The sequence below is a fragment of the Pseudoalteromonas luteoviolacea DSM 6061 genome, from assembly GCF_001625655.1.
Classification (GTDB): Bacteria; Pseudomonadota; Gammaproteobacteria; order Enterobacterales; family Alteromonadaceae; genus Pseudoalteromonas; species Pseudoalteromonas luteoviolacea.
Genome location: NZ_AUYB01000136.1, coordinates 115,344 through 169,868, shown reverse-complemented (window position 1 = coordinate 169,868; position 54,525 = coordinate 115,344). Strand labels below are relative to the sequence as shown.

Annotated in this window: 47 protein-coding genes (1 of these 47 cut by a window edge); 21 read left to right on the top strand and 26 right to left on the bottom strand. The window is 40.5% G+C overall.

What is annotated here, in order from left to right:
• Nucleotides 1-16 precede the first annotated feature (16 nt).
• Both N475_RS21640 and N475_RS21635 read right to left on the bottom strand, forming a co-directional pair.
• A complete protein-coding gene (locus tag N475_RS21640) occupies nucleotides 17-1,519 on the bottom strand; it encodes a protein kinase domain-containing protein (RefSeq protein ID WP_063357959.1) in 1,503 nt (500 codons plus the stop codon).
• A gap of 425 nt (nucleotides 1,520-1,944) precedes the next feature.
• Nucleotides 1,945-3,738, bottom strand: coding sequence for a winged helix-turn-helix domain-containing protein (locus N475_RS21635; protein ID WP_081232484.1), 1,794 nt, complete (start codon nucleotides 3,736-3,738; stop codon nucleotides 1,945-1,947).
• A gap of 118 nt (nucleotides 3,739-3,856) precedes the next feature.
• Between N475_RS21635 and N475_RS21630 the strand changes: the two genes are divergently transcribed.
• Nucleotides 3,857-5,341, top strand: coding sequence for an amidohydrolase family protein (locus tag N475_RS21630; protein WP_063357958.1), 1,485 nt, complete (start codon nucleotides 3,857-3,859; stop codon nucleotides 5,339-5,341).
• 46 nt (nucleotides 5,342-5,387) lie between these two features.
• Here the strand turns inward: N475_RS21630 and N475_RS21625 are convergent, their stop codons facing one another.
• On the bottom strand, nucleotides 5,388-5,756 hold the full coding sequence (locus N475_RS21625; protein WP_063357957.1) for a cupin domain-containing protein: 369 nt from the start codon (nucleotides 5,754-5,756) through the stop codon (nucleotides 5,388-5,390).
• A 96-nt stretch (nucleotides 5,757-5,852) separates the two neighbouring features.
• On the opposite strand from N475_RS21625, the gene N475_RS21620 reads away from it, so the two are divergent.
• The 10 genes from N475_RS21620 (at nucleotide 5,853) to N475_RS21575 (ending at nucleotide 16,402) form a co-directional block, all read left to right on the top strand.
• Nucleotides 5,853-6,776: a LysR family transcriptional regulator gene (locus tag N475_RS21620; RefSeq protein WP_063357956.1), complete on the top strand. Its 924-nt coding sequence runs from the start codon at nucleotides 5,853-5,855 to the stop codon at nucleotides 6,774-6,776.
• 122 nt (nucleotides 6,777-6,898) lie between these two features.
• Nucleotides 6,899-9,430: a TonB-dependent receptor plug domain-containing protein gene (locus N475_RS21615; protein ID WP_063357955.1), complete on the top strand. Its 2,532-nt coding sequence runs from the start codon at nucleotides 6,899-6,901 to the stop codon at nucleotides 9,428-9,430.
• 349 nt (nucleotides 9,431-9,779) lie between these two features.
• A complete protein-coding gene (locus tag N475_RS21610) occupies nucleotides 9,780-10,565 on the top strand; it encodes a DUF3450 family protein (RefSeq protein ID WP_063357954.1) in 786 nt (261 codons plus the stop codon).
• Nucleotides 10,562-11,860, top strand: a complete 1,299-nt coding sequence (locus N475_RS21605) for a MotA/TolQ/ExbB proton channel family protein (protein ID WP_063357953.1) — start codon at nucleotides 10,562-10,564, stop codon at nucleotides 11,858-11,860. Before N475_RS21610 ends, N475_RS21605 begins: the two co-directional genes overlap by 4 nt.
• Nucleotides 11,853-12,236 carry a MotA/TolQ/ExbB proton channel family protein gene (locus N475_RS21600; protein ID WP_063357952.1) on the top strand — a complete coding sequence of 128 codons (384 nt, stop codon included), beginning with the start codon at nucleotides 11,853-11,855 and terminating at the stop codon, nucleotides 12,234-12,236. Before N475_RS21605 ends, N475_RS21600 begins: the two co-directional genes overlap by 8 nt.
• The gene (locus N475_RS21595; protein ID WP_063357951.1) at nucleotides 12,233-12,643 is read left to right on the top strand and encodes an ExbD/TolR family protein; all 411 of its coding nucleotides are present in this window, start codon (nucleotides 12,233-12,235) and stop codon (nucleotides 12,641-12,643) included. The genes N475_RS21600 and N475_RS21595 overlap by 4 nt, the downstream gene beginning before the upstream one ends.
• Entirely contained in the window at nucleotides 12,643-13,299 is a 657-nt protein-coding gene (locus tag N475_RS21590) for a hypothetical protein (RefSeq protein WP_063365936.1), read from the top strand. Before N475_RS21595 ends, N475_RS21590 begins: the two co-directional genes overlap by 1 nt.
• 4 nt (nucleotides 13,300-13,303) lie before the next feature.
• On the top strand, nucleotides 13,304-14,665 hold the full coding sequence (locus N475_RS21585; protein ID WP_162269623.1) for a tetratricopeptide repeat protein: 1,362 nt from the start codon (nucleotides 13,304-13,306) through the stop codon (nucleotides 14,663-14,665).
• A gap of 9 nt (nucleotides 14,666-14,674) precedes the next feature.
• On the top strand, nucleotides 14,675-15,130 hold the full coding sequence (locus N475_RS21580; RefSeq protein WP_063357948.1) for a DUF2799 domain-containing protein: 456 nt from the start codon (nucleotides 14,675-14,677) through the stop codon (nucleotides 15,128-15,130).
• A 264-nt stretch (nucleotides 15,131-15,394) separates the two neighbouring features.
• Nucleotides 15,395-16,402 (top strand): alpha/beta hydrolase family protein, encoded by a 1,008-nt coding sequence (locus tag N475_RS21575; RefSeq protein WP_063357947.1) that lies wholly within the window; start codon nucleotides 15,395-15,397, stop codon nucleotides 16,400-16,402.
• A 49-nt stretch (nucleotides 16,403-16,451) separates the two neighbouring features.
• Here N475_RS21575 and N475_RS25580 read toward each other — a convergent pair whose 3' ends face one another.
• Entirely contained in the window at nucleotides 16,452-16,589 is a 138-nt protein-coding gene (locus N475_RS25580; RefSeq protein ID WP_155730938.1) for a hypothetical protein, read from the bottom strand.
• Between the two features lie 599 nt (nucleotides 16,590-17,188).
• Entirely contained in the window at nucleotides 17,189-17,323 is a 135-nt protein-coding gene (locus N475_RS26230) for a hypothetical protein (RefSeq protein WP_264373392.1), read from the bottom strand.
• Between the two features lie 349 nt (nucleotides 17,324-17,672).
• Between N475_RS26230 and N475_RS21570 the strand changes: the two genes are divergently transcribed.
• Nucleotides 17,673-18,131 (top strand): hypothetical protein, encoded by a 459-nt coding sequence (locus N475_RS21570; protein WP_063365941.1) that lies wholly within the window; start codon nucleotides 17,673-17,675, stop codon nucleotides 18,129-18,131.
• A gap of 374 nt (nucleotides 18,132-18,505) precedes the next feature.
• On the opposite strand, the gene N475_RS25575 is transcribed toward N475_RS21570, so the two are convergent.
• Nucleotides 18,506-18,679, bottom strand: coding sequence for a hypothetical protein (locus tag N475_RS25575; RefSeq protein ID WP_155730937.1), 174 nt, complete (start codon nucleotides 18,677-18,679; stop codon nucleotides 18,506-18,508).
• A 608-nt stretch (nucleotides 18,680-19,287) separates the two neighbouring features.
• Between N475_RS25575 and sbcB the strand changes: the two genes are divergently transcribed.
• Nucleotides 19,288-20,757 (top strand): exodeoxyribonuclease I, encoded by a 1,470-nt coding sequence (gene sbcB, locus N475_RS21565; RefSeq protein WP_063357946.1) that lies wholly within the window; start codon nucleotides 19,288-19,290, stop codon nucleotides 20,755-20,757.
• Nucleotides 20,758-20,799: 42 nt separating this feature from the next.
• On the opposite strand, the gene N475_RS21560 is transcribed toward sbcB, so the two are convergent.
• The 8 genes from N475_RS21560 to N475_RS21525 all read right to left on the bottom strand — a co-directional run bounded on the left by N475_RS21560 (nucleotide 20,800) and on the right by N475_RS21525 (nucleotide 29,827).
• Nucleotides 20,800-21,969: a cystathionine beta-lyase gene (locus N475_RS21560; protein WP_063357945.1), complete on the bottom strand. Its 1,170-nt coding sequence runs from the start codon at nucleotides 21,967-21,969 to the stop codon at nucleotides 20,800-20,802.
• A 3-nt stretch (nucleotides 21,970-21,972) separates the two neighbouring features.
• Nucleotides 21,973-22,908 carry an NAD(+) diphosphatase gene (gene nudC, locus N475_RS21555; RefSeq protein WP_081215983.1) on the bottom strand — a complete coding sequence of 312 codons (936 nt, stop codon included), beginning with the start codon at nucleotides 22,906-22,908 and terminating at the stop codon, nucleotides 21,973-21,975.
• A 261-nt stretch (nucleotides 22,909-23,169) separates the two neighbouring features.
• Nucleotides 23,170-23,964: a glucosamine-6-phosphate deaminase gene (gene nagB / locus N475_RS21550; RefSeq protein ID WP_063365935.1), complete on the bottom strand. Its 795-nt coding sequence runs from the start codon at nucleotides 23,962-23,964 to the stop codon at nucleotides 23,170-23,172.
• A gap of 254 nt (nucleotides 23,965-24,218) precedes the next feature.
• Nucleotides 24,219-25,346 (bottom strand): transmembrane glucosamine N-acetyltransferase NagX, encoded by a 1,128-nt coding sequence (gene nagX, locus N475_RS21545; RefSeq protein WP_063365934.1) that lies wholly within the window; start codon nucleotides 25,344-25,346, stop codon nucleotides 24,219-24,221.
• A 67-nt stretch (nucleotides 25,347-25,413) separates the two neighbouring features.
• The gene (gene nagA / locus N475_RS21540) at nucleotides 25,414-26,532 is read right to left on the bottom strand and encodes an N-acetylglucosamine-6-phosphate deacetylase (protein ID WP_063365933.1); all 1,119 of its coding nucleotides are present in this window, start codon (nucleotides 26,530-26,532) and stop codon (nucleotides 25,414-25,416) included.
• Between the two features lie 2 nt (nucleotides 26,533-26,534).
• Entirely contained in the window at nucleotides 26,535-27,446 is a 912-nt protein-coding gene (gene nagK, locus N475_RS21535; RefSeq protein WP_063357940.1) for an N-acetylglucosamine kinase, read from the bottom strand.
• A 247-nt stretch (nucleotides 27,447-27,693) separates the two neighbouring features.
• The gene (locus N475_RS21530) at nucleotides 27,694-28,536 is read right to left on the bottom strand and encodes an isopenicillin N synthase family dioxygenase (RefSeq protein WP_063357939.1); all 843 of its coding nucleotides are present in this window, start codon (nucleotides 28,534-28,536) and stop codon (nucleotides 27,694-27,696) included.
• Nucleotides 28,537-28,717: 181 nt separating this feature from the next.
• A complete protein-coding gene (locus N475_RS21525) occupies nucleotides 28,718-29,827 on the bottom strand; it encodes an ATP-binding response regulator (RefSeq protein WP_063357938.1) in 1,110 nt (369 codons plus the stop codon).
• Between the two features lie 108 nt (nucleotides 29,828-29,935).
• On the opposite strand from N475_RS21525, the gene N475_RS21520 reads away from it, so the two are divergent.
• Nucleotides 29,936-33,709, top strand: coding sequence for a PAS domain-containing hybrid sensor histidine kinase/response regulator (locus N475_RS21520; protein ID WP_063365932.1), 3,774 nt, complete (start codon nucleotides 29,936-29,938; stop codon nucleotides 33,707-33,709).
• Between the two features lie 43 nt (nucleotides 33,710-33,752).
• Here the strand turns inward: N475_RS21520 and N475_RS21515 are convergent, their stop codons facing one another.
• The gene (locus N475_RS21515; protein ID WP_063357936.1) at nucleotides 33,753-34,442 is read right to left on the bottom strand and encodes a DUF3334 family protein; all 690 of its coding nucleotides are present in this window, start codon (nucleotides 34,440-34,442) and stop codon (nucleotides 33,753-33,755) included.
• A gap of 117 nt (nucleotides 34,443-34,559) precedes the next feature.
• Between N475_RS21515 and cmoA the strand changes: the two genes are divergently transcribed.
• Both cmoA and cmoB read left to right on the top strand, forming a co-directional pair.
• Nucleotides 34,560-35,285 (top strand): carboxy-S-adenosyl-L-methionine synthase CmoA, encoded by a 726-nt coding sequence (gene cmoA, locus N475_RS21510; protein WP_063357935.1) that lies wholly within the window; start codon nucleotides 34,560-34,562, stop codon nucleotides 35,283-35,285.
• Nucleotides 35,286-35,295: 10 nt separating this feature from the next.
• Nucleotides 35,296-36,264 carry a tRNA 5-methoxyuridine(34)/uridine 5-oxyacetic acid(34) synthase CmoB gene (gene cmoB / locus N475_RS21505; RefSeq protein ID WP_063357934.1) on the top strand — a complete coding sequence of 323 codons (969 nt, stop codon included), beginning with the start codon at nucleotides 35,296-35,298 and terminating at the stop codon, nucleotides 36,262-36,264.
• 202 nt (nucleotides 36,265-36,466) lie between these two features.
• Here the strand turns inward: cmoB and N475_RS21500 are convergent, their stop codons facing one another.
• On the bottom strand, nucleotides 36,467-38,020 hold the full coding sequence (locus N475_RS21500; protein ID WP_063357933.1) for an AbgT family transporter: 1,554 nt from the start codon (nucleotides 38,018-38,020) through the stop codon (nucleotides 36,467-36,469).
• Between the two features lie 218 nt (nucleotides 38,021-38,238).
• Between N475_RS21500 and N475_RS21495 the strand changes: the two genes are divergently transcribed.
• The 3 genes from N475_RS21495 (at nucleotide 38,239) to N475_RS21485 (ending at nucleotide 41,917) form a co-directional block, all read left to right on the top strand.
• Complete coding sequence (locus N475_RS21495; RefSeq protein WP_063365931.1) at nucleotides 38,239-39,081, top strand: HDOD domain-containing protein; 843 nt, start codon at nucleotides 38,239-38,241, stop codon at nucleotides 39,079-39,081.
• A 277-nt stretch (nucleotides 39,082-39,358) separates the two neighbouring features.
• Complete coding sequence (locus N475_RS21490) at nucleotides 39,359-40,906, top strand: response regulator (protein ID WP_063357931.1); 1,548 nt, start codon at nucleotides 39,359-39,361, stop codon at nucleotides 40,904-40,906.
• Nucleotides 40,907-41,044: 138 nt separating this feature from the next.
• A complete protein-coding gene (locus tag N475_RS21485) occupies nucleotides 41,045-41,917 on the top strand; it encodes a TolB-like translocation protein (protein ID WP_063357930.1) in 873 nt (290 codons plus the stop codon).
• 91 nt (nucleotides 41,918-42,008) lie between these two features.
• Here N475_RS21485 and N475_RS21480 read toward each other — a convergent pair whose 3' ends face one another.
• The 3 genes from N475_RS21480 to N475_RS21470 form a co-directional block, all read right to left on the bottom strand.
• On the bottom strand, nucleotides 42,009-43,061 hold the full coding sequence (locus N475_RS21480) for a hypothetical protein (RefSeq protein WP_063357929.1): 1,053 nt from the start codon (nucleotides 43,059-43,061) through the stop codon (nucleotides 42,009-42,011).
• A 392-nt stretch (nucleotides 43,062-43,453) separates the two neighbouring features.
• Nucleotides 43,454-43,918, bottom strand: coding sequence for a protein-tyrosine phosphatase family protein (locus tag N475_RS21475; protein WP_063357928.1), 465 nt, complete (start codon nucleotides 43,916-43,918; stop codon nucleotides 43,454-43,456).
• A gap of 37 nt (nucleotides 43,919-43,955) precedes the next feature.
• The gene (locus N475_RS21470) at nucleotides 43,956-44,933 is read right to left on the bottom strand and encodes an aldo/keto reductase (protein ID WP_063357927.1); all 978 of its coding nucleotides are present in this window, start codon (nucleotides 44,931-44,933) and stop codon (nucleotides 43,956-43,958) included.
• 123 nt (nucleotides 44,934-45,056) lie between these two features.
• Between N475_RS21470 and N475_RS21465 the strand changes: the two genes are divergently transcribed.
• Entirely contained in the window at nucleotides 45,057-45,938 is an 882-nt protein-coding gene (locus N475_RS21465) for a LysR family transcriptional regulator (protein WP_063357926.1), read from the top strand.
• A gap of 175 nt (nucleotides 45,939-46,113) precedes the next feature.
• Nucleotides 46,114-47,289 carry an NRAMP family divalent metal transporter gene (locus N475_RS21460; RefSeq protein WP_063365940.1) on the top strand — a complete coding sequence of 392 codons (1,176 nt, stop codon included), beginning with the start codon at nucleotides 46,114-46,116 and terminating at the stop codon, nucleotides 47,287-47,289.
• A 45-nt stretch (nucleotides 47,290-47,334) separates the two neighbouring features.
• Here N475_RS21460 and N475_RS21455 read toward each other — a convergent pair whose 3' ends face one another.
• From N475_RS21455 to betB, 7 genes are all read right to left on the bottom strand, one after another.
• A complete protein-coding gene (locus N475_RS21455; protein WP_063357925.1) occupies nucleotides 47,335-47,613 on the bottom strand; it encodes a YfcL family protein in 279 nt (92 codons plus the stop codon).
• Nucleotides 47,614-47,626: 13 nt separating this feature from the next.
• A complete protein-coding gene (locus N475_RS21450; RefSeq protein ID WP_063357924.1) occupies nucleotides 47,627-48,748 on the bottom strand; it encodes an ATP-NAD kinase family protein in 1,122 nt (373 codons plus the stop codon).
• A complete protein-coding gene (locus tag N475_RS21445; protein ID WP_063357971.1) occupies nucleotides 48,738-49,292 on the bottom strand; it encodes an elongation factor P hydroxylase in 555 nt (184 codons plus the stop codon). The genes N475_RS21450 and N475_RS21445 overlap by 11 nt, the downstream gene beginning before the upstream one ends.
• A gap of 142 nt (nucleotides 49,293-49,434) precedes the next feature.
• Nucleotides 49,435-50,130 (bottom strand): TorF family putative porin, encoded by a 696-nt coding sequence (locus tag N475_RS21440; RefSeq protein WP_063365930.1) that lies wholly within the window; start codon nucleotides 50,128-50,130, stop codon nucleotides 49,435-49,437.
• A 2-nt stretch (nucleotides 50,131-50,132) separates the two neighbouring features.
• On the bottom strand, nucleotides 50,133-51,350 hold the full coding sequence (locus tag N475_RS21435) for a BCCT family transporter (protein WP_063357922.1): 1,218 nt from the start codon (nucleotides 51,348-51,350) through the stop codon (nucleotides 50,133-50,135).
• A 172-nt stretch (nucleotides 51,351-51,522) separates the two neighbouring features.
• Nucleotides 51,523-53,175, bottom strand: coding sequence for a choline dehydrogenase (gene betA, locus N475_RS21430; RefSeq protein ID WP_063365929.1), 1,653 nt, complete (start codon nucleotides 53,173-53,175; stop codon nucleotides 51,523-51,525).
• 8 nt (nucleotides 53,176-53,183) lie between these two features.
• A protein-coding gene (gene betB, locus N475_RS21425) for a betaine-aldehyde dehydrogenase (protein ID WP_063357920.1) crosses the window boundary here: on the bottom strand, nucleotides 53,184-54,525 show its 3' portion. Its footprint extends 122 nt past the window's final position; 1,342 of the gene's 1,464 nt are visible here — the last part of the coding sequence; its start codon lies beyond the right edge, outside the window — the gene reads right to left on this strand; its stop codon occupies nucleotides 53,184-53,186.

Below are 54,525 nucleotides of genomic sequence, written 5' to 3'. Positions count from 1 at the left end.
ACTAAAACTGGGGCAGTTACATATGCACAAGTTCAAAGTTTATATAAGCATCTAGCAGCTGCTTTACATTTTTAGAGCAAACAATTTGACCACTGTTAGCACAACGAGCCATTTCGATGGCATTATGAGCAGCTCTTCCCTCTGGCATATTATTCGCGAGACTCACCATCGAGCCAGTTTCCATTCCCATCTTCAAATGAGACACAATGCCGTGGCTTAATTTAAGAAGTGCATTTTTACTATGTATCCTGCTCACAACCTCCAATGCAGCTCTTGCGCTCAGCCTACTATCACTGTCACTGGCTCTTGGGTAGCCAAAATAAAATACTAATGTATCTCCTAACGTACCTACATGGTAAGCGCCAAATCTAGTTGCAATATCAATACACTGCTGAAGCTGATCTGCGTGTAACGTATCGATGACATCTTGCGCACCGTCTTGCGCACCATTAATCGGTTCACACCCCAGTATGATGCAGAGAATAGTTACTTGCTTTCTCTCTGCTAGCCTAGTGTAAGACAAACCGAAGCGGGTATCCGATACTTCTTGAGTAAGTGTTTTTGCTATTGTTTGCGTGGACTGTTCGACTGGTTTTGATTCTAATTTAGCGCTTGAGGGAGCTAAAGTCCCAACTAAATTAGCAAAATTTATTTTGCGAAAGACTTTGTATAGCTCAACTGCATCCTTAGGTCTTTGATCTACTTTTTTATCTAATACTCTTCGCATTAACGAAGCTGAGTCATGTCCTGCCAATACATCCAAAGGAATATTCGCGGGGCTCAGTTGCTGATGAAATATTGAAGCTAAGCTCGATCCTCGCATTACTGTTTCTCCGGTCAAACACTCCAGAAAAACAAGACCCCATACGTATATGTCAGTCTGGGATACTGGCGGTTCGCCTCGCAATTGCTCAGGCGCACTGTAAGCCGGTGTTCCTAAGGTTTCTTGGGTTAATGTGATACTTTCATAATCGAGTTTTCTAGCTTCTTGTACTAGACTTCCAATCCCAAAATCTAAAACTTTGACATGCAGCTTGGCTCCCGCTTTTAACAGCATAATATTTGCAGGTTTGATATCACGGTGAATGACACCTTTGGCGTGAGCGTGCGCAAGGGCATCTAGTACGCCAGCCATAACGTCCGCTGCATTCAAAGCAGATAAAGGGCCATTGCTGGCTAGGAAGTCTTTAAGCGATTGTCCATCAATATATTCATAAACTGCATAGATCAACCCTCCATCACACTTTCCCCTATCGATTAAGTGGACAATATTTGGATGGTGCAACCTGCTTATCAAGTCAATTTCTCTATGAAACCTGGCTATGTAGCGACTTTTCTTGTCCTCCTCGAGGTCGGAAGATATTCGAAGAAACTTAATGGCAACCAATTGGCCGGTGCTAACTTGAGTCGCTTTATACACCTCCCCAAAGCCGCCTTGCCCTATCTTTTCTAGCAATTTATAGCTATTGGAAAAAAAGTTGTCCTGAATTTTTGAGCTATTAGAATGCGCAATTAACATATTTTTAGTACTCTTTTATTATCCTTAAATCATAAGAGGCCACTGAATATCTCTCTTCTGACTAAAAGTATCTCTATTTATATTTCTAAGAGGCTCGCCCCATTAAGCTTAATCAAGAACAAAAAACAATACAAAAAAACAACATGATTAACACATCAAAACCAGAAGCAACCAATTTAATTACAAAGAATTTCAATGTGAGGAGGTGTTGTGATTTTATAAGCAGGTTTGGTAATTTTAGCTGCAACACTTTTCGCGACCTAACAGTGTTGAGAAGTCAGGTTACTTAAAATTTTCAATAGATTTGAGCACACAATTCACCGGCAAAATAACCTCAACTAATAATGACAAGCAATCAAACATTTAATGAGTGCTATGCTCGCTCAAAGGTACGCTTAGAGGCTGAGGCTAGTAGTGAGTTCACATTATGGTAAGGTTGTAACTTGCTGACGCACGTTTTTTTGAATGTCTTCGAGTTTTATAAGCCAAGAACTTCGTATTTGCTCATCTTCGATTAAGCCGCTAAACATTTCCACCACAAACATATTGTCATTGGCATCTGGCAGCCACCCAGTGTTTAACAACTCAAATAGAGAGGATACAACCTTTTGCTGGTCACCATCTAAGAAATGCCAATAAGGCAGGTAGCGTGGTTTTATAGCGCTTCGTATAGCCAGTTGGTCAGCCATTAATTTTTGAATAGCTGCAACCTTCTCATGCTCTCCTAAGCCCTGAAGAATAAACGAGTACAATAGATAATTGCCAACATTGCCGCGAACCTGATGGTTCATCATGCTAATTTCACTAAAGTGTTTTTCGAAAATCCGATTAGCCTCTTTAAATTTTTGAGTTTGATACAATCCCATAATGTATGGCATGACATAATGGCTATCTTGCGGGGCCAATAAATACCTTTGCTTTAATAACGTGACAGCTTTTGCTTTATCTTGTTGATGCCAGCTAATAGCAGCTTCTACATATAAACCAAAAGATGACGCTCTTTGGCTTGGCTTTATTTTCTCAAACTCTTCTTGAGGGTCTTTGGAGTTACCAATACTCAATAAAAATAAAATATGAGACAAACGATGTAAGGGATACATCTTTGTGTGATCTTCGATGTGGGTCGTAAACCAATTTCGATAACTTTCAGCAAGTTCAATGTTTAATGGATAAAAGTCTAATTGATACAGCGGTATGTTTTTAATGTGTGGTGCAATTTCAACACTGCGTTCAAAATACTTACGTGCACTTTTCAAATCCCTAAGGTTTAGATAGGTGTAAGCGAGACCTCTGAGAACAGTTGGATCATTTGGCGCAAGTCTGAACGCTTTTAAGTCCGCTTTTAGGGCTTCATTTAGATTATTCGTCTCTCGGTAATATCGACCATCCCAATACCACAACATTGGAGAGTTACCTGACAAATCTAGAGCTTTAGAAAAATACCGTATTGCAACATTATAATTTTTACTTAAAGTCTCTAATCTCGCCATGGAAGTTAAGACATCGACACTATTGCTGTCTAGTTTTATCGCCGCTTCCAACAACGGGCGACACAATGGCTCTACTTTTGATTCTGGTAATGAGCCATATGTAGCCAAGGCCATATAGGTATTGCACAACCCACTCATTGCACCAGTATGTTGCGAGTTTTTCTCTAGCACCTCCGAATATATTTGTTTCGCTTTGATGATTTTTTCCGCCCGTTTTTTGCTCGCCAAGTGCTGCGCTAACGAGACTGATTCGAAGTATGGATCATTGACTGGTGAACTTTTGACAAGTGAGTTGAATAACTTAGTAATGACAATTATGCAGGTTACTGTAATGAGGGCTCCAATCAGTATATTTAGCGGGGCCGAGCGATTTTTTTCTTGAGGAGCACTATCAACTCGCACAATCTCTACTTGTGGCACAATCCTGTAGCCCTGACTCGAAATTCGCTCAATGTAATCGTGAATATCACTGTCTTCATTGAGCACTTTTCTAAGCATTGCAACAGCTTGGTAGACCGAGTTATCAGACACAACTCTATCAGGCCAAACTAGCTGAGCAAGCTCATCAACACTCAATGGACAATTGCGATTTTCAATCAAAGTAGTGAGTAGCATCATCACCTTTGGCGTCACCACATGCTCCGCCATGGTTTCTACATGCTTTATTTTGTTTAATTTAGGTGTCACAACCCAGTTTCCTACCTGAACTGTTTCAATCTCACGACTCATATTACTTTTTGTTTTTATTGCTTTTTATTTTTTTAAGAAAAATTTTAGTTCTCTGTTATGAGAATTTCATTTCCTAATGCCCAGGTTGTTTTAAGTTCGCCTTTTTACAGGAGGTTATATGAAAAAATATGCTCAAATACTCTCTCTACTGGCAGCTAACTTAGCACACGCCAAAGTAGATTTGCTAATCGATAATGCAACCATTATATCACCAATCAACCAAAGTGAAGTATCCATAAAAACTAATCATTGGGTCTCAATTAGCAATGGAAAAATAATTGAAGTATCAAATAACTCGACTAGGCCAATTGCCAACACAATGATAGATGCAAATGGGCTATTTTTAATTCCAGGTTTAACCGACAGCCATACACACTTAAGAACAATGCCTGGACTATTAAAAACAGATAACGATGCCAAAAAAATGCAATCCCAATTTTTAAAACGCCAAGGGGCCAATTATTTGTACTACGGTGTTACACAAGTCATCGACCCAGCAAATACGGCACAGGGCATAGCTGAGTTTAACAGTCATTCATTTTCACCTGATGCTTATTTTTGCGGCGCAATGCCAATCTATCAAGGCTATGCGGCCCAAGGAATTAAATACCAAAACCTTCATAAACAGCGAGCCTATTACGTTCATCAACACGATGATCCGAGCCACCTATCGACTCCATCAATAACATCTTTGCATCAAGCAAAAACTGCGGTCAGAAGACTCAAAAAAGATGGCGCAATCTGCGCTAAAATTTTTATAGAAGATGGTTTTGATAAAGCTAAGAATATCCGGCTCATCAATCAGGAAAGTGTCAAAGAAATAACCTCTGAAGCAAATAGACTAAAGCTACCGGTTATGGTCCATGCCAATGCCACAGATATGCAATCAATTGCGCTACAAAACAATATAGATATATTGGCACACGGTATATGGAACTGGTTGGATGAACACCAGCAAGAAGCGAGTCTCGCTAACAGCCTACCAATAAATGTAAAACGCGTTGCGAATCAGATTCTGAAGAAAAATACCTATTATCAGCCTTCTTTAAACGTAATGCGCAGCCTCACAGACGTGATGGTTCCCGGTCACTTAAATAAAAATAAATACAAAACAGTGCTACCAAATTGGCAGTTGGATTGGTACAAGTCCCCTAATGGTCAGTGGTTTGCCAGAGAGATGTTGTCAGGGTGGAAGGCCATGAGCCACCAGCAAAAATTTAAATACATGCAGTCCAAACAAACTAACGGCAAGCGTGTTTTAAATTACCTTTACAAAAAAGGAGCGCCAATATTATTGGGCTCCGATACGCCACCAGCACCCACTTATGCTTCTCAACCTGGGTTGTCCACTTTCTGGGAGCTAAGGGATATGCATCACGCTGGTGTTGATCTTGTTGGCTTGTTAGCCAGTGCAACGATAAACAATGCCAAAGCCTATCAACTTGAGTCTAAATATGGGGCAGTATTGCCTGGTAAGGTAGCGAATTTATTGCTTCTAAGATCAAATCCTCTCACGAGCGTAGAAGCCTATAACAAAATTAAAAGTGTTATTCTCCATGGCATCGTGCATGAAAGAACGACCTTTCACATAAACAACCTTTAAAAAATTAACTTTGGGGCTAATGATTTGGCCCTAGTCTTATTTAGATTCAAATCCAGACATCATTATCCGCTGTCAACTCACCACCTGCGTCACCTGTATTTACCACTCCACTTGGTTCGATAATTAAAATATGACACTCATCGGTTGCAACCGGTTTATGTTCTTCGCCTTTTTTAACTACGTACATCTCACCACTTGTTAATGGTACAACCCTGTCTTTAAAATGGATATCCATCGAACCTTTTATAACGAGGAATAATTCATCTGTATCAACATGTTGATGCCAAGTAAACTCCCCTTTTACTTTTACCAACTTCAGTTGATAGTCATTGAGTTGCGCAACTACTTTGGGTGACCAATGTTCATTAATCAATGCCAGCTTTTGTGCAAAATTAATTACTGAGTTCTTATTCATCTTAATTATTCCTGAGTTATCTAAAACTAGATTAAGTTGCAATATCAGATGAATCAAATGTACATTTTTCAGATATACATGAATTTGGTACATACAATGGATCTCAGACAATTTGATCAGAACTTATGGCTAGTGCTTGACGCACTTTACAAAACGCAAAGTGTATCCGATGCAGCTGATAACTTAAGTTTGAGTCAATCAGCAATGAGCCACGCGTTAAAAAGACTCCGAATAGCCTTTAACGATCCGCTATTTGTTCGAGTTAAAGGAAAGATGCTACCCACACAAAAAGCAATCGATATTCAACCTCTCGCACAACAAGGTATAGAGTTACTCAGTCAAATTGCCAAAAGCATTGACAGTTTTGAGATGAATACTTCTAGGCGCCAATTTGTCATTGCCGCAACAGACTTCACAACTAAACTGTTTATCTATCCTCTGCTAAACACACTGTCTACACTTAACAGCAATATACGAATTAAGGTCATTGATCTTAGTTCGGAGATCCCAATTCAAGCATTGTCTTCTAATCATATCGACTTGGTACTGACATTTAGTCACGCACATGCTTTTGCAAATAATCTGAGCCAGCAGAAATTAATATCTGGGCACTATCGCGTCATTGCTAAGAAACAACACCCGATAGTTTTAAATAAACTTTCTTTAGAGGCTTACCTAAGCGCAAAACATGTACTCATCTCTCCTTGGGGAGCTGAAAGCGCAAGCTTAGACAATGAACTTGAAAGACTCGGAAAAACACGTCAAATAGCGGCCATAGTGCCCCAACTTATGAACGCAGTTGAACTGGTGAGCAACTGTGATTTAATCGCTACAGTCCCAGCACTCTTACTTAGGCAACAGGACTCTGAAAATGTACAGATATTAGAACCACCTCTAGCTCTGCCTGACTATAAATTGTTCATGGTGTGGCATCCTTCATTCAACTTAGACCAAGGTCTAATATGGCTGCGTTCTGAGCTCGAAACTATTGCAGCACAAATACTTGAAGGTAATTCATAGTGTTACGCACGATATTCTGTTTACATATTTAGAACAAATATATTGCACTTGAGTTTTATTTATGACAACGTCTAAGGCAGGCAAAGCCGTTAAAATAAAAAATAATTATAGAGTAGTAAGTTATGACAGGATCTCTCAAGCTATCACCAATAGCGTTAGCACTATTGGCCAGTACCACGATGGCGCAAGCCAATGAACCAGCCGAAGAAAAAATTGAAACTATTTCAGTTCTCGGTTCAAAAGTTTCTAACCGTACCGCCACCGAGTCGACCTCTCCAATTGATATATTAGATACCGAGCAACTTAATAAAGGTGGTTTCACAGAATTAGGGCAAAGCCTTCAATCAATTGCCCCCTCTTTTAACTTTAGTAGAACTCAAGTATCTGATGGTTCAGATTTATTTCGTCCAGCAACTTTGAGAGGGTTACAACCAGATCAAACATTGGTGCTAATCAATGGTAAAAGGCGACATACTCAAGCCATCTTCGGCTTGTCAGGGACAGTAGGCGCAGGCGCTGCGGGAACTGACATGAATTCCATTCCAATGATGGCACTAAAAAATGTTGAAATTTTACGAGACGGTGCTGCAGCAAGATATGGTTCCGATGCAATTGCAGGCGTAATCAACTTATCTCTGAATGATTCGACTGGTGTCACTACCGGGTTTTTCCAAGGTAGTTCAACTGGAGAAGGTGATGGTGATACGTATGCACTTGGCTTGAACCGCGGTTTCGATATTGGTAATGAAGGTGGCTTTATCAACGTATCTTTAGAATATAGAGATGCGGACGGCACCAATAGAGCAGAAAGAGATACTGGGGGATCATCTACAATTGCAAAAGGTGAACTGTCAGAATCTGTTCGCTGGCGTCAAGGAAATTCAGACAGTGAGTTTATTTCTGTTTTCTACAACGCAGCGCTCCCTGTGGGAGACAAAGAACTCTACTCATTTGCTGGTTATTCCAATAGAACGGCCCTAGGCAATGGTTTTTATCGTGATTTTGATCGTGCAGAACGTAACGTACCGCAAGTATACCCTGACGGTTTTTTACCTCGTATTGATAATGAAGCGGAAGATATCTCCTTCGCAATTGGTATAAAAGGCGATATTAATCCAGATTGGAACTTTGATTTTTCAACTGTATATGGTGAAAACCAGTACGACTACTCTTCGTCGAATACTATCAATGCGTCCTACGCAGCAGAGTACCTTGCAAATAATCCAAACGCTAGCAACCAAGATATCGCTGACAATGCTGGACCTAGAGGTGGATACTCTGGTGGATTCCGTTTTGATCAATGGACCACAAATTTAGATATCAATGGGGTAATCGATAGAGACAATGCCGAGCCAATCTACCTATCTATTGGTGCAGAATATCGTAAAGAGAACTATCAAATTGTGCCTGGTGAAGTCGCTTCTTATGCGTGTGGTGCGTCCAACGCAGAGCGTTCGTTTGCTTCTGTAATAGATTCTGAAGTATTTGCTGATTGTGGTTTTCAAGCATACCAAGGCCTTAGACCAGATGCAGCAAACAACGCAGACCGTTCAAGTCACGCCATTTACATCGAAGCTGAAACCCTACTCAATGAGAATTGGCTCGTTAGTGCAGCACTCAGATATGAAGACGTCTCCGACTCTGGTGATGACACCATTTGGAAGTTAGCTAGCCGCTATGAAATTACAGAGGATCTAGCTGTCAGAGCCGCAGCCTCTACAGGCTTCAGAGCACCATCCCTTCAACAATCAGGATACACAGCTTTTACAACCACATTAGGTGGTGATGGCTCTCTAGCGACTTCATATACCGCAACGGCAGGATCTCCTTTCCCTTCTGCACTCGGGATTGATGGATTAAAACTCGAATCATCAGATAACTACAACTTGGGTTTAGCTTGGGATGTTAGCAGCAATTTATCGCTAACTTTAGATTTCTATCAAATCAAAATTTACGACAGAATTAACTTAGGCAGCTTTATCGGTGCCGATAGCGCTGAACTTACAAATTTTGCCGACGCAAATACCGCCCTAAAAGCCACAGGCGCTGTTCAAGGGAACTTCTTCTCGAACTCTTTAGACTCAACCACCAAAGGGGTTGATTTAATTGCATCATACAATACCGATTTTGGAGATGGCGAGCTTGAAATTACCTTTGCAGCTAATAAAAATGAAACGACCATCGATAGAGTCAATTCACCTGAAGGCATTCCAGATACCATTGCACTTGATGAGCAGCGTCGTTCGTTTTTAACTCATGGGCAACCACAAGAACGAGCTACTTTGACGTTTGATTATCAAACTGAGCAATGGTCTTCGTTGTTGAGGTTCAATTATTTTGGCGAAACCGAAGTAAGTTACTTTGCTGGTAGACACATTGTTCTTCCAGATTTTCTATCTCCTACAAATAGCTGGCAACAGACCAGTGTAGTAGAGTCCGCGGTCTTAGTTGACGTGAATTTTGGTTATGAGCTAACTGAAAATCTTAATTTATCTGTGGGTATTGATAATATTTTCGATGAAACACCTGACGAACTTGGTGAGGATGAGGTATTAAACTTCATTACCAATGGTGCAATGCGCTACCCATTGAGAGCACTGCCCTATGGCTTTGACGGTATGACTTACTATGCAAAAGTCAGTTTTAGCTTTTAATTAGGAACAGTCAAAAGCTGTATAGCGAGCGGCACTCGTTGTACAGCTTTTAAAAATACCCAATTCCCCTTCTTTTATTGCAATCATTCCGATTGAAAAATAATCAACAGATATAATTAATAAATTTATAACTTAGCAATAATGTAGCGCTTTTATTATTTTATTGCCTTAAAACGTATAACTATCAACAGTTAGCACTTAATTGATACCCCTCTAAATTCAATAAAATTCATATTAATAATGTGTGTTAAATAGTCTAATTGACATTTTATCAACAGCCTTTCTAATATAAATATTGCACAACTATTAATCACAACATATATATCGAACAACAATAAGGAAGTTTATAGTGGCAAAATATCTTCGCCCAATGCTCGTACTAACCTTTTGGGTTATGTGTTTTGGAGCATCTGCTAACCAAGATATTCAACTCATTGATCAGTGGCTTAAACTAGAAAAACAACAAAGCACATTAAATTCCGTCTGGGCTGAGCGAAAAACAAAGCTACAGCAACAAATTTCACTATTACAAAAAGAACAACAAGAGCTCGAACGATTACTTGAGAGAAACCGCAGTAATAAAAATGAAGTGTCGCAACAAAGGCAAAAACTCATCACACAACAAGCAGAATTCGAAGAGTATGACGCTTCATTGGCTACGGATTTGGACAACCTTGTAAATTACATGCAGTCTGTACAGCCAAGGCTTCCTTTACCGTTACAGAAAAAGTGGCAAGAGACACTTATAACTTTAGCCCCCCAGGCGAACTCAAACAAATTAGACAGCATTCTAAAACTATTCAAACAAGCTTACGATTTCGATGATCAAGTTGTATTTCACACGGGCTTAGTATCATTTTCAAAAGACGAGAGCAAATCAATCCTCGCTGAGCAAGTCTATCTAGGACTATCTCAAGGTTGGTATATATCAGCAGACAAACAATACTACGGGTATGGTAGAAGTGATAACAGCAAGTGGCATTGGTGGCATGGTCCGCAAACAACACAAATTCTAGGAACTGAATTATCTAATGCTCAAATATCTGCAGTTACTGACATAATAAAGCAACCTACAAGGGCTCGTTATGTTCAACTGCCCCTTGCGATAGAGCGAAGATACGGAGACAAGCTATGATACGAATAATCAGCTTTACTCTATTTTTGGTTTGTAGCTTTGCCGCTAAAGGCAACTCGAATACTTCCAATGAATTACTGAGTCGTATTGCAATTGCAAAGAATAAACTTGAAGCCTCACAATTAAAAATAGACAAAGAGCATAAGGCACTTGCCAATAAGCTTCATGCGCAGTTGCAGCGTGTAAAGGCACTTCGTAGTCAGGCAAAAAACATACGCAGATTAGAAGATGAACAACTAATAAATATCGATAACTTAAAAACGCGTAATCAACAATGGCAAGCCCAACAAAACTACCAACTACAGTTAATCACATCTTTCGAGCAGCAAACAAACAGTAAGATTTCGAATGAAACTGGTAGGCTTAATACCATGCATTTTATTGCACAATTCGATTCAAAACTGACGCCTCGCTTTCGCTCAACACAGCTTATCGGCAGCGATAACAAATTGGCCAACTTTGAAAGTATTAAAATTGGTCCTATTGAATACGCGATTAATAATGAAGAAGCCGGTATCGTTTCAAGAATTGGAAGCAGTGATAAAGCTCAAGTTCATCCTTTTACGAGTGAAGGCAATATATATACACATATATCAGCGCTAAAAGAGCATGGAGTATCTCGCATTACCTTTGATCCAACTTTGGGCAATGCTGCGAAACTCAATCAAACTCAATTTTCTTTTCTTGAGTACATCGAACGCGGTGGAACTTGGGCAGTCCCTATTATTTGCTTCGCATTGGCGGCACTAATTATTGGTATAGTTAAAAGTGTTCAGCTTACTCGTTTGCCAAACCTCAAAAAACTAGAAACCCAGATGTCGGTATTTAACGATAAACCATTGGCTGTTGATGAATTCGCCGTGCTAATTGAAGATTTAGAGCCTATTCAAAAGTCACTCATGGGTATTATAGATAAAAATCCAGTCTCTCAAAAACGTGATGACTTATTAATAGCCCAACTGTCAAAATACAAAGCAAGCAATGAAAAATACATAGGAGTTGTGACAACGTGTGCTGCGGTCGCACCACTGCTTGGGCTACTTGGTACTGTTTCGGGTATGATCCATACATTCATGATGATGAACGTTTTCGGCTCAGGAGATGCTTCGGTCGTTTCGGGAGGGATTTCTCAAGCTCTTATTACAACTGAGTTAGGCTTAATCGTTGCGATCCCATCACTCATAATCAGTGCCCTACTCACCAGAAAAGTAAAAAGCTATCAATCTGCCCTAGAAACTCTGGCGCTACTACTCAGCAAAGTTGAAATTACAGGTAAAGGACCACAGCATGGCTGAGCTGACTTCTTTACTTTCAAACAAAGTAGTTTTAGCGTTGCTCGGCCTTGCTAGCTTCACTTATTTCATCTTATTTGATCTTTATTTCGCCTCCCCCTCACAAGGTTGGGAAGTAAAAGTACGTAACTGGCAAACAGGACTGCTTGCTTTAATTTCGGCCCAACCACTGCTCGGCTTGCTTGGTACAATTCAAGGTTTACTCGACACATTTGAATTTATCTCAATCTTTGAAGTATTAAGCCAACAAGCCATCATGTCAGGTGGTATTTCCAACGCACTAATAACCACCAAACTTGGATTAGTACTGGCAATACCCTCTTTGGTTTTCCGTCAATTAGTATTGTTCAAACTAAAAAAACAGCGAGGTCACTCATGAGATCTTCATTTGAACGGCGCACTGAGCAAGAAAATAGTAATGAGATTGACTTAGCACCACTGCTAGATGTTGTATTTATTCTGTTGATATTTTTTATTGTTACAACTGTATTCGTAAAGGAAACAGGCGTTGAAGTAAACAAACCTTCAGCAGTATCTAGCGAGCGCTTAGAAAAGAATGTCTTCTTAATCGCTATAACCAATGATGGACAAGTAATATACGGAGGAGCAAATATTGGAGTGCATGGCATTCGTAGCACCCTTGAACATTTAAATAGAAAAGATGCAAGGCCTCTCATTATTCAGGCAGATAAGTCTGTGACCACTGATTTACTGGTGAAAGTAATTGACCAAGCCAAACTTGCGGGTATTAAAAACATTAACTTAGCAACTGAAGAGCAGAAGTAATGGATAGCTTAAAAGTGACTTTTACCCGATTATTATTAGGCATATCAGCTTTGACTCTTTCGCTGTCTTTGTTTCTATTTTTAGTCGTATTGGATAATTCAACTGGTAAGTCACCCGATAAGTTGCAGATTAACCGAGTAGACGTTGCCATGATTAGCCCTCCTCCACCACCTCCTCCAATAACCCAGACTCATCACACGTCTGGGCAATCAAGCGCTCTCAATGTAAAGGGACTCGGAGGACCTGTAAAAGTACAATATAGTGTAAAAAACGTAATGGAGATCCCAACAGCCAACAAGCTAAACCTACCAAAAATCTCTACCGATAAACTCAAATTTACCAGTCACTTTTCTGCTAGTGTTCCAATGTTAAATGTGGAGCACCTAGATAGAGTCCCAAAAGTGGTTTCCCAAAGGTATGTAAGGCCACCCAAAACAGTTAGAAAATATGGCCAAAAACGTATTGAAACATCCGTTGAGCTTATTATTGACCAAACTGGGAAACCTTTTGTGAAAAGAATTATCGACCCTGTTTTTCCAGAAATGAATGAAACCATAAGGACTTGGGTAAAACATGCAAAATTCGAAGTCCCCAGAAAAGAAGGTAAAGCTGTTCAAGCAGTATATCTATACGGAATAAACTTTAATTATGGATAATCTAATGAATCGAAAACACGCTTATGGTCTTGCGTTGCTCTCTTTTATATTTGCTAGTTTGTGCGTCAAGGCGCAACAGTTTCAACTTGAACTAGCTCCCATTAACTTTGTTTTGCCCGCATTTAGCGAGGAATATTCAGACCGAGAAGTCACACTTGCACCTGATGAGTATGAGCTAGCTGAAAAGCTAAAGTCTTTGCTAGACAAAAAGGACTATAAACAAGTACGCGATGAGCTAGTGACGTATTATAATATTGAACTTAGTCCGGCTCTTTTGATGATCAAAGCGCAAGTTTATTTTTCCCTCAAAGAATATAGTAAAGCAATTAAAGTCTACGAATATATACTAAAGAGGAAACCACAGCTCGTTCGGGCACATGAAGACTTGGGTCAACTATATCTTTTTACTGAGCAGCTCTACAAAGCTCAAACGCATTTTGCCAAAGCTATTTCCTATGGTTCCAACAATGCTATGGTACATGGCCAGTTGGGATATTTAAACTTGCAAAGCAATGGCGCGTTTAGTGCCCTATATGCCTACCAAAAGGCGTATAGTCTTGAACCAAATAACCGCCAATGGCAACAAGGTCTGCTAACCTCACTTGTTCAGGCTAAGATGTTCCCCTCTGCACTTGCACTTCTCGAGGAATTTATTGAGAAAGATACTCTCAACCAATCTCTGTGGCTAACTAAAGCTGCAATTAACCTTGAGCAAAAACAAAATTTAGATGCGCTTCAAAGTTTAGAGTATGCGCTTTTACTAGGAGAATTACCTCATCAAAACAAACTCGTAATGATAAGCCTGCACTTTGAACAATCGCATTACGACAGAGCTATGTCTCTTTTAAAAAGTAGTGCAAAAGAAAATAAGGTTAAATTTTCTGAAGTAGGAAATTACCTTTATAGGCTTAACGCAGCAAACAGATGGAGCGACAGTGAGTGGCTTCTAAATCATTTTGCCGACTCAGATACACTGAGTGACTTTGACAAAAGTACGCTAGCTTATACACAAGCACAAATTCTAGAAGCAAAAGGCAAACTAACTCAGGCAAGCAAATACTACGCAGATTCACTACAAAAAAATGCAAATAACTCAAGCGCCCTATTGTCCTATGCCTACCTGCAGCTTCAGCAGAAAAATTTTATTTTATCCGAACAATTATTTATTCGAGCACAGTCTTTTGAAAATGTTAAATTGCAAGCAATGCTTGGCCGAGCTCAACTTTATATCAACACCGACGATATACAAGCAGCATATAACTTATTGCTAGACGTAAACAGTAAATATCCCGAAACACAGGGCCTTCAAGATAAAATTGAAATACTTGCCAACATTACAAAAATCGAAAACACCAATAAACTATAAGGAACATTAATGATGAAACTTTTTTCACTTGCTCCCTTCATGATGTTATTTTTATCCGGTTGTAATTCAACTAACGAACAATTAGTTTACGCCGATTGCATTGCTGAAGACTGGAAGAAACTCGGTTATGAAGCGGCGCAATCTGGCAAGAATGTGAGAACCTTTGATAATGTTAAACGTGAGTGTGGTTCAAAGTTGGCACCCGAAGCACAAGAGCTATTTGTCGACGGATACAGTGATGGCTTACTGGAGTATTGTACGTACGAATTAGGGCATGGACACGGTGAGCAAGGACTTGAAGCTTCTGACATTTGCCCACTTGATATGAGTTTAGAATACAAAAAAGGTTATAGAGTCGGTTTGCGTAAACGCACAGAACTCGAAGAATACATGGCTAGACAAAAAAGAGAGTTAGAAATGGGCATTCGCTCACAGGGTCAGCGGGGCATGCGAGGAGATAAGTAACTCTTCGCAATGGGAGACGGAAAAAATATTAAAAAGTGGCACCTTTTGACACCAATTTATTAGTTTGTCTATCTCCCGCCCACTTTATATTTATACTTTCAGATGCCTTTTTTGGCTTGTTATTCTCTCCTAAGAACCACACCTAGTGCTTCAAGCTCTTAAATTTGTCTAGGACAATTATATTTATCATTAAGGTTCAGTTAAAAAAAGCGCTTTATAGTGATGACTTTATCGCTCCATCTAATAAAAACAAAAGGAGGTCAAATGAGGTTTAGGTTAGCTTTGTTCGCATTTAGTATATTTTCGCTCGATGCAATTAGTAGCCCATTAATTAATCATGAGCAGGCTGAAATACAAACTGACTGTTTCAAAGGCATCTTTTCCGATTACAACTCATGGCGAGAATTTTTAATTGAAAAAAAGAGTACTCAGCTTAAATCCGAAGGTGAAGTAAAAAAATATATTAAAAGGTTCGAGGAAAACTTTAGCCGCAAGCAGTTTGAATATTTTAGAGATAGCCTGTCCTGTAAGACGTTCCAATATATAAACGATGGCATTGATGTCAAAGGGTATGTCATCAAACCAAAATTGCATGACAAACCACTGCCTGTACTTATATACAATCGTGGGGGGAATGGCTCTTTTGGCACTATGGTTTTTGGCTCGATGATGAACAACCTATTCCCTGTCGCAGATCAAGGGTTTGTAATTATTGGAAGTCAATATAGGCGCTCTAACTCAAAATATAAATTACTTGATGAGTTTGGCGGAAAAGACGTCGATGATGTAGTCGCACTGCAAAAATTCATTCCAGCAATAGTTGGAGCTGACTCATCCAAAGTCGGAATGTATGGTGCAAGTAGAGGTTCTATGCAAACTTTTTTAGCACTCAAGAAAATGAATAATATTAAAGCAGTCGCTAGTATTGCAGGCGTATCTGATTTATTAAAAGGACTTGAATACCGCCCTGAGATGGAAAATGTATATAAAAAGCGAATTCCACTCTATGAGAAAAATAAAACTTCAGAACTACAAAAACGTTCTGTATTGCGATGGGTTGACCAATTACCTTCAGACGTTCCGGTGCTGCTTCTTCATGGTACAAAGGACAAGCGGGTATCTGTAAATCATTCAATTACGCTTGCAAAAGCATTTTCTAAAACTGGTGTCCCTCATAAACTTGTTTTGTACGCTGGAGACAGCCATGGCTTGCGCAACAACAAGGCAAAGTCTCATAAAGAAATTGCGAATTGGTTCAAACAGCATTTATAAATTTATCAAATGCAGGGCTTAGTAAACCGAGCCCTGTTCTTCGTCTAGATTAACCTGCAGGTGGCTCATCGCCTCTAGCTGTGGTTAGATCAATGTCACTTGGCAGTGATGTGGCACCGTTACCACCTTTGACTAACTTTTGCGCTTCTAAAGACAGTCTCTTTAAGTTCTTTTTTTTCAGCTTCATATTTCTTCAACATAGTAAAATTAAACGATAACGTTCACTCCCTGATATGTCATCAATTATACTGGTGAACACTAAAAACACGACTCGAATAGTGTTACATTTTGTACCAAATACTGTATTCCAAAAAATTTGCTAGAATACGCGCCTTCTGCACCAATATAAAAATATATTTACACAATAAAACAAGGGGTGTTTACAGGTAAAAACCCCAACTTGAGCATAAAACCTCAATACCAATTATCAGAATTTAACACTACAAGCTTTAATAGCTTTACATCCATTTAAAAAACCACAAACAAAAAGCACCAACTAACAAAAGACAAATAAATTTATAAATACAAATAGCTTTTAAAGCATAAACAGACTTTGAAATATAAACAGCAAAAACCAACCGCCAGCTAATCACATTAAAAAGCAGTGCTCAATATTAAAAATCAAGCTCACTCATTAATTTCAATGAGCGTCACTTTCTATAACTTAAACTACAATCTAATGAGCCTAAAGAGACAATAGATTTAATAATACCCCACTTCCAATACAAAAACCTCTATTAAATAATAGCTAAAATCTAAGCTTCATATAAAAGTACAAAGCTAGCATTACTCAACTGTTGGCGGCTCAAACATATCTGTCGTTGCAGTCACACCTTCAGTTCCAGGACCTTTCATTGCTCCTCGAACTTTATTTAGATCTTTAAACGACAATTCTTTAAGTTTTGATTTTTTCAGCTTCATTTTCCATAACCTCGCATAAGAAACACAAATATACATTAAGCCAAGAGCACGGAAATAAAAAGCGAATCACAAACTTAAACTAAATTATATTAAATAAATCATCCAGTGTTAAATTTTGTTTAACAGATGATTTATATATGGAAAAATAAAACCAGCAATTATAAATAAAATGATTAATCACTAATGTTATATTACTAACATCGCGCAAATCGCTGCTCTACAGTAACGAGTAGTTTCACAAACACAAATCAACAACGTCTTTGCTATCAGAATTAAAGTCATGTTTAAAAAGCACTTTAGAAAGCTAGAAATAAGTGCTATTCAAGTTGAAATCATATTAGGAAAGCCAATGAGTACTTTAAATGCAATTCTATCTTTTATCACCAACCCTATAGCTGATTTAACCGGTAGCTATCGAGAGCGAAAACGTATCGCGATGGAGATGGCAGCAGAAGTTGCACGTGCCGAGCACAATTTTAAAATTGCTCAGTTCAATGCCCAAACCCAACGCTGTTTGCAGGCCGAGCAAAACGATGCAGATTACGACTTGCTGGTGCTTAAGCGCCGAGATAGAACCATTATGGATGAGGTAATTATTCTTTTCTTCCTCACTCTTTTTGTATTGCATTTTATACCCGTTATGCAACCGTACATGGCCGATGGCTGGGAAGCTATGGGCTATAATGGTGTTCCATGGTATGTTGAATTCATAATGGTTGGGATCACCGTATCTACTCTAGGGCTTATGCGTCTTTTTAGAACCTTTTGGGGCAAGAAGACAAAAGGCACACAATCAAAGGAGGCTTAGCACATCCAAAGTTCTAGTCTCCAGCTTCAAAAGAAATTAATGATAATTGAACTGGTTGATCCACAGCTGTCCCAACTTGGAATTAATTTCCCACAATAAAGAGCTGAACAGTCTCAGCTCTTGCCATCACCGTTAAGAATGACTCTGTTTGAAATTAGATTAACGGTTACTCTATATTCTGCCCGTAAAATGAAAGAGTAACAAAAATAATCTAAGGAGAAATTCGGGCAATTGATAATTAGCTAATAGGCAATTACTAATACTTTAACCAGAGATGGCTCTACAATTGAGTCACCTCTGCTTGCATACATAATTCTTTTTAATACTACCCTTTTAAGTTTCTAGTTTGAATTTCATTTTTTAATATCCCAAGTTTATAAAGTTTTGGCGATTAGTTCTTTACTAGCAGTCTTTATAGTCATTCCCATAACTTGTGGTGGCTCTTCGCTTGCTCTGGTACCACTTCCACCCGCCACTCCCGACAAGTACTTCGTAGATAGCTGCTTTAAACTTTTTTTCTTGAGCTTCATCATGTAATCCTTATTCATTACTTTAATATGTTCCTACTGCCCATACTGCAAAATGCTTTCGTGCACATAAAGAATAACAACAAAAAACACTGGTAAAAAAGCCTAACACTTATTAAACCAGTACTTTCAATAATATTGGATAGCTACAACGAGAGATAGGCTTAAGCAAAAATTTAAAGCGATTTTTAAATTTCCCTTCTTACCTTCCTTGTTGATTGTTCATTATTAATTGAGGGATACGCAAAGCTGACCATGCTCGCTTACCTATACTTTTTCATATCTTTCTTTTTAAGGCTTATTATTAATATCAAGTTTTAATTATGAATGCGCCCATCTTTTATATCACTGAGACGTTAGCTTAAATCAAAAGGGTCAGTAAATCAAAAGGGTCAGAGTCATTGATTCTCTCCCAATCTAAATCAAAAGGGTCAGAGTCATTGATTCTCTCCCAATCTAATTGCAACGAGATACGCAGCCTCTCGAATCTACCAAACAGATCGAAAGCCCTGTTACACTCCATCATAAACATAACTTAAACGATTATGAATCGAAGCCACTTTGTAAATGTGTTACTATGATAGCGTTAGCAACCAATCACTTAAGCACAATAGATAGCTCTCAAGTTTATGAAAGAAAACAAACAATTACATACAAAAGAAAATGTCGAAAATATCCCAACTATCTATTGGCACGATTATGAAACATGGGGGGCGAGCCCGCAAAAAGACAGGCCAAGCCAGTTTGCTGGTATTAGAACTGACTATGACTTAAATATTATTGGCGAGCCTCTGATTGAATACTGTCAACCAGCACCTGACTATTTGCCACACCCCGAAGCGTGTTTAATCACTGGGATCACGCCTCAACACGCACTTAAACACGGTCTTCCAGAAAGCGAATTTATGGCGAAGATCCATGCCGAGTTTATCAAGCCAAATACGTGTGTTGCAGGCTACAATAGCATTCGTTTTGATGACGAAGTTACACGCTATAGTTTGTATCGTAATTTTTATGACCCATATGAACGTGAATGGCAAAATGGCAACAGCCGATGGGACATTATTGATTTGGTGCGAGCGTGCTATGCGCTGCGTCCAGAAGGCATTGAGTGGCCATTAAAAGAAGACGGCTCGCCAAGTTTTAGGCTTGAAGAACTAACGGTGGCAAATGGCATTGAACACAGTGCGGCACACGACGCATTGAGTGATGTAACTGCAACTATAGCTCTTGCCAAATTAATTAAAGAAAAACAGCCAAAGCTATATCAGTTTTTCTTCAATTTACGAACAAAGAAAGCGCTGACTGAACTGGTCGATGTATTTAATATGCAGCCTTTGGTCCACACTTCATCACAGATCCCTGCTGCTCAGGGGTGCACTACTTGGATTGCACCTATGAGCTTTCATCCTGTAAACAAAAATGCGGTTGTCTGCTTTAATCTAACACACGACCCAAGCGTACTTGTGGATTTGTCCGTCGAAGAAATAAGAGCGCGTTTATACACCAAACACGCAGATCTTGAAGAAGGCGAGCTTCCTGTCGGCTTAAAGCTTGTTCATATAAATAAGTGCCCTATTCTTGCACCAGCAAAAACATTGCTACCCGAAAATGCTGCCCGTTTAGGTATTGACAGAGAACAATGCCTAGAACATTTAAAGTTTTTAAAATCGCATCCAGAGTTGCGCGATAAGGTCTCTCAAGTTTTCGCTGATCAGGGAGACTTTAGTGATACAACGAACCCAGATTATCAGCTCTACAATGGCTTTATTAGCAAGGCTGATAAAGCAAAGTTGGCAATCGTCCGCAACGCGTCCCCTGTTGAGCTAAGTAGCCTAGCACTGGACTTTGAAGATCCTAAGTTCCATACTCTATTATTTAGATACAGAGCCCGAAACTGGCCAGAGAGTTTATCCCAATCTGAGCTTGAAACTTGGCGAAAATATTGCCAAGGAAAACTGATGCATGGCGAAGACAGTCCGTCTATCAACGCACAAGACTTTATGCTTACTCTTGAAAACCTTGTGTTCGAATACGAGGGCAATGAAAAGAAAGTCGCTATTTTAAAAGCACTTTACCACTACGCACAAAGCCTATAACAATAAAAAAGGGAGCCACTGCATTTGCTCCCTTTTTTAACCTTAAAGATGAGATTCGTAAACCTTTAGCGCTTGCTCTAAATCGGCTAACAGATCTTCTACATCTTCTAACCCTATATGCAAACGTATAATTGGTCCGTGCTCCCACCCCGTGGTTGTTCGAAGCGCTGCCATGGTTATATTTGCAGTGACTAAACTTTCGTATCCACCCCAAGAGAAGCCCATTTTAAAATGATGTAAACTGTCTAAAAAACGGTTTATGGCTTTTTGATTTCCTGACTTCATTACAAATGAAAACAGGCCATTGCTGCCATCAAAATCTCTTTTAAAATACTCATGACCCGGATTGCTTGGGAGGGCCGGATGACGAACATGGTCAACGAGCGGATGTTCAGCAAGCCAATTTGCCACTGTTAGCGCACTTTTCTCATGTTGCTGCAAGCGAACAGGCATGGTCCTTAGCCCTCGTAAAGCCAAGTAGGCGTCGTCAGCAGACGTGCATTGACCAAGTAAATACGAGTGCTCTCGTAAAGTAGGCCAGTATTCCTCATTAGCTACAGCTACACCCATCATTACATCTGAATGGCCAACAATATACTTAGTTGCGGCTTGAATACTTATATCTACACCATGATCTAGAGGTCTGTAGTGCCAGCCATTGCCATAAGTATTATCAAGCATGGTGATTAGACCATTTTCCTTAGCAACTTGAACTAACGCAGGTACATCTTGAACTTCCATGGTGATCGAACCTGGAGATTCTAAAAATAGTACTTTAGTATTCTCTTGAATAAGCGCTTTAACGCCCGCACCAATCATCGGATCGTAATACGTAGTGGAAATACCAAGGCCCGCTAGGATTTTGTCACATAAATCGCGTGTTGGCTCATAAGCAGTGTCAACCATTAAGAGATGGTCACCCGCTTTTAAAAAAGACAATAAGCTTTGGCTTATCGCTGCGGCACCACTGGGGTACAAAGCACATCCTGCTCCGTTCTCTAATTCAGTGATGGCATCTTGAAGTGCATAGTGCGTATTTGTCCCTCGGCGGCCATAAAACAAAGTCCTATTGCCACGCTCTTTAATTGCCTCATGCATATCTGCGACGGAGTCAAAGACAACGGTAGAAGCACGTTGAACTACCGGATTAACCACACCTTGGGTGTACTGTAATTTGCGGCCTGCACTCGCTAATTTAGTATTCTTTTTCATTCTTTACTCTTTTTCTGGTAGTTGACGCCAATGCTCAACTAAAAAACGTGATATTGAATCTGGTCTTGTAAGCTTATAACCTGGTACCTCATCACCCCATTGCGCAAATTTATTAAGGTCTTCTCGAGAGAACCACTGCGCTTGCTCTAGTTCATCTTGCTCGACAAAAATATCTGTTGTTTGGGCAGTTGCAATAAAACCAAGCATTAATGAAGATGGAAATGGCCACGGTTGCGAAGCCAAATATTGCACATCGCATACTTTCACACCGGCCTCTTCTTCCACTTCCCTTGCTACAGCTTGCTCAAGAGTTTCTCCAGGGTCGACAAAACCAGCTAAAGTAGAATATACCCCTTCTGGCCAAGAAGCTTGCCTACCTAAGAGGCACCGCTCTATTCCATCAGGAAATGTGTGCTTTACTAGCATAATGACTGCGGGATCTGTTCTGGGAAAAGTCATGTGTTTACAATCTTTGTTATTACATAACCGCGCATGCCCAGCTTCTACACTGAAATTCTCAGTACCACAGCGACCACAAAAACGATGAGTTTTATGCCAATAACAAAGCCCTCTAGCCAAGACCCCCACTGAAGCACTGACCTGCTCCAATTTTGGCCCAACTTTTCGCATATCGGCAAACTGATACTCTCCACTTTGATTGTCGTCAGTTTTAAGCCTTATACGATTCTGCAAGTCTTCAATCGGAACATTAGAAACATCCAACGCAAAATACGAAAACTCATCATCTTTACCTAAAAATACGGCCTCATTTTTATCAAATTGTTCGATTTGAGACTGCTTTAAAAGTGCTAGTTTGGACAGGTCATTGGAAAATAGGTTTTGGTCGTTATGGATTAACAACCAGCGGCTTCCTTCACCATATTGAGTGAGTAACCAATTTTTATCTTTACGTTGAGCAGACGCCCTATCTAACGTCATTTGTGTGTAGTACAACAAACGCTTGTCCTTTTTATTTGGTTTCATTGTTTTTTATTAAAACTAGCAGGTGTAAGCAAAAGCACTTTATACACACATTGGGCTATCAACTTCAATTAACATACGAAGTTGAGTGTACAGAATGCCTGATTGTGTTGCCCAAAACTTGCTACGAAGCCAAGCTAACAATAGTATCGGTATTTGCCAAGAGTTCAGGCAAAAAAAAAGCCCTTTCGGGCTTTAAAACTACAGTGTGATTTCACACTACAGAGAGGCAAGGTGTGCTTGAAGCTTTTGGTTTTCCGCTTCAATGTGTTTGTAAAACTCAATATTGTCTAGCTTGCTCGCAGCGGCTTCATCTATAACAATCACGGCATCACGGTGCAACTGTAATGCTGACGCTGGACAAGATGCTGTTAGCGGGCCTTCAACAGTTGCTTTAACTGCTTCTGCTTTGTTCTCACCAGTTGCCAGCAAAACCACTTTTTTGGCGTCTAAAATAGTCCCGATACCCATAGTGATAGATAAATGCGGCTGGTATTCGTCTGCAGAGAAAAAGCGAGCATTGTCGTCAATTGTTTCTTTAGTAAGCGTTTTAACGCGGGTTCTTGATGTTAAGCCCGACGAAGGCTCGTTGAATCCGATGTGGCCGTTACGACCAATCCCTAACAACTGAACATCAATGCCGCCAGCTGCCGCAATTTGAGCTTCATATTCTTGACATGCTTCAACTGGATTTTTTGCATTTCCAGGGGGTACATGGGTGTGGTCTTTATTGATATCCACATGATTAAACAACTGTTCATTCATAAAAAAGCGATAGCTTTGTGGGTGTGTACCTTCAAGACCTAAATATTCGTCTAAGTTAAATGTAACCGCATCTTTAAAGCTAATATCACCACAGCGGTTTTTCTCGATTAAATTTTGATAAAGTGCAACAGGCGTTGAACCAGTAGCCAAACCCAACACCGACTCTGCTTTACGATTTAATTGTTTTTCGAATATATCTGCACCATAAGCAGCGACTTCAGCAGCATTTTTTAAAATTACTATTTGCATGATATTAAAGCTCAATGTTGAGAAAAAATAAGAAAAATGGGATCTGATCCTTGCTTCGCGTGCAATCAAAACAAGGTCAGATCAAAACCTAATTGGGATACACTGTATTAGGTTATTACCATTATGACAACGCTGTCATTATTATCAGAAAAAAAAGCTTTGTAAAGTAAAAGTGAAGAAAAACTTGTATTTTTTTTATGCCAATAAAAAACGGCTGCATAAAAGCAGCCGTTTTTTTAAGCTCACGTTAGTCTCTAAACACTAACGAAAATTTTTCGCTTGTACATCCAATGCAGAACGAGCAACTGCGCCAATAGCAGTGCAATAACTGCGATAAGAGGCTGCCAATCAGCCCCCACAGCGTTAACAAACCCACCAAATACACTGAGACTCACATACTCCCAATTTACCAAACTAGAAGCCAAGTAAATGATGATTGAGTTAGCACCAATGATCACAAATGGATAAGCAAGCTTTTGACCGTTTAAGATATCTACCAATGCATAAAACACGGCTAATAAAATTGCACTCCAGCCTATCGTTACAAAGACAAACGAACTCGTCCATAACTCTTTATTAACCGGAAACTGAATATCCCATAACCACCCTATCGCTACACCTGCAAGTCCTGCTACAAATAACCAGAGCGCAACCTTCCATTGGCCTAGCCTATCTGCTTTAGCTATTAATTGACCTGCAAATACTCCAGCAATCGCATTAACGATAGCTGGGATGCTAGACAGTATCCCTTCAGGGTCGACCGGTCGGTTTTGGTATGTAATACCTGGAAGTAAATTTTGATCGAACCATGCATTCCAGCTACCAGTGCCAGGTGCCGCCAGTTCACCTGCATTTCCTCCAGGAACAGGCACAAAGTTTAATAGTATCCAATACCCAATTAATATTCCGCCTGCAACAATACCTGTCGTCCTCAAGCTCGTATGCCAAACTAACATTGCGCAGAAGAACCAAGCAATTGCAATTCTACCTAGTACACTCGAATACCTAATTTCATCTAAGGCAAGTGGAATTCCAGTTCCCCAACCATGGTTATACAAAATACCCAAGCCACACAACAGAAACAGTCTTTTAACCGCTTTTTGGTAGTAGGGCTTACGCTCACTCAGTGGCAGGTGATCAATGCGTTTGGGCGATAAGCCCATTGCTACGCCAGAAAGGAAAATAAACAACGGAAAGATTAAGTCATAGAATGTGAATCCATGCCAAGGGCTATGAACTGTATGTGCTTCAAATAACTTCCACCCTTGCCAACCTGTTAGTACAAACATAGCTGCGAATATCGACTGACCACCCAAGATCCAAAACATGTCCATTCCGCGCAGCGCATCTAATGATGTTAATCGTTGTTTTTTATTTGTCATTAATACCTTTCCTGTAAAAACAAAAAATCCCCGCTAAACTACAGCGGGGTTTTTTACCCAGGGAACTTTAAATTTTGTAGCCGCCAATGAAGTTACTTAAGACTTCTTGACTATAATTCAGCAAAACGAAGTCTGCATCAGCACCTTCTAATAAATGCCCTTTCCTGTTCAATCCTAGATATTGTGCAGGATACAAAGAGGCCATTCTAAGCGCTTCGTTCAAAGTAATGTCGAGCGTATTTACTGTATTTCTAACTGCACTTGCCATATCAAGCACACTGCCTGCTAACTCTCCTGTTGTAGAGTTCAGGCGATCACCTGTTCGGATCACCTTACGACCATCAAAAAAGTCAAACTCCATATCATTCGTTCCAACCGGAGGCATGGCATCAGTTACCAGCATGATTTTGCCACGTTGCTTAGAGCGTATCGCAAGTTTTGCAGATGCAGGGTGGACGTGATGTCCATCAACAATCAAACCACACCAAGCATTGTCTTCCCAAAGTGCGGCACCAACCACACCTGGCTCTCTTGAAGTGTAAGCAGACATTGCATTGAACAAGTGCGTAAACCCATCAACGCCAACTTCCAAAGCGGCCATTGTTGTTTCAAAGTCAGCATTTGAATGGCCAATGCTCACTTTTACTCCAAGTTCAATAAGGCGCTTTATATCTGTCAACGGAACAGTCTCAGGCGCCAGTGTTACCATCTTGATACCTAGATCTTGCCTTGCATATACTGCAAATTCTTGCTCAGAGATAGGTCTTATAAACTGTTCGCTATGAGTGCCTTTTTTAGGGTGTGATAAATGCGGACCTTCGAAATGAATGCCAACCACACCAGGTTCATTGGCAGCAATAGCTTGCGCAGTTGCATCTGCTGCGCGCTCCATCACTTCAATTTTATCTGTTATTAAAGTTGGCATGAGCGCCGTAGAGCCGTATTTTGCATGAGCAGATACTATTGTTCTCAAGCAGTCAACTGATTGCTCCGCGTTGAAGAAGCCACCGCCACCACCGTTAACTTGAACATCAATAAAGCCAGGGGCAACTAAGCCATCTAATGCTTCCGCATGCAAGTTTGAGTCTTGCGTTGCAAATGAAATTTTGCCATCAACAACCAGAAACTCGACGTTCTGTTTTAATTTGTGCCCATCAAAAAATTGACTTGCCAAATACTTTTTCATTTTTAAACCGCCTTTTCTGACTGCTGCTCAACACTTTGGATTGCAAAGAAAATTGCGCCCATTTCAGGCGGCTGCTTTGGAGATTCAACAATCTTTGCAATTTCAGGGTCAAGCCATTTACGAAGAGGTTCTGATAGGCCACCAATCATAGATAATCTCGGCGGGTTATTTTCCATCAACCTATGAGCCAAGTTGCTGATATATTTAGCGCCCGATTCAACGATTTGAAGTGCTACTTGATCTTTATCTTCTGCGGCGGCGAGCACGAAACGTGCTAACTGAGCATAGCTGCTAGAAGGTTTACCAGCCATTTGTTCAGCAATCCCCATTGCAGTCGTTGTGTTAAAGTGTTGTTTAAGTGTTTCGCTTAAAACCGTTTCTGGACCTAACTTATCAATTCCCAACAACGCTGCTTTAACTGCTTCAAGACCCATCCAAGCGCCACTGCCCATGTCGCCTTGTGCAAACCCATGCCCGCCATAATTAACAGAAACACCATCAACCATCGCAAAACCACAAGAACCTGTCCCAGTGATAATTACTGCACCGTCACCGCCTTCATGTGCGCCAATGCACGCTGTATGCAAATCGGTTGTTAAGAACATTTGCTTAAATGGGTGGTCCCATCTCATAATTTTGTCATGAAGTGCAGGTAGGTTTACACCAGCAAGCCCTAAGCCTGCGTAGAGGTTATGCACAGCTTCAATTCTAAGCCCAGCATCCTGCAACGCCAATTGTGTCGATACCATGATCGATTCTATTGTTCTTTCAAAACCATGAAGTGGATTAGCGGGCCCACCGAGACCAGTGCCCAAAACGCCGTTTTTAATCGAGTAGATGGTGGCTCGACACTTTGTCCCTCCTCCATCGATACCTATATACAACTGGTCTTGTTCAACCTGTTTAGCCATCATTAAGCGACCCCTAAGAAGTAAGATATGAACGCGAATTTCATCGCGACACAGTATTCAGTCATGTTGATTTGATGTTACACAATAAATGACAGCGTTGTCATTAAGTTTTTTATTATTTTTTCTCAGTTTGAGAAATTCTAATATTGCACACTTTAGATTAATTGTCAGGAAAAAATCGATTTCCAGCCGTATTTGAGCAAAAAAAAACGGCCTACACAAGGCCGTTTAATACTTATTAATCAGTATGTTATTTAACACCTAATTCGCGTAGACGTTCTTGTAAGTAAGAATCCGCAGTATAACGCTCAGATAAAACCACTTCTGGTTTAGGGTGTAAAAATAATGGCAGTGATATACGAGATTTATCGCTCGCTTTACCTGTTGGATTAATTACACGGTGAATTGTTGATGGGAAATAACCACCAGACGCTTCTTGTAACATATCACCAATATTGATAATTAATGACCCAAAATCACATGGCACGTCTAACCAACTTCCGTCACCTCTTTGAACTTGAAGACCAGGCTCATTTGAAGCTGGCAATACAGTTAGTAGGTTGATATCACCATGTGCAGCTGCGCGGATTGCTCCAGGCTCTTCATCGCCAGTCATTGGTGGGTAGTGTAGTACACGAAGTAACGTTTGGTCTGAGTCTTTGATCATATCTTTAAGATCGATCGAAAACTTCTCACGTACATCTTCTGGCGCTTCAGCTTGAACCCAGCTTAATAGCTCAGCAGCAAACTCATTCGCAAGGCGATAGTACTCTCTAATCTCAGCTTCTAACTGAGCAGGAACGCGCCCTTTTGGATAAACGTGAAAATATTCCTTAATATCTTTTACAGTAAAGCCTTTAGCGACTTCTGAAACTTCCGGTGGAAAATAGCCGTCTTGAGTGTCCTTGTCAAATAGGAAGTCGTGCTTTTCTTCTGTGTAGAAGAATTCTTGCCAGTTTTTATAGATAGACTCTACTAACTCCTTCGGAATTGGGTGATTTTTTAAAACACCAAAACCTGTGTTACGTAGAGACTCAACAAATTCTTTTGCTGCTGTTTCTGACTTATAATCAACTGTAGGTAGCTGTTGCATAATGGTTCCACCAATTTAATTGCGTGACTTCAATTCAAAACATTAATTAGAAGAATTATTTATAATTAACCTTTAGAATAAAGATATAAAATCTTTGCTCGGCGAGCTTAGTGAAATAAAGGGCCACATATAAGGACTTATGTCCGCATTGAAGTTGATTAGTTTAGTTCATTGATGCAGATCAACCAGCTTCAGATGGGATTTCAATCACCCATTCAAGCCCCCTCCCTTGCTCAAAAATTTGATAGCTGCCATACAACGCATTGCTAATTAAATTGGCAGTGACGGAAGCACTTAGCCCTACATGCCCCGCATTTCCTCTTTTAGTCGTAACAAAAGGTTTTAGTAATTCTTCGACGGTTAAGTTTTGCAAGCCTTGCCCGTGATCGTAATAGGTTATCTGAACGCCATGCTCAGCTTTATTAAACTCAATCGTTATTGGCTTTGAGCCATGTAAATTGCCATGAGCCAATGAGTTAGAGATCAAGTTATCTATTACAGTAGATAAAACCTCATCATCTGCTTTTAGCATATGCGCATAGATATGTAGTTCAAGCTTAACAGATTCATTATTCCAACGCTCTTTTAGCTTTTCACAAAATTCATTCACATTTATGTCGCGGGGGCAACTTGGTCGCTCTACTTGAGCTATCTCTTTGAGCATTTTCACAAACTTGGCAACCCTAACCAAACTCCGTTCGCACAATCCCACGCTCTCCTGCGAATCCTCAAACCCTACAGACAACTGCTCCGCGCTCAATGTTTGATTGTCAAAAGCACTACGTAACTCATTTAGAATACTCTCAAAATGAGTTACAGCGGTGATTGCTGTGCCCAAAGGCGTATTTATTTCATGTGCAACCCCAACAACCATTTGATTCATTACGTGAGACAAATGCTGTCGAACAGCCAGTTTGTGCGCTTCTATTACTTTTAGTTGTGTATTTACGCGAGCAATAACCTCAGCGGGCTTTAATGGCTTAGTGATATAATCAACCCCTCCCACCTCTAAAGCGGCCACTATGTTGTCCGTATCACTCTGCGCGCTCACGAATATAATTGGGATTTGCGCAGTAGCTGCTGACTCTTTAAGCTCCTTACAAAACTCAAGGCCACTCATTTGTGGCATTTTGATATCTGAGATTATCAAGTCAGGTAGATGTTCGGTCACAATCCTCAATGCAACTTCTGCACTGATAGCAGCAAAAACCTTATGGCCTTCATTACGTAAAATAAGCTGCAGAATTTGTAAGTTCTCTGCAACATCGTCGACAATTAGGATGTTTGCCATGTAAACACTCCTTTCGCACCTTCCGTTTTTACCGTATGTGATTGCATCGCTTGTGAATTACCCTCCGCGGTCTATTGTTAATATTAGTAAAGTTTTGGAAAGTAAGTTATGCCAACAAAAACAATGTTTCATTCGTTTTTTGTAATGCTCTCAGTTTTGCTGATCACAGGGCTCATATCTCTATTTTGGTGGCATGGAGATATGTCAAAATATATGCATCGCTTTAATACTTTAAACAGCCAACATGAAGCCTTTGCAAATCTGCAATCCATGCGTGCCGAACTATTCTTTAGTTTGAAAAGCTATGACTTTAAAAAAGACTCTACAAGTCGAAGTATAGCTAGTGCTGAGCTCATTAGCCTAAGAATACAATTTGAAGCCATTCAGCCTCTCCTCCAGCCCGACACTAGCACTAAGTCAACTATAGACGCAGTTAACAGCTATCTCGTGTTATACAATATCGCAGAAGAACTGTTAGTCAGTGACATTGGTCAATCAAGATATAACCTTGATAGCGACGCACTTACAAATGCAAACCAAAACAGTACCACAGACATATCTCGTGCTTTGGACCAGACAGAGCAGCAAATACGTCTTACCCAAAACCAAATTGAGAGCATTCAAGGACGATTGCTGATCACTTTGGCTACTATCTTGGCGTCACTTATTTTATTGGGCATTGCAGCGTATTTATATCTCACGAAACGCTTGGTAGCCCCGTTTAATGCATTGCATCAAGCATTTTGTATTAACAACTCCTCCAATGATGCTGTTGCATTGCCCAAAGGGTTAGAGGGTGAGATGGCAGATGTCGTCGAGGCCGTATCACTTACCTATCAAAATTTAGATGAGCGAGCGGATATTGCCAGAATTAGGCACGCGTTTGGCAGAGAAGTGCGCCATTGTGTTGACCCTGAAGACATGCGAATAACAGCGGCAAATTTTTTAGCTCATCACTTTAACGCTCCGAGCGTGGCAATTTTTAGTCACAGCGACGATGCCTTTACTGAACATGTTTGCATCGGTTTTCCCACATTATTTGACGAATCCTCTACCCAAGTACAAAAGCTCAAGGCTGACAAAGCAACACAATCTTTTGAAAGCAGTTCTCAAAATGCTGTGCTGACCAAAAACGAACTCTCTATAGCGTTGCATTCTGTACTGTACTTGCCTTTAGTCATTAATGAGGAATTGGCGGGTGCTGCTGTGGTCGCTTTGACTGGCCCTATCAGTGATGGTCAAAAGCACTGCTTAAATTTACTGTCCGAAGACTTGAGCATTCAACTCAGACTTAGTGAGAACACCCAGAAACAGATAGAAGCCGAAAATGCGCTTGCTGCCCATCTTGAGCTAACGCTTCACATAATCAACGCAATTCCTAATCCAACCTATTATAGAGACACACAGGGCATTTTCATGGGGGTGAATCGTGCTTTCTTATCATTTATAGATAAGTTTGAAGTGGAAGTGTCAGATTCGCACCTTAATCAAGTGTTTGATATGCAAACAGCAAGCTATCTAGAAACCAAATCAAAACAAACAATTGACCAAAAAGAAGCTCACTCGTTTGCATTATCGATGGAAAACAGCTTGAAGGAAATGAGAGAACTGGTGGTATATGAGGCGCCATTTTTTGACAGCCTAGGCCAGGTTGGCGGAGTTGTAGGCACATTTTTAGATGTCACAGAGCGCAACGAACTCGAGCGTCAAATGTTAAAAGCGAAGGATGAAGCCGATAAAAATGCTCAAGTTAAAGGAGAGTTTTTGGCCAATATGAGTCATGAAATACGCTCCCCTATGAATGCAATTATCGGTATGGCCCACTTAGCTCTCAACACCGAACTCTCAACACAGCAAGAAGGCTATGTGACAAAAATAGATTACGCGGCCAAACAACTATTGAAATTGATAAATGATATTTTGGATTTCTCAAAAATTGAGGCCGGAAAGATTGATATTGAGCATATCCCTTTCCAATTAGACAAAGTGCTCGATAATGTTGCGACCATTGTTGGTATTAAGGCACAAGAGAAGAAGCTAGAATTTATTTTTAACGTCCCAACAGACCTACCGATTAACTACTTAGGAGACCCACTAAGAATCTCTCAAGTGCTCATTAATTTAGCGGGCAATGCTGTTAAGTTTACCGAACAAGGCTGTGTTTCTGTGTCAATCTCCATGCTTGGCTTAGAAGGCGACCAAGCAAAACTAACTTTCTCTGTAAAAGACACTGGCATTGGAATGAGCCAAGAGCAACAAACAAAGCTATTTCAATCTTTCTCGCAAGCCGATGCATCTACAACAAGAAAATATGGCGGAACAGGCCTCGGCCTGACAATTTCACAACAACTTGTAAAGCTCTTGGGTGGCGAAATCTTTGTAGAGAGTGAGCCTGATAAAGGCGCTGAGTTTTACTTTACTTTGCCTCTAATCATTAATAATCAAGCGACGTATTTATCACAAGAAGCGAAAAAATTTACTGGCAAGACAGCATGCATTGTCGATGATAGCGAAGACGCAAGAGATATTCTCAGCGAAATGCTCGAAGGTTTAGGTCTAGTGGTTACCACGTTTTCAAGTGGCAGCCAATGCGTAGAGCAATTGCAACAGCAAAAACACGCTTACGATATTTTATTTATTGATTGGTTCATGCCCAATTTAGATGGGGTAGAGACAGCAACCAAATTAAAGTCTCTCAACGTTGAGGGTCATTATGTGCTGGTTACAGCCCATGGACACGACATTGCCCTTAACGATGCTCAGAAAACCCTGTTTGGCAGCATGTTGCTCAAACCACTTAACCCTTCTAATCTTGTTGATTGTTTACAAGCATGCCTAATGGCAAACTCAAGTTCAAAACCTCCTCATCAAGCACATAAACCCGACAAGCGCTTACAAGGCATTCATGTATTGGTCGCGGAGGATCAACCGGTAAATCAAGAAATTGCTGTAGAGATACTGTCTTTCCATGGAGCTCAAGTCAGTGTGGCAAATAATGGCGAAATTGCGTTACAAAAAGTCAAAGACAATCAATTTGATGTGGTCTTAATGGATATGCAAATGCCAGTCATGGATGGCGTGCAGGCAACTAAGCTTATTCGAGAGACTACGTCACACAACGCCCTGCCCATACTCGCCATGACTGCAAATGCCATGGGGCCTGATATTCAACTGTGTTTAGATGCGGGCATGGATGGTCATGTCGCAAAGCCTATCGATGTTGAAGGGTTAATCGAATCAATTTTACAGGTAACAAAACCTGATTTATTGCCCGACGAAATACCCGTAGATGCACCTGATACACAGGACCAAACATCAGAGGGTGAAATCGAACTCACTGGCATAGATGTGGTAGACGGAATAAGACGTGCAGCAAGCAATGAAGACATTTATTACAAACTTTTAGAAAAATTTGTTTTTGAACAAGTTGAGGAAATTATCAACCTCAAACAAGCTATAGAAATTGGCAACTATGAACTCGCATTGCATATTCTTCATGCGGTTAAAGGAGCTGGTGCCAATTTATCCATGACCTACTTGGCGGACTTGGCACAAGAATTAGAACAGCAAATAAAAGAAGACAACATTAATGAGCAGCTCTTAGATGATCTTCTACAACACTTGCAAGCAACCAAACAAAATATTTCGGCTATTAAAAATAGAATATCCCCTCCCAAAGCCGCCGCGCCGCATTGCTCTGTCAGTGACTTTGCAATGGCACTGAAAGAATACGATTCTAAGGCTACAGAGTTAGTAGAACAACTAGAAGTCAGCGAATACCTTGATTTGGAAACGATTAACGAATTGAAGGTGATGGTGTCTCGCTTTCAATTTGCAGAAGCGTACGACCTACTCGAATCTGCAACGGATGTGAACGAATAATCTATGCCATGCACCAAAAGCTGCATGGCATGTTTTTGAGCTTTTACAGGCCTAACTCTGCCATAAAGTCATCATCAGCAGCATCTTCCTGCTTTTCATCAGGTTTTTGAGCTTTTGCTTTTGCTGTGGCGTTTGACTGGTTTGCAATAATGTCATCTGGGTCGACAGCTTCAGAGATATCAAAGTCATGTAACTTAATGAACTCTGTTTTATCCATTGCAAGCTCAAGATAGAATATATTCTGACCTTGAGTTGTAAAAGTCACACGTCTGGCTTGTGGGCGATCCATAGTCGTATCGACTGAAATTTGAACCTGTTTGTTGATTGCCATCATCTTAGGCTGGTTTTGTGTAATAGACGTATGCAACTGCTCTCGCACTTTGTTTGTAAAGTCACCAACAATTTGGTTCATTAACTCACCCAACACATTTGACACGTCATCAGACAAATGACTTTGCGCAATTTCACTTTCAGGCATGCCCATGTTTCGCATATAGTCCTGATACACTTCCATCGCGGCTTGTGCTGTGAAATTGGTCACCACTAGCCCAGTAAACCCACCATCAAACAGCACAAAACAGCCAATATCCGGTCTCATACAGGTACGTGTTATTTTTTGTACCATCGCCGAATATGCGATTTGATTGCCACTTGCAGAAGATAACACCTCTGTTACCGAATGACATAGGGTTGATAGGATATCTTCTGTGCTAATCACTTTATTTTTCGCCATTTCTTATCTCATTTTTTACTTCTTATGACTAATAGTAGCCAAGCTACTCAATTTATCACTGACTATCCAGTATAAAATGCTAAAATAGCGAGATTATTTTTGTATGAGAGTATTAAAGTGACTGGCAAAGACAGTATTTATGCCACTGAGCAAAGGGTAAAAGATTTTACTTTTGACGAAAATGTCGTCGAAGTGTTTCCAGATATGATACAGCGTTCCGTTCCAGGGTATGCGACCATGGTCAATACAATGGGTAAATTGGCCGGTCAATTTGCGCAAAGTAATTCAAACCTATATGACTTGGGATGCTCTTTGGGCGCCGTGACTTTGAGCATGAGACGAAATATTGACAAAGAAAACTGCCAAATCATCGCTATTGATAACTCCGCACCTATGGTTGAGCGTTGCCAACTGCACCTAAAAGGCTTTAAGTCTGATGTGCCTGTCAATGTACAATTAGGTGATATCAATGATGTAAACATTGAAAATGCAAGCGTAGTCGCAATGAACTTTACCTTGCAGTTCATACCACAAGAGCAAAGAAAAGTGGTTCTGGAAAAAATATACGCAGGCCTTAAACCCGGCGGAGCTCTGCTACTATCTGAAAAAATTAAAGGTGAAAATGACGTCAGGGATAACCTACTCATAGACTTACATCATGATTTTAAACGCCAGAATGGGTATTCAGAACTTGAAATCAGTCAAAAGCGCACTGCAATTGAGAACATTATGCGCACTGACGCGTTAAGCACACACCTAAACCGTTTGAGCGACGTTGGCTTTTCAAACACACAAGTTTGGTACCAATGCTTTAATTTCTGTTCAATGATTGCAATTAAATAACGAGGACACTATGAACGCTTGGTTTACCGACTTTTACGCAGCCATTGCAAAAACACAATTGAGCCATTGGTTAGATACGCTTCCAGCGCAATTGACGCACTGGCAAAAAGAAGCGCAACATGGAGATTGGCCAAAGTGGGAAAAGGTACTAAAAAACCTACCAGAGGTTACGACTGACCAGATAAATATTGAGGACCGCGTAGAGTTTGGGGCCAGTGAAGCTCTTTCTGATGGCCATATGAAACAAGTGGAACATCTATTAAAAAGAATGATGCCATGGCGCAAGGGGCCTTTCCATATCCACGGTATCCACATTGATACTGAATGGCGCAGTGATTGGAAATGGGATAGGCTTTTACCTCATATCAGTGACTTGCATGGTCGTACCGTGTTAGATATCGGATGTGGCTCTGGTTATCATTTATGGAGAATGAAAGGTGCAGGTGCAGAGTTTGTAGTTGGCATTGACCCGTCGGATTTGTTTCTAAGTCAGTTTCAAGCAATAAAACACTTTAATCCAGACCCAAATGTACATTTACTTCCGCTAGGTGTTGAGCAGCTACCTGAGTTAAAAGCCTTCGATACAGTATTCTCTATGGGCGTACTCTATCATAGACGCTCGCCTATCGACTTCTTGAGCCAATTGCGTGCGCAGCTTCGTAAAGGTGGAGAGCTAGTATTAGAAACACTGGTAATTGAAGGTGATGTGAATACAGTTTTGGTACCCACGGACCGCTACGCTAAAATGCGCAATGTTTGGTACATTCCAAGCTGCGATGCATTGAAACTTTGGTTAGAGCGTGTAGGCTTCAAAAACGTTCGAGTCGTTAATAAAGATGTGACTTCACTTGACGAGCAACGAAAAACACAGTGGATGGAAACAGAATCATTAGCAGACTTCTTAGACCCACTAGATCCATCTAAGACAATCGAGGGCTACCCTGCTCCACTGCGTGCCATATTTGTCGCTGAAGCCTAGGACTTTTTTGCCTATGCCGCCTTATGTTTGTGGCATAGGATTTCCTCTCTGTTAACCTTCTCTAGACAAACTACCTAGTAATAGAAAGCGGGCTTTTACTGATTAGTGACTCCCCGTAACTGCGCTGTTTAAGGTAATTAATACAGCGCAATACACTGCCGTATAAAGAAAAAGCCGCTAAACTAGCGGCTTTTTTTTAAACTTACCCAGCTGGATAGATGTAACTAGATTGCAAGCCTAAAGGAATACCTAGACCCCAATATGCAAGCAAGAAGATACTCCAACCTACTAGGAAAGCGATAGAGTACGGGATCATCAGAGCAATTAACGTACCAATACCTGTGTCCTTAACATACTTTTGACAGTATACAACTACAAGCGGGAAGTAAGGCATCAATGGCGTAATGATATTTGAGCTTGAATCACCTACGCGATATGCCGCCTGAGTTAGATCTGGTGACAAACCAAGCTGCATTAGCATTGGTACAAAGATTGGCCCCAACAAAGCCCATTTTGCAGAGCTAGACCCAACAAATAGATTCACGAAAGCGGTTAAGAAAATAATGCCGATTACCGTTACTGAGCTCGGCAGTGCAAGCGCTTTAAGTACTTCTGCACCTTCGATTGCCAGTAATGCACCCAAATTCGATTGGCTAAACGCTGCAATGAATAGCGCACAGAAAAACGCCATAACAATATAGTAAGCCATACTGCCCATCGACTTGCTCATTGCATCTATCATGTCTTTAGAAGACTTGAATGTGCCAACCAAGAAGCCATATACAGCGCCTGGGATCCAAAAGAGCAAGAAGATAAGTGGCACAATAGACTGCATCAATGGAGCACTAAACTCGGTTAAAGCTCCGCTTGGGCTTCGTAACGCTGAGTCTTCGCCGCTTGCAGCATAAATAAGCAGTGCAATACCTGACAGCATAACACCAGATGCAACTAAAAATGCTTTCTTTTCTTTTGCATTCACTTCGTCGAAAGAAGGTAGGCTGTTTGTATCTCCATCAACTTTAGTATTTTGAAGTCTAGGCTCAATGATTTTATCGGTAATATACCAACCTAAAAGAATGATGAATAAGCTTGATGCTGATGTAAAGAACCAGTTATTTAGCGGGTTTACTGCGATTTCTGGGTCAATGATTTGTGCAGCACTTTGAGTAAAGCTTTGCAATAATGGATCAATACCAGATGGAATAAAGTTAGCGCTAAAGCCTCCACTCACCCCTGCAAATGCAGCGGCAATACCCGCCAGAGGGTGACGACCCATTGCGTAAAAAATTACCCCCGCTAGTGGAATTACCAAAACGTACCCAGCGTCCGTTGCAGTATGGCTGACAATAGCGATAAGGATAATAGATGGTGTTAATAATGCCTGTGGCGTTCTTTTAAGCATGAGTTTCAGGCCAGTATTGATGTAACCAGAATGCTCAGCAACACCAACACCTAACATTGCAACAAGAACAACACCCAAAGGTGCAAAGCCAGTGAATGTCTTCACCATTGAAGCTAAGAAATTAGCGAGCGCATCACCACTAAGTAAGTTATGAACAACAATAGCCTCGCCTGTACGAGGGTCAATTGCGTCAAAAGTAGTACTTGAAAACATCCAAGACAGTAACCATATCAGTAACATAGCTGATAGGAAAATAATGGCAGGATCGGGTAGTTTATTCCCTACGCGCTCGATCCCATTGAGAAAACGTGCAACTGCCCCGCTCGGCGCTGCCGCTTCTGTAGATTGACTCATAATGGTTCCCAAACAATAAAATTGTCTAACCTTAACTTAACAAAGCTAACGAAAGCAATATTCCGTTCCTGAATTACCAACTGGTTGGCTAATTTGCACGCAAAATTGCACTATTAGTTAAGTTAAATCACAAAAATTAGAAACAGACAGACTATACTAACCTTACTTCAGTGCAAAAAAATCGCGTCGTATAACAACGCATCGTAAGTGGATTAGTTATGATAGAAATCGATAATATTGTTCTCAATGACGTAGAAAAAGGGTTTTCACTCCCACCAAAACCTGAACTCCTCACACAATTACACGAACTGCTTCAATCCAGCGAGCCTGAGCTCGGGCAAATTGCTGATTTGATAGCAACAGACGTTGCGACGTCTGCTGCAGTACTCAAAGTGATAAATTCTTCTTCTTATGGTTTTTCTCGAACCATTACCGACATCAAACAAGCCGTCATGTTTTTAGGGCTAAATAGTGTAACTAACCTAGTAACTGGTTTTTTACTAAAACAAGCATATGACCAATCGCAATGTTGCATTAGCCTTGAGAGGTTTTGGGACACAGCTAACGAAATATCCGAAGTTGCAATGTTAATCGGCAGGAAAATGCCGGTACAAGTGCCATTGGAAAGCCTGCATATGCTTGGCCTGTTTCATGATGCGGGCATCCCAGCGATGGCGCTAAAATTTGATGATTATGTAAATGTGTTATCAAGCGCAAACAACAATCACGATATGTTGCTAGTTGATCAAGAGAGTGCTATTTACAACACAAACCATGCAACTATCGGCTATTTTCTTGCAACCAGTTGGAATTTGCCTAAGCCCATTTGCAAGCTTATTTTAAGGCATCATGATTTAGAATTCTTTAAAGAACCTCATGAGCAGGACTTTGCTTGTACTATGGCGGCACTGAAAATGGCAGAACATTTAGTACAAATTAATAAACGATTTGTGTCCGTTCCAGATTGGGTTCATTTAAAAACCGATATACTTCACGTTCTGGAATTAGATGAAGATGCTTATCAAGATATTAAAGACGATGTAGAAGAGCTCTTCTCCTGAAAATCATACCAACATAAATTTATTCATCCCCTTTTCATTAATACTGCATGCGAAAGTCTTTATGCGGTATTAATGGACCTAATTTAAAATAAATACTCTTTTCAATCGTCTAGTTTTTATTGGAACGATTTCACTTTTTAAATAAATGTAAATGAAAGTGAATTTAGATCTATGATTGCGAAAAGAAAGCGATTAGAATACACGTTCCAAATTTATGAACAATGTTCTTTTACTTTGAGTTTATAAGTGATTATCGAAGGTCGAAAAAGGGAAAGTCGTGCAATATAAAGATCTAAAAATTGCAATAGTCGATCACAATAGCGACAACATTAGATTTTTAGAAGCCTTGCTGAACAAGCAAGGAATATCTCACGTGCGCTCGTATCGCTCGGGAAGTGCATTTGAGCTATCAGCACGACAAAACACCTACGATATTGTATTTTTAGACAATCGAATTGACACAATTAAAAACCTGTATGACCTAGTGAGCGATCTTGTGTCAAACGGCACACTGCCATCTACGACAAGATTGGTGTATATGGCGCAAAGACAAAGCGCCTTTGATTATGCCTGTGAATACCCTTTTCATAGTAATCAACTGCTTGAAGTTCCTTACACTATGCAAGATCTCGTGACAATTCTTGATGAGCATACTCTACAAGTTAAAGAGTTTAAGCATGCCTATCACTGTATCGAAAATAAAAAGTATAAAAGTGCATTGTTTAAGCTAAAAGAACTTAGAAATCAGGAATATCCAAACTACTTGAAAAAGGCCAGAAACCAGTTGCTAGTCAACTTACTGCTCAAACTCGGCCACTACACACTAGCAAAGAAACTCCTACTGCCTTTAACAGAAAGAAATATTCAATGGGCAAAATGGTCTCTTTTCCATGTCAATTATGAACTACGAGATTTTGAAGCATGTAAGGCTTTTTTATCAGAGACACAAACAAGGCAAGATTACCCAATTAGGGTTTTTTATTGGCAAATATATATCGCTTTTCAAACGGATAATCGTGAGTTAGCTACAGCCCAGGTGCTAGCATTTCCGGTTGAGGATATGTCGCCCAGTATGTTTAGATTGAGCTTGATGGTCCTTCATGTTTCTGATGAACTAGATGCAGTAGATAATCTGATTAAACGTAAAGAGCGCGTATACCAAGAAGACCCTGCCCTGGCTACGCTGTTGTGTGCTTTGTCCATCAAGCTAAAGTTATTGGAAACATTAAACTCTCAATCGAAAGCCAAGCCTGATGACTTAAAAGTCAGACAATTAGAGTTGAAAGCTCTCCTGACTCACTCTGCTAGCAATATTCAAAAATATTGCCCGGAGGAGTTCAATATGATGTTCGTTATGATGATGCTCGTAGAAGGAAAAGCAAATGAAGCCAGCAGTAAGCTCTTACAATTAAGTCAAACTTCAAGTGATCCCAGTGCGATCATTATCATTGCTTATTTATTTCACCTTGCCGGAGAGATGGACCATGCTAAAGAAATGCTGTTTAACGCGCATAGAGCACTAGGAAAACAGCACCGTAACAGCCATTACGTTTTGGCTGGACTAATGCATCGGGAGATCTTTTCAAAAATATATAAAGAAGAAGCCACACAGCAACAGGCTTATATTCACTTTGCTTCCAAGTTATTTGATTCAGGAGAGTTTAAGGACACAATAAAGATGTGTAGCAAAGCGCTAAAGAGCGGAATAAATGACAAGGCCCTTAATGATCTATTGCTGCGATCAACCAAAGAAGCGGGCTTAAAAGAACAAGATTACCTCCATTACCTCACCCCAAAAAAGACGTTCCAAACAGTAGTAAGCTGATGTATGTCATTGAATTTATAATTTATATTTCTTTCATTTATAAATCAGCAAGACATCAATACAACATCATGTGAATTTGCCTAACTTTTCATAAATTACCTCTCATCGAGCGCTTAATTTATAAAATAGGAATACACAATGAAAACACGTTTGCACACGTTATTAATGTCAATCTCGGCGTTTGTTATAAGTAACCAAGCGATAGGAAACGAGCAGTCGAAGTCACTTGTTGGCGAATATTTAGGTCAGAAAAGGCCAAAGAGCATACCTACTGTTTTTGCACCGGGTCATGTTTCTGGTAAACACAGGGATGTTAACGCTTTTTTCTCCCCCGATATGAAAGAATTTTATTTCACTAGAATGGATCTTGAATTAGAAACCTGGGACTTAATTTCTTACACGTTACAAAATGGTCAGTGGCACAAATCAATCATAGGACCACGGGTCGGAAGGCCGCTTCTCGCACCGGATGGGAATACCATGCACTTGGGTCAATACTACATGACACGGAATAACTGTGGATGGTCACAGTTAAAACGTCTTGACCCGCCATTTTCGAGGAGAGACTGGGGAATTATGCGATTAAGCGCGTCTAAGTCAGGTACATATATTTTCGATGACTACAAAAGCGGCGACATAATCAGAATTTCCGAAGTAAAAAATGGCAAACGCCAAACGCCCAAAGCACTTGGACCTGAAGTCAACACTGGTAAGTATAATGCCCACCCTTTTATTGCGCCCGACGACTCTTACATTATTTGGGATGGTGTAAGAGAGTCTGGTTTTGGCGATTCAGATTTATATATTAGTTTCAGAAAACCAGATGGGACTTGGAGTGACGCATTAAACATGGGAGACACAATTAACACTGAAGTAAGAGAAGCCTCTGCCAGCGTCACACCAGATGGCAAATACTTATTCTTTAATCGCGCAACTAAAAATAACGACAACGATATCTATTGGGTTGATGCAAAAATTATAGATACTTTAAAGCAACAAGTCGTCATGTAACATGACTTGCTAGACTCTTTCAGTATTGTAAACTGAAAACATAAAAAAGGCGCACACGCGCCTTTTCAAATTACAACGAGTTTCAAATGGATTATTGGAAGTATTCATCAAGCGCAGTTTTTAAATGTCTTTGCATTGCTTTGCGGTGATATTTTCTTACACCGTAGCTTTGTTCTAAATGGATAAAACGTTTAGAAGAAGCGTCTGCACTTTTATGGCAACTATCTACAGAGTCGTTTGTATGGCGACCTTGCACATTCCACGTGCCTCCCAGACTTCTTGTGTCATTTCCATAAACACATGCTTTTATTACACCTTCGCTTTCAACACTACGACGAATTGAATGTAAAATACTATGCTCCTGATCGTTCGTGGCGTAACGTACGCTTTCACTCAAATTAAGCATTAAGTCGTTATCTGTACCACACTGAGCCTGTAACTTTGCACGTGTCGTTTTTCCAAAGCCATGATATTGGATAAATACAGTTTCTAAATCAAAATCGCTCATGTACTCATGAACCACCTGAAACAAAGACTCAGTTTGGTGCGCAACATCACTCGCTGAATAATTAGTTCCTGTGCACTCACTAATATCATGACTACTATCACGGCGAGTACCAGCCAGCATCAATAACTTAGTTTGTGTATACAAAAACGCATCTATCGCTTGCGTACCAGTGAAAGAATCTCTTTTAGGGTGTGGTGCCTGAAGCACTGCATTTGTACCACCTACGTTCATTACATAAGTACCACCGCCGATAAACTTGTCACTTGGCAGTTGATATTTCTCTTGTAGCAAGTAGTACACTTTATCTGTATCAACATCACTAAATTGAATTACTTGATAATTTACAGCCTGAGCCAACTCATCTGCCAACGGCCAATTTTGTTGATGAAACGCCTCAAATAGTGCTTTGAAATCGGTTTGATAATTACCACTTGGCTGCACCCACTTATTGTCTGCTTTGGTACCATAGTTGTATGATTTTAAATGCCTATCTAATTCACCAGACATAATCACTAGTGCTTTAGATGGAAAGCTTACGACAGTAAGGATAAGCAAAACAACAGTGAAAATAATGTAGGTTGCGAGTGGGCGAGCGCCATTCGTCAATCGTTGAGAGTGCGTTTCAAACAAGTGCATATAAATACTCCAGTGGCATTAAGGTTAGCTGTGTTAAGCAAACATCCCTGGATAAAAACAATACCAAAGTATTGATTTTCAGCTTTAGACCATGTCAAAAGTTGCACTTATTATTACCAATAACTAAACAAAAGCTCTAGTAAAACTAGTAAAAATGACCATTTGGTATTACATCAATATGGGAACAAGACAATAAAAAACAGCTTGAAAAGTGTTATTTATCAGGTGATTAGGTAACTGATACGACCTCTAATTTAAAAATAGCACTTTGGGTCGCGAAAGCGTTTTAGTTTTGCAGTTATTGGCAAGAAGTTTAGAAGTTATTGGCAAGAAGTTAGAAGTGCCACTAAAACTGCTATCGTAGTTTACTCAGTAGCACTTCAAAGATTGATTTAATAAGAAAGATGACTGCTCGGTCCTGAAACCGACTTGACTAACATACCAGCTTCCTCTTTGCTCATCCCAAGTTCAACCAGTAAAAGCCCGATAACAAACCGTGTCCTACCAGATCCCCCTTTGCTGTGAATAGCAATCACCTTACCACCTGAAATGGCTGCCATAATATTTGGGATTTGATTTTGAACAATGCTCTGGAATTCGTCGTCAAGACTTGAGCCACTTGGCACGCTTAACTGTAACCATTTAACCTGAGTACTTTCACATACGGCTTCTAAGTCGCATGCCCCACTCTGAATAAGCTCTTGATCGCTCATAATGGTCAACACAGCACTGACGCCCTGCTCTTTAAGTTGTTTGATTGAAGAGAATAACGCAACACCTTGAGTTCCTGGGCACGGAGTCACAACAAAAGTTGCCCCCTTACCTGTTTCAAGTTTGCAAAATGGATGTGTAGTCATAGTAAAGCTCCATGAGATCTATGATTTCATGATTTTTTTATGGTAGTACCTCCCCCCTAGAAGTAACGTATAAATTGAACCAATCGTTTCTTTCTAGGCTAACTTTAAGGGCACCTACCGCATTTCTAATTCGATTTTCGTTCGTTGTACCAATCACTGGCTGAATGCCCGCTGGATGACGCATTAAAAATGCTAACACGATAGCTTCGCCTTCAACCTGATACTTATTTGATAATTGTTTAACTAACTCCGCTGTATTTCTTACATTTTGATTACTCGAGTATAGACCTTGTTCACAAAAAATGCCTTTTGATAAACTTCCCCATGCTTGAAGTTGAATATTGTTTAATTGGCAATGCTCAAGGGTGCCACTCACAAAGTCAATTTTACTGTTACCCTCAGATCCAACCATCACTCCATCATTTACCCAATCTAGCTTTGATAAACTCATTTCAATTTGGTTGGCAACAATTGGTATGTCCACAGCTGACTGAAGCATCGCGATTTGGTGGTGATTCATATTTGAAACAGCGATATGATTTATTTTTCCCGCTTGTATCAAACTTTTTAGCGCGTTCGCTAACTCCTCTACATCCATAAGTGGATCTGGCCGGTGCAGCATTAAAATGTCAATAAACTCAATACCGAGGCGTTTCAAAATACCATCCACTGATTGTCTTACCCATTGGGCCGAAAAATCGTAGCAACCAAAGTTATCGCCATTTTTAACCCTGATCCCACACTTCGACTGAATAATCATATGCTCCCTCAAATGAGGGGCGTCTGCCAAGACTTTGCCAAATACAAGCTCAGCTCGGCCTCTGCGATAAATATCAGCATGATCAAAAAAGTTAATTCCGGAGACTACAGCACACTCAACAACACTCTGTGCCTTGACAATATCGTATTTCGACAACACTTCGCCATTATTAATATCTCCCCCAAGTCCCATACATCCATATGCAATATGGCTTGCGTTGGTGAGATATTGCTGAATTGGAATGCTTTTGCGCATTGTGCCTTCCTTTAGGTTCACATCAATAAAAACCTTATGATATTGTTCTTATATAAAAATAAAACCATGCTAAAGAAAACACATTGTTCACTATACTAAACAAAAAATTAATGGATTACTCTCTTGAAAGAACATAAACGTATAGAGCTTGTTATGTTATTTGTGAAACTAGCAGAAGACCTGAGCTATACCAAAGCCGCTGCTTCTCTTGGTATCTCAAAGGGTCATTTATCAGAACAAATTAAAAAGCTCGAGCAACACCTTAAGGCTCCTTTGCTACAAAGAACTACACGAAATGTTAAGCTCACTCAGTACGGTACTCAGGTCTTTACCGAAGGCAAGCACCTTAGAACAAAACTGTTTGATATAGAAAGAAGCATAAGCAGCGAAAAAATAGAAGGTAAGCTTAGACTTACTGCACCACGTATGTTTGCACAGACCTTTCTCATCGACATATGTACTCAGTTTAAGTCCCGGTACCCTGATATCCAATTTGAAATTGACGCGAGCTATCACACTCATGATTTAAACGAGAGAGATTTTGACTTAGGGTTTAGAGCGACAGTAAAACCTCCTGAAGACATGATTGCTGCAAAGTTATTTAGCTACGACCACCCTGTGGTTGCTGCACCACACTATTTATCGACCCACCCTTCAATTGCAGTGCCTTCAGATGTGTCTGAGCATCAATGTTTAACTATGAATGCAAATAGCGTTTGGCAATTTGATGAGCAAAAAGTACCCGTAACAGGCTGGCTTTCGAGTAACGATAATACCTTACTTAAGTATCATGCACTCAAAGGCCATGGGCTTATTAAAGTTGCGAGTTACTTTATTCAACAAGAATTACAAACTGGTGCACTACAACAGGTACTACAACAATTTACTGCACAACCTAAAAATCATATTTATTTGTTCTATCCGCAATTGGTCTACCCGGCTCCAAAGACTAAGGCTTTTATTGCATTCGTGAAGCACTACTTCGAATCACCTGTTAGAAATTAAGGGTCAGATTCGACCAGATAAGCGCCTTTATTAGGTAATAATGTAGCAGCTCAAAACGGCTTGTTAATTTTTACTTGGATAAATTTACATACAAGTTAACATAGCCAATAAAAAAGGAATCGTCGTGTTATCTGGAATATTATCAAAAAGCAAATCATTGGGACCTGGTGTATTGATGGCTACTGCAGCTGTTGGTGGCTCTCATCTCGTAGCAGCCACGCAAGCAGGAGCGCTGTTTGGCTGGCAATTACTGTGGATAATCATCGCAGTAAATATACTTAAATATCCATTTTTTAGGTTTGGCGTAGAATATACGCTACACACAAAGCAGAGCTTAGTTAAAGGTTATAAAGATAAAAACCCCTCATTGTTTTATCTCTTTGTTGCTATTAACTTACTTGCCGCCGTTGTCAATTCAGCAGGTGTACTTTTGCTGACAGCGGCGTTATTACAATATATTTTGCCTTGGAGCTTTGCACTCACTACGATCTGCTATGGTTTGTTGGCCGTATGCTTAGCAATCCTAATTTTTGGCCATTACAAGCTTTTAGACAGCGCAAGTAAAGTAATTATGGTGTTTCTTTGTATCGCCACCACAGCAGCCCTCGTCGTGGCGGTATCTAATGGACCCGCACACTCCGTACCGGAAGTTGCCCCATCTCCCTATGAGCTCGCATTGCTCGGATTTATGGTCGCTCTTATGGGGTGGATGCCGGCGCCTATCGAAATTTCCGCAATCAATTCACTTTGGTTAAAGACAAAATTAAAAGCCAATCAATTAACCAGAAAACAAAGCCTATTTGATTTTAACCTCGGATATGGAGTGACCTTATTATTGGCGTTAATGTTTTTCGTATTAGGTGTGTTGTTGCAATACGGTCAAGCTCAAAAAATTGAGTTAGCAGGTGTCGCCTTCTCTAAACAACTTATCGATATGTATGCGCTTACCATTGGTGAGTGGGCCAGATGGCTCATAGCTGTTGTTGCTTTTTTATGTATGTTTGGTACCACGTTAACGGTACTCGATGGCTATGCTAGAACACTTGATGAATCCCTTAAAATCATTAAACCGCACCAGAATAGATTTAGTTTATCCGCAATCATTGCTGTGCAATCAGGGCTAGGTATGGTCGTTGTGTTGTTTTTTAAAGGTAACCTTAAAGATATGCTTATGTTTGCAATGACTCTGGCATTTTTAACCACGCCATTCTTTGCATGGCTCAATTTGTCTTTAATAAAAGGAGAGATATATGATGCTCAACCTAAAGCGGTCAAGGTGTTGTCAATATTGGGTCTAGTTTACCTTGTGGCGTTTTCGTTGTTATTCGTCGTATGGAAATGGATTTTATAGATGTAACTGTAAGGGCGAGCACTTCAGTGTTCACCCTTATTACCTTTAAGCAGCAAGTGCTTTTACTTGCTCCCAAATGTTTACGACATGTGTTTTGTCGTCTTCTGTTAGTTCGCCATTTTTGTAAGCTTTTACTAAACTCTCTTCAATTTTATTGTTTAGCTCTTCAGGCGCAAGTTCCAATTCTTCAACTTGTGCATATCCTACCGCTAGATCAAAGTGACCTCGCAAATAGCCACCGGCAAACAGTTCATCATCATTTGCACGATCAACTAATTCATCAAAAAACTGCTGCGCAGCTTCTACATAGGTTTCAAATGACATTCTGTCTCCTCAGTTATTCTTGATGCCCAACGGCATACATCACATGATCATTATACCCTGTGACGACTTTAATATATCCACTCAATTCATCATCAAGTGCTTGATCCCCAGTATCTGCAATCAATGGGCGACCGTTTAATGCTTGTAACTTACGTTTAGTTGCAATCACTACAATATTTTCTTTGCCTATTTGCCTAATTAAAGCAGGGCTTAATTGTTGGTTTCCACGTCCAAATATATGGCCTTGCCCTCCAATAAGCGTAATTACGAGCTTTGTAGGTTGATCTTGGGTCATGTCCAGTAATTGTGTGGCGGTCAGATCCTGACCAAGCAATTCGTGGTCTTGAATCAAATCTACACCGAGCAGCGTGTTTTCAAGGCCCAACTCTTCCATTACTGCAGCTACTGTTGAACCAGAGCCCATAATGTAGCGTTCATCTTCATCCATTTCTGAAATAACGTATGCAGCAATATCGGCTAGTACGAGCTCATCACTTTCTTTACCACCGTTTTTAACACTTTGAACGTAGCGAACTTCACTAGGGACCTGCATCTCACCATACCGTTTCGCTTTGACAGTTCCTTGCCTAAAAGCGGTTTCATCTATGTCCATCACGTCAGCATCAGCAAGGGTTACAAGCTCACCATTAATAAGCATCTCAACAACTCGACCAGCTGCTTTTGGTGTTATGGCATAGACCCCGCTATGGATCTTACAGCCTGCAGGGACGCCAAGTACGGGTGCCGTATCTTCTACAACTGCACAAATATTTCGAGCAGTACCGTCACCTCCAGCAAATAAGATTAAATCGACTTTTTGCTCAACGAGTAATTTAGCCAATGCCTCCGTATCTTCGGGTGTTGTTTCCAGTTCTGATTGATAAATAATTTGGGTGCTAAAACCAAGTTCTTTGGCTATGCGCTCTCCCATCTCACCAGAGGCAGTATATACCTCGATGTTCTGCTGATACGGTACCAACTGCTCAAGCGCAAGCTTAGTTCTATTATTTGACTTTGGTTCTGCACCAAGCGAGAGTGCTATTTTAGCTGTCTCTGCACCATCACTGCCTTTTAATGCAACTGCACCACCTAACCCCGCAACAGGGTTAACTATCAAACCTAACTTAAACGACATTTTCAAACTCCTGAGGGCAATGCCAAGAAAATTGTTCTGCTGTTAAGGGCCAAGGTGTTTTATAAAAATCGGCCAGCGCTTTAAGAAGTTGTTCTGTACGAGTATTGAAACCATTCTCGATCAGTGCAATCACTTTATCATGTACATTTTTTTGAAAACTAAAACGGCAGGTTTGTTCACCGTTTAAGTTGTCAACGGACACATTAAATTTAAAACTAGCCGCAACACTGAGTGCCCACTCGATGGCCTGGGGTTTAACTTCAACCTTCTCAAATTCAGCTTGCTGCGCTTTATCTCTGCCATCAGGGCAATACCAGTAACCGTAATCTTCTAACAACCTTCTCGCTTCGCCGGCAACAAGCCAGTGTGCTATTTCATGCAACGCACTGGCATAAAATCCATGTGCGAATACAACTTGATGATAATCGCAGGTATCATTTGCAGGTAAGTAAATGGGTTCAGCGTCACCTCGCACCAATCGCGTATTGTGAGATTGGCCGAACTGGGAGTCAAAAATATTTTTAAGGTCAGATATGTCGTGCATAAACGCCAATAAAGCGCGGTAATTCAATGGCCGATGATTGTACGGATTTTTGTTGTGAAAGTAAAAATTTGCAGGCACTAACGCAAAAGAAAAATCACTAATGTCAGGTACGCCGATATAACGCACCTGACATTGGGCTGTATTACATAGAGAAGGTGCGAGATACCGACAAGACGATACGCTCATCAGCAGTATCGATATCTAAGTTTGTATTCTCGGCAGCCAATTCAATGTTAAATGCGTCGATGCTCGTTTGATAAGCCAATCGATAATGGTAGTAAGACTTGTCATTGTCTTTCCAAAGCCACTTGTCACCATCCAATGAATTAGACACATCGAAGCTCGCCCTCAAAGCATGGTTTGGTGCAACTTCAAAAGTATGCGCAACCATCGCTATCGTGTGGCCCACATCAACGCCGAAATAATCCCAACTGTACCAAAAGTTAAACTCTGTTTTACCTAGAGCGTTGTTATAACCAAACTTTGCATATGCTTCAGGATAATTTCCATCACTGGACTCACTTGCTCCATGATAGGTGTAATAAGCCACACCATAGTCAACACTCCATGTAGCGTTGAACTCGTGGTACTTTCCGAGATAAAAATCCCATTCTATATCTGTGTCGCCAAAGTCTACGTTAGACGCCCAAGAGCCTACATAAACGCCATTACTGAAAGACTTGTCGATGCTACCTTGTATAGCTGGATCATTTTTAGTCTGACTTACACCATTAAATGTGTAGTCTGATGCCGCAGTTATAGTCGTACTCAAATCGGCCATGGAAAGTCCGGAAAATAGAGCCAATGGGAGCAATGCAATTTTATTTATCTTTTTCATAATTAGCTGACAGTCTTTATTTTGTTAAAATCAATTTCATTATCTTCTGGCGAACTTTTAATTCCGCCAACCGCGCGCAACTTTTTGCCGACTATGAATCCAAAACATGCGAAGAAAATGGCAATAACAATTGCGCCTACCCATTGAATTTGCAAAAAATTAAGTTGGAACAATAAGGTTAGTAAAGATAGCGCGACTATATTAAGCGCAATGTACTTACGTTTACCCAAACGTTGAGTAGTAAGTCCAAGATTATCGGTGTATAAACGAATTAGTGAGTCTAGAGAGTTAATCACAAAAACTACTCCCACAAACACCATTGCAAAGTTAGTCAATCCTTCGGTAGAAATCCCTGCCTCATGGTAATGGTATAAAACAGCAAACCAAGCTGCAATGGGAATTGAAGGGAACACGAGCATTGCGGCCAGAACTTCATAAGTCTTCAGTCCGCCAACAAAACGAGCCGTAAATTGCCCAATCATAATGCTCCAAGCAAACCACCAAAATAGATAAAACTCGTGATAATCATTCATAGGTAAAACAAACTGATGCATATTGGCAAAATAGTCCCCCATCAGCGCAAGGTTCGTAAAATAGTTTCCCATTGCACTATCGCCCAGTACGAAAGCATCAATCCATAAAAGTGCAATTAGGCCTATGAAAACCCAAGTTGTTGAGACACTGAGTAGCCTTACATACTTAATATTTGTACTTGAGTAGACAGCAATTGATATAGCTATAAATACGATTAGATAGAATAGAGCGACTATGGATTCGCCATCACCTACGCTTGGCAAATACCAAGGCAAATTCGATAGCAGCAAAAATGCAGTAAATGCACAGGTACCAATAATTACCACATTATTAATAAGTTTTACCAAAGGGATCTCGAAGAACTTTACTTTTGGCTCGATTACGCAGAAATAAAAACAGGTCAGGAAATAAAATCCCCAGATCAAAAAACCCCAAAACCCAAACTCAATGGCTAGAGGGTTAGTAAAACCATATTCTGGGCTTGCGCTTATGTCTGCGTAACCTGCAAACTCGGTTAAAGGGAACATGATCAAACCGACATCAAGTCCCGAAGTAAACAAAATAGCGATGAACGTAAAAGTTTTAACGGGAGTTACGCCAACAACTTGGACATTTCCCCATTTGTAAAGAATAAAAACAATTGATAGTAGGGTGAATAACACGCCTGCACTAAGCCAAATGGTCATTATCGCCCTCCCAAAATAAATAAAAATAACTCATGTGTTTTCCCGTTTAAGGTTGTAATTATTAAACTTGCTTACTGTTCCATTACGATTTTTCTAAACTAGCTAATCGATGGACACGCCTCGCAAGCCAGTGCCAGTCCAAAGACCAACACAAGGCGAATTTTTTATATATTTAGCGTTGTTGATGATGCCAGTCGGGATGGACAAAAGAGCTTGCGGTAGACGATGGTAAAGGGCTAATCCCCAAGATCATATCTGCGGCTTTTTCTGCAACCATAATTGTTGGTGCGTTTAAATTTCCATTGGGGATCGTTGGAAAGATAGACGAATCGACAACTCGAAGCCCTGCGATTCCATGAACTCTCGTTTCAGAATCTACTACAGCCATATCATCCTCACCCATTTTGCAAGAACATGATGGGTGATATGCGCTTTCTACAGCTTGACGCACAAATTCGTCAATCTCTTCGTCAGACTGAATATGTTCTCCAGGTTGAATTTCACCATCCCTATAGTCATAAAATGCCGCTTGCGAAATGATTTCTCGAGTTAGACGCACACACGCCCTAAAACCCTCTATATCGTCTTGATGTTGTAGATAATTAAACTGAATTTTTGGCGCTTTCGCAGGATCATTTGACTGAACGGTTACGGATCCTCGACTTTTTGGTTTGTTATGCCCTACATGAACCTGAAACCCGTGACCCTCAAATGCAGATTTACCATCGTATCGAATTGCTGCGGGTAAAAAGTGATACTGAATATCAGGCCACTCGACACCAGCCTTAGAACGAATAAATGCACACGACTCGAAGTGATTCGTAGCTCCCAACCCTGACTTGTTCAAAATCCACTTGGCACCAATTAGGCCTTTTGATATTAGTCCAAGCTTGCCGTTTAACGTGATAGGCTGTTTGCATCTATATTGAAAGTAAAACTCAAGATGGTCTTGCAAATTCATACCAACACCAGGCAAATGATGTTTTACTTCAATTGCCGCTTTTTCCAATATTTTTGAGTCACCAATTCCCGATAATTGCAAGATATGAGGCGAGCCAATTGGCCCAGCACTCAAAACAACCTCTTTATCAGCTTTGGCGGTAATTAAAGCATCACCCAAAGCGTATTCCACACCTTTCGCATGCCTACCGTCTAACAGTACTCGTGTTACTTTAGCGCCAGTTACCACAGTCAAGTTATTGCGGGTTTTGATTGGATCCAGATATGCACGGCTTGTAGAACAGCGAACTCCGTCCTTTACAGTCATATGCATCGGACCAAAGCCCTCTTGCTGCTCTCCATTGTAATCATTAGTAACCGAATAACCGGCTTCTTTTCCTGCCTCAATAAAAGCACGATAAAGGGGGTTCACCATATTGTTGCCGTTGTTGACACCTAACGGGCCTTTTCCGCCTCGGTAATCATCTTCGCCCAAAAGCCATGCTTCCGCCTTTTTGAAATAGGGTAAACAGGTCTGGTAGTTCCAACCTTTAGCACCATGACTTTCCCACTCATCAAAATCCTTTGCATGGCCTCTCACGTAAACCATGCCATTGATTGAAGAAGATCCACCGAGCACCTTTCCTCTCGGGCAGTGCATTTTGCGATTATTTAAATATGGCTCTTCCTCAGTATGAAATTGCCAAGCATATTTCTCGGTATTCATAGGAATAGAGAGCGCAGTAGGCATTTTAATAAAAATGCTCTTATCTGAGCCGCCAGTTTCAAGTAACAGGACCTTATGTTGTGGGTTGGCTGAAAGGCGATTTGCCAAAACGCAACCAGCAGATCCAGCACCAACAATGATATAATCAAATTGAGACATAAGCCCTCCTAGAATGGGCTTTCTATCTTGCTCATACCAACATACACAGATTTAGTCTGCGTATAGCTGTTGAGCGTTTCGATACCATTTTCTCTACCAATTCCAGACTGTTTATAGCCTCCAACTGGCATCTCGGCAGGAGAATTTCCATAGCTGTTTATCCAGCAGATACCTGCATTTAACTGATGGATTACCCTATGAGCTCTTTGAATATTTAAGCTAAATACACCCGCACCTAATCCTAGGTCAGTATCGTTTGCTCGAGCAATTACATCTTCTTCATCTTCAAATGTCAGAACGCTCAATACTGGCCCGAATATTTCTTCTTTTACGATGGTCATATCGTCGGTGCAGTCAACGAAAATAGTCGGCGCGACAAAGTATCCATTTGGAGCAGATTGTGGCGATAAGGCATGACCTCCGGTCAAAAGAGTGGCGCCTTCATTTTTACCTATTTCTATATAATTAAGAACCAGTTGCTGATGCTTTTTGGAAATTAACGCACCTAAGTTTACATGTGGCTCAAGTGGATTTCCTGCAATGATATTTTTTTCAGTACGCGCTTTAAGTTCATCGATAAATGGCTGATAGATTCCTTTATGAACGTACACTCTTGTGCAGTTGGTGCATATTTCACCTTGCGTATAAAAGTTACCTAACATCGCCGCACTGACAGCCTCTGATACATCGGCATCTTCAAATACGATAAGTGGAGACTTACCTCCTAGTTCCATCGTCACGTCTTTGAGATTGGACGCTGCGCTATGCATTACATGTTTTCCGGTACCTACTTCGCCAGTAAAAGAGACTTTTTCAATATTAGGTTCAGAGGTCAGCCACTGGCCTACTTCTGCTGCGCCTTGCACAACGTTAAATACACCCGGAGGCATGCCTGCTTCGATAAAAATTTCGGCTAGCTTAATAGCACCCAACGGTGTTTCTTCAGATGGTTTGAATATTAAACTATTACCTGTCGCAAGTGCTGGACCTGACTTCCAGCAAGCTATTTGCAAGGGGTAATTCCATGCGCCGATACCCGCACAAATACCCAAAGGTTCCTTACGAGTGTAAAAAAAGTCACTGCCCACTGGCTGTTGAGTACCAACTTGTGTTGGGGCCAAACCGGCAAAATATTCAATCACGTCCGCACCAGTCTGGATATCAACACAATCAGCTTCTTGAATCGGCTTTCCAGTATCCAATACTTCTATTCGTGCCAACTCATCATTTCTCTCCCTAAGCAACGCAACCGCTTTGTTTAAAATCCTGCTGCGTTCAACTGGCGCCATTGCTGACCATATCGCAAAACCTTGTTTCGCACTCTCAATTGCGCGAGCTTGAACATATTCA

Coding starts and splice junctions, on each gene's coding strand:
- N475_RS21640 (WP_063357959.1), bottom strand. CDS start 1,519: ATGTTAATTGCGCATTCTAATAGCTCAAAAATTCAGGACAACTTTTTT.
- N475_RS21635 (WP_081232484.1), bottom strand. CDS start 3,738: ATGAGTCGTGAGATTGAAACAGTTCAGGTAGGAAACTGGGTTGTGACA.
- N475_RS21630 (WP_063357958.1), top strand. CDS start 3,857: ATGAAAAAATATGCTCAAATACTCTCTCTACTGGCAGCTAACTTAGCA.
- N475_RS21625 (WP_063357957.1), bottom strand. CDS start 5,756: ATGAATAAGAACTCAGTAATTAATTTTGCACAAAAGCTGGCATTGATT.
- N475_RS21620 (WP_063357956.1), top strand. CDS start 5,853: ATGGATCTCAGACAATTTGATCAGAACTTATGGCTAGTGCTTGACGCA.
- N475_RS21615 (WP_063357955.1), top strand. CDS start 6,899: ATGACAGGATCTCTCAAGCTATCACCAATAGCGTTAGCACTATTGGCC.
- N475_RS21605 (WP_063357953.1), top strand. CDS start 10,562: ATGATACGAATAATCAGCTTTACTCTATTTTTGGTTTGTAGCTTTGCC.
- N475_RS21600 (WP_063357952.1), top strand. CDS start 11,853: ATGGCTGAGCTGACTTCTTTACTTTCAAACAAAGTAGTTTTAGCGTTG.
- N475_RS21595 (WP_063357951.1), top strand. CDS start 12,233: ATGAGATCTTCATTTGAACGGCGCACTGAGCAAGAAAATAGTAATGAG.
- N475_RS21590 (WP_063365936.1), top strand. CDS start 12,643: ATGGATAGCTTAAAAGTGACTTTTACCCGATTATTATTAGGCATATCA.
- N475_RS21585 (WP_162269623.1), top strand. CDS start 13,304: ATGAATCGAAAACACGCTTATGGTCTTGCGTTGCTCTCTTTTATATTT.
- N475_RS21580 (WP_063357948.1), top strand. CDS start 14,675: ATGATGAAACTTTTTTCACTTGCTCCCTTCATGATGTTATTTTTATCC.
- N475_RS21575 (WP_063357947.1), top strand. CDS start 15,395: ATGAGGTTTAGGTTAGCTTTGTTCGCATTTAGTATATTTTCGCTCGAT.
- N475_RS25580 (WP_155730938.1), bottom strand. CDS start 16,589: ATGAAGCTGAAAAAAAAGAACTTAAAGAGACTGTCTTTAGAAGCGCAA.
- N475_RS26230 (WP_264373392.1), bottom strand. CDS start 17,323: ATGAAGCTGAAAAAATCAAAACTTAAAGAATTGTCGTTTAAAGATCTA.
- N475_RS21570 (WP_063365941.1), top strand. CDS start 17,673: ATGAGTACTTTAAATGCAATTCTATCTTTTATCACCAACCCTATAGCT.
- N475_RS25575 (WP_155730937.1), bottom strand. CDS start 18,679: ATGAATAAGGATTACATGATGAAGCTCAAGAAAAAAAGTTTAAAGCAG.
- sbcB (WP_063357946.1), top strand. CDS start 19,288: ATGAAAGAAAACAAACAATTACATACAAAAGAAAATGTCGAAAATATC.
- N475_RS21560 (WP_063357945.1), bottom strand. CDS start 21,969: ATGAAAAAGAATACTAAATTAGCGAGTGCAGGCCGCAAATTACAGTAC.
- nudC (WP_081215983.1), bottom strand. CDS start 22,908: ATGACGTTAGATAGGGCGTCTGCTCAACGTAAAGATAAAAATTGGTTA.
- nagB (WP_063365935.1), bottom strand. CDS start 23,964: ATGCAAATAGTAATTTTAAAAAATGCTGCTGAAGTCGCTGCTTATGGT.
- nagX (WP_063365934.1), bottom strand. CDS start 25,346: ATGACAAATAAAAAACAACGATTAACATCATTAGATGCGCTGCGCGGA.
- nagA (WP_063365933.1), bottom strand. CDS start 26,532: ATGAAAAAGTATTTGGCAAGTCAATTTTTTGATGGGCACAAATTAAAA.
- nagK (WP_063357940.1), bottom strand. CDS start 27,446: ATGATGGCTAAACAGGTTGAACAAGACCAGTTGTATATAGGTATCGAT.
- N475_RS21530 (WP_063357939.1), bottom strand. CDS start 28,536: ATGCAACAGCTACCTACAGTTGATTATAAGTCAGAAACAGCAGCAAAA.
- N475_RS21525 (WP_063357938.1), bottom strand. CDS start 29,827: ATGGCAAACATCCTAATTGTCGACGATGTTGCAGAGAACTTACAAATT.
- N475_RS21520 (WP_063365932.1), top strand. CDS start 29,936: ATGCCAACAAAAACAATGTTTCATTCGTTTTTTGTAATGCTCTCAGTT.
- N475_RS21515 (WP_063357936.1), bottom strand. CDS start 34,442: ATGGCGAAAAATAAAGTGATTAGCACAGAAGATATCCTATCAACCCTA.
- cmoB (WP_063357934.1), top strand. CDS start 35,296: ATGAACGCTTGGTTTACCGACTTTTACGCAGCCATTGCAAAAACACAA.
- N475_RS21500 (WP_063357933.1), bottom strand. CDS start 38,020: ATGAGTCAATCTACAGAAGCGGCAGCGCCGAGCGGGGCAGTTGCACGT.
- N475_RS21495 (WP_063365931.1), top strand. CDS start 38,239: ATGATAGAAATCGATAATATTGTTCTCAATGACGTAGAAAAAGGGTTT.
- N475_RS21485 (WP_063357930.1), top strand. CDS start 41,045: ATGAAAACACGTTTGCACACGTTATTAATGTCAATCTCGGCGTTTGTT.
- N475_RS21480 (WP_063357929.1), bottom strand. CDS start 43,061: ATGCACTTGTTTGAAACGCACTCTCAACGATTGACGAATGGCGCTCGC.
- N475_RS21475 (WP_063357928.1), bottom strand. CDS start 43,918: ATGACTACACATCCATTTTGCAAACTTGAAACAGGTAAGGGGGCAACT.
- N475_RS21470 (WP_063357927.1), bottom strand. CDS start 44,933: ATGCGCAAAAGCATTCCAATTCAGCAATATCTCACCAACGCAAGCCAT.
- N475_RS21460 (WP_063365940.1), top strand. CDS start 46,114: ATGGCTACTGCAGCTGTTGGTGGCTCTCATCTCGTAGCAGCCACGCAA.
- N475_RS21455 (WP_063357925.1), bottom strand. CDS start 47,613: ATGTCATTTGAAACCTATGTAGAAGCTGCGCAGCAGTTTTTTGATGAA.
- N475_RS21450 (WP_063357924.1), bottom strand. CDS start 48,748: ATGTCGTTTAAGTTAGGTTTGATAGTTAACCCTGTTGCGGGGTTAGGT.
- N475_RS21445 (WP_063357971.1), bottom strand. CDS start 49,292: ATGCACGACATATCTGACCTTAAAAATATTTTTGACTCCCAGTTCGGC.
- N475_RS21440 (WP_063365930.1), bottom strand. CDS start 50,130: ATGAAAAAGATAAATAAAATTGCATTGCTCCCATTGGCTCTATTTTCC.
- N475_RS21435 (WP_063357922.1), bottom strand. CDS start 51,350: ATGACCATTTGGCTTAGTGCAGGCGTGTTATTCACCCTACTATCAATT.
- betA (WP_063365929.1), bottom strand. CDS start 53,175: ATGTCTCAATTTGATTATATCATTGTTGGTGCTGGATCTGCTGGTTGC.